Source organism: Paenibacillus sp. J2TS4 (assembly GCF_018403245.1).
Lineage (GTDB): Bacteria > Bacillota > Bacilli > Paenibacillales > NBRC-103111 > Paenibacillus_L.
Genome location: NZ_BOSH01000016.1, coordinates 57672 through 115342, shown reverse-complemented (window position 1 = coordinate 115342; position 57671 = coordinate 57672). Strand labels below are relative to the sequence as shown.

Genomic DNA, 57671 nt, shown 5'->3' with positions numbered 1-57671 from the left:
AATTGAAGGTGAGTCAGGGAGCGCCGGATCAGGACTATTCAGCCTTTATCGTGTTTGATCGCAAAGACTTGATCGACGCCGGCGATCGCCAATATGCGGCTCTAAAGGAACGAATAGAGAGCCCGAAAACTCCCGTAGCGCCCGCTCCTCCCTCTGAGCAGGTACAATCCTTGCTAGAGCTGATTCCGGACAAAGTTGGGTTTATTTTTACCGGACTGCCAGATCGTTCCGAATTGAGACCGTATACTTTATATGACTGGGACCCGGCACAGCCCGGACAGATGACCTCTGTTCATAGTGATTTGACATACCCCAACGATATTTACAAAGAAAATAAAGTCATGTCCGTTCGCAACCGGAAAGGGGAAATCGTCGACTATCCTTATTATGAGGATGAGAGCGGTAAAAAGTATTTTATTACAGCTCATTTATGGTACAAGCAAAGGGATTATGTTCTGCAGCAAACTCCTATTCTGGCCAAACAGGATCCGCTTGGTGCCGCGCGTCTTTTGTACCGGTTTGCCCAAGTGTACGAAGGTTACGTGCCCACTAATGATTACATGTGGCAAAATTACCCGCTCAATGCGGATTCCGGCCCTCCTTACGCCTATTGGGGCGGAGTCTGGTATCGCTGGTATACGGCTGATCTGAACAGTTTAAAGCATCTTATGCAGGCCTATTCGGAAGTCAGCAAGACGGACGCTTTTGAAGTATTAAGCGGTGAGGTCGGAGAGGATGTGGAGAAGAAGATCATCGAAGATATGTTTAAACCATCCATCGATTATACAAGGTCTTATCCTGTTCTGAATCATAATATGGAATACAATAACTGGGTAGGAACGATAGAGCTCGGGAAAGCATTGGACGATCCGAGCTACATTCATGAAGCTGTAGAGCTTGTAGAGAATTATTCGATGGAGACCTATTTGTTCGATGGATTTTTCAAGGAAGTGACCTTTTCTTATCATAATCAATCAATCGGTGGAGTGGGGCAAGCCATCAATGCGCTTGAAGGCTGGAGTGATCCGGCAGATTATGTCTCTCCGAGATCTGGAAACCGGTTCGAACAGCTGGACATGGGAAACCGATTCCCGGTGCTTGGCAAAGCCCAAGAGCTCCCGAATTTGATGGTTTATCCGGATGGCAAATACTTCCCGATAATGGATACCTGGGCTAATGAAAAGGCGCCGGCCCCGAAATATGATGCGGGTTCCTTGTTGCAGCCGGCTTCGGGAATAGCGAGAATGACCCGGGGACGAGGCAAAGGAGTTGAACCGGAATATGGGTTAATCTGTCCTTTTGCGGACATGAGGGTAGAGGAACAATCGGTGGATTACCGTTATTTCGCGAATAGCGAAACGATTCAATTGGAAGCAAACTCACCCGGTCAAAGAATTGTCTTTGCCTTCGAGGCTCCGGCAGCCGATACGTACGAGATTAATCTGAAGCCATTTAAAGCCGGCAGCTACGGACGCTACGATATATCCATAGACGGGCAAACGTTGGTCGACAATTATAACTTCTACAGCCCTACTTCCGGCGTCCATGAATATGAAGCGCTCGGGATGATGGAACTTACGCAGGGGACCCACTGGATCAGCTTTGACAATGTCGGCAAGGACGAGGCTTCCACCAATTATAAGATGGGAGTTGTCAAGCTGGCTCTGTTGGATGAGGCTGCCCGACAAGCCAGAGACGAAGGAGAAGGAAGGGAGCCGGCGGAGGATCAGAGCCAGCTGTATTTGTCTTTCGTGCCTAAATACGGTCATAATCATTATGATCCGTTGAATCTTGTCTTCTATGGAGAAAATCAGGAGCTCCTGCCGGATATCGGTTATACCCATACTTTATACCGGCAATGGACAACGTCTACTCTTGGTCATAATACGGTTGTCGTTGACAGCAAAGATATGGAGAAGACGGGCAAGGCTATTAACGGAGGCAGTATCGAAGTGTTTGCGCCGGTCACTTCCGGGATTCAGGTGATGAGAGCCCGCCAGGAAACCGCTTATCCGCAAACGGACGAATATAGCCGGGAGCCCTGGATGATCCGTTTTCCGGGTCAGGATGGAGGAGGATATATCCTTGATTTGTTCCGGGTCGCAGGAGGGAACAGACATGAATACACTTTGCAAGGAGATGCGAATCGGGACAGCCAGTTTGTAACCGATCTGGCGTTGGATGAATACGGTCCGTACTTGCTTCCTCCTGGTACGGAGGTGGTGGAACCGGAAGGGGAAGGCGATACGGGGAGCGCGGAAGGACATTATTATGGGTATATCTACGTCCGCGATGTCAGCAAAGCGGAGCTTCCCGACGGAAGGTACGAGCTGACCCTGGAGACTAGCGAGAATGGGCAAGATCAAGCCCGTATGAAAATTATCGGGCGGGCGGATCCGGGACAGAATGAGCTGTACATCGGAAAATCTCCTTCGCTTCGTTCGACCCGCTTGAACGGAGTAGGCAAAGATATTAATAGTGAAGCGATCCAATATTGGATGCCCAAAATGGTGTTAAGAAGAGAGGGCAGCCACCTCCGAAGTCAATTCGTTACAGTGATGGAGCCGTATACTAACGAAAGGGCACCGATCATTGAAGGGGTCGAAAGACTAACCCCGGATGTTTCAGCGGATGGAGCGGTGGCTGTTGAGGTGTCCTATGGAGACTATACGGACCTTATATTAAGTTCTCCTCGGTCTGAGGATTCGCTCGTAATCGGAGATATAACTCTGCAAGGCAAGATGGGATGGATCCGATTGAAAAATGGCCAGGTAGAGGAAATGGCTTTAATCGGTGGAACTTTACTGCAAAAAGGAGACGTTCAATTGACGGGTGCCGGCCCGATTGCCGGTTCCGTAACGGAAGTATGGCGACAGGCAGATGGAGCGGCTTCCGACGGATTTTTGCTCGATACGGAAGTTCCGGACAGGATGAAGGACAGCTATATCGTTATCACCCACCCGGATGGTTCTTCTCATGGCTATAAAATAAAAGAACTTCAGCGGCAAAATGGGCAAACCTTTATCCAAACCGACGGAATCGACCCCGGATTTACGATAGGTGAAGACGGACGATCCAGTCTAAAATTTCACCCATTCACGTCATGGGAAGGAATTCATACCTTCCGCATTGAGAACATCGCTACCCATTAAGTATATTTAAATGAAAGGCGTTCCTGCTCTCAGGAACGCCTTAGCCTTAGGTATGGGATTGCGCTATTCAACTACCCGGTTCGATTTCGGCCTTCATTTTCCAAGCGAGTCCACCATCTCTGGTTGTCCAGAGGGCTTTCTCCGTCAGCAGCCAGCCGTTCCGCTCATCGCTAAAATGTAACTGCTTTGCTTCTGTAAAATCGGGGTTTCGGTAACGTTCCTTCCACGAATCTCCCCCGTCTGTGCTGGCGAATAATAATCCTTGTTTCCGATCTATATAGAAACCGGTTTGCGAGCTAATGAATTGAACCGTCTCCGGTTCCGAATCGATTCCTGTGGTCGGAGTCCAAGTGCTGCCTCCGTCTTGGGTGATATAGGGAATTGTGATTAATCGTTCCGCTGCATAAAATTGTAGAGGCATCCAGCCTTCCTGCCCTTTCGAATCGAAGAAGACGGGCGGAAGAGCGCTGCTGTAATATTCTATTCCAAGATCATCCGGAATTGATAACTTAATTGGCTGCCAGCTTCGGCCTCCATTCCCGCTGTGGAAGATGAGGGGATAATCCTGGGCATGGTTAATTGAAGTGATCCACCCGTTTCGTTCATCCAGGAAGGTCATGCCAGTCGGGTAGCTTTCAATCTGCTGGCTGATCTCTCCTAGACGTGTCCAGGTGATTCCGCCGTCCTCGGTCCGGTAAAGGGCTTTCCCCATCTGTCCAGCTCCGGGATCGGAGGTGACCAGCAGCCAACCATTGTGCTCATCAATGAAGCTGAGCTTCTGCATCCCCGCTCCTTCCCACGGTTCTTGGACGTCAACAGGCACACTTTCCCAGTGGCTGCCTCCATCCTCGGTACGCAGAACACTCACCTGGCCTCTTGCGGTATCGTTTTCTTCTGCTGGTGAGAGAGCAAGCCAAGCTTGCTGAGGGTCACTGAAGTAGCTTCCGGCCTGTAAAAAGACCAGCTTCGATAGCATTTTTAAGGAATCGGGAGTGACATCATCCCAGCTTTGTCCTCCATTTGTAGTCCTCAGTAGCTGCTGCCCGCTTATGGCCCACCCCTGCTGTTGATCTGCCCAATGAAGGCTTTCTAACGACGGAAGCTTTGCCAGCTTATCTGTCGAATCTTGAGGGGGGGAGTTCCCCGTAATGGATGTGTTCTTATCGGGCGTATTTTGGTTTCGATAAGGCGCTGTTTCATCCGGAAATCGGCCTGAATCCTTCCAGGGAATCCAATTTCCTCCGGCGAAGAGAGCTAGGGCTCCAAGGAGTACAATTCCGCTTCCAAGCCACCAAGCCGGCTGATACCGCTTCGCTAGATCATGATTATGCCCCAGCTTTACCCTGGTTTGAACGGATTGCTTCAAAGAATGCGTAAACATCTTTTGCGTGAATGGCTCCGGAGCTATTTTATCATACCAATCCGGTCTAGATCGTTTCATAATTATCCCCCTCCTTCAGCATGGCGGATACTTTGGCACGGGCCCGGTGAAGCCTTGATTTGACGGTGCCCATAGAGATTCCTAATAAGTCAGCCATCTCTTGAAGAGACATCGCGTGTTGAATATCCAGAATCAGCACTTCCCTGAATTTGGCAGGTAGGCGCAGGATCGTTTTCCATATTTCATCACTCATCATCTGATCTATATAATCGTCTTCAGCGGAACGATGGGTTTCGCTTGGACGAATCCAATCTCGTAATGTCACTTTGCGGAAAAAGGCGGACCGCTTATAGTTGATGCATAAGTTAAAGGTGATTTTCAGCAGCCAGGATTTGACCGGGCATTCTCCGCGGAAGCTGCTGATATGACGATAGGCCTTCAGAAAAACCTCTTGCGAGATGTCATCCGCCTGAGCCCGGTTTTTCGTAATAAAATAAGCATAATTCCATATGTCTTGTCCGTAATCATTCATTAATTCATCTAAAGTATACGCATCCATCCGGGAGGCGTAACGCAAATAATCGATATCCAAATCAATCACCTCCATAAGACAAGACAACCCAAAACGCGAAAAGTTCCCAGGTTAGAACAACTAATTTATGGGAATATACTAAAGGAGATTGCATGAGTTCGCCAGCATTGAAAGGGGGAGACCATTGTTTTACTTTGGCCTGTTTTTTATTTTGTTTGGCTTGATCTCCGCCTGTTTTCCAAGATCAGTCGCTGAGTTGGCCGGGGCGAGATCGCAAAGAGTTCTGAAAAGTGAGTCGAATCACGAGCTAAACCATGAGTCGAAGAACGAATGGAGGAGCACCACTTATTGGAGGTGGGCGCGGATATGGGGATTCTTCTTTGCCTGCGCAGGGGCTATTTTATTAATAGCTCGATAGTCCCTTCAGCAATGGGTCACACCGCCATAGCGCAATTGTCCTATTGCAAACATCGGGCGGGTAGTTCGATTGAAGATGGATCGGGTTAAGCGGCGATCATCGATAATTAAAGGCCCACAGCACTTTAGAAAGAAGCGGAAGCTGTGAGCCTTTAAGCTTATACTGCATATGTCTTAGCCCGATGGCTGTTTATTGGATAGCCGCTGGATCGGGACGCCCCAGAAACTTCCAGAATGTTCCTCCAAGCAAATCCTCGACATCCCGCCGGATTTCTTCTTCCTCCAAACGCCATCCGGAAGCCAGTAGATCCCCGTACTTATCGCAAAGTACTTTGGCAATAATGTTACGGGAGTGATCCCACTTATAAAGCAATTGATCGAGAATACGGCAGTCGGAGTGCTGGGGAATAACACTGCCGCCCAGCAATTCCAGACGCATGCGTGTAATTTCCTCAATCAAGCTCGGGTTGTTAAGGAACCACCAGCAGCCGAACACCAGCAGATTGCGGTTCTTTCTCGCCGTTACAGCAAGCTCGTGCTGATTTTCCCGGGATAGCATCGTGACCAGAAACTTGTTGTCTTGATATTTGCTGACAATCCGCTCTACGGCTCCGATGTCGCTCTTGCCTACGCTGTCCCCCGCATCTTTAAGAGCCGGATTGACTTTGCGCTTCACTCCGATCATCATCGCAAACGGAATACCGGACTCACGGGTTACCGGAATAATGCACTCATCGATAATCGTTCCGCGGACCGAAGCTTCCGGATAAGCGAAATCCGAAGGGAGGGAAACGGCTAAATATAATGGATCCATCCGACCGATCCAGTCTTTCAGGAATCTGCGGATTTCTGCGAGCGTGTTGTCGTTCAGTTCTTCCGTTACTTCATATCCCTGGTCTTTAAGCTTTTGCCAGCTAGTATCCCACAAATTGAGCAGGGGATCAATTCTCAAGGCGGCCTTGAATCGGGAATCCTGTTTAATTCCCTGATCCCATTTAGCACGTTCGTAATCATCGAAGGGGTCGTTCGTCATAACAACGGTTTTCACTCTGGATAATTCCAGAATTCGGTCAATATACTCTTCAGCCGTGACCGAGCGGAAATAGGAACGGTATTCTTCCAGGTCCCTCTTTGCTAAGTCAAAGCCCAATCTATTCAAAACCGTAACGACTCCCCGGCAAGCTTCGCTATATGGAGAATGCTCGATAAAGAGCGTTTGCCAGATCAAATCGGCCTGCTCCTGTTTGCTTAGCGCCCAAAACTGCTCATAGGGCAGCTCGGGACGGAATCTCATCGTCTCGGCAATTAAATAATGATATGTAAGCAACTCGTCGATACCCCAGAGCAGCAGATCTCCGAACGACTCCGCGAACAGATGGGTATGAATATCGGTAACCGGACATTGGTTGACCGTTTCTTGCACAAATGCGTCTAGTTGTTCTTTGGTCCGAATGGTCATATTCCTTATTCCTCCTTCACGATGAACATATTATAACATTTATTCGGGAATAGGCGTATGACTCATTTACGAACTAATAGCGTTAGCATACGATAATATTATTTGTAAACAGCCAACAGTCCCCAGCAATGGGAGAAAACCATGAGGTAACTGTTTATGAGCCGCCAAAAGGAAATGATTGTCATTCTGATTTTGTTCGTCTTGCTTGTCCTTCTGTTATTGTTTTTGCTATAGCCCTATTGAGGGCTTGAACACCCCAAAAAAACCAGCCGTGCTTATGGTGACCAAAAGCCTGAAGTGAGTTTGCAGAAGGAAAACCGTTATGTTTTCCCCCAGGGAACTCTCCTCGTTGGTGCTTATTCACCGCAGAAGCGAAGCTGGTTTTTTGTTGCAAATCGTTATTAATCATCTATGATCTGGTACTCGGTTAGAATCCTTTATACTGGGGCTCTTCATTTTCCAACTGCTGAACCCGGTTATCTATTTGCTCAATAACCTGCTGAGTTGTTTTGGAAGCATTCTCGAACATCGTTTTGGCTTCCTGATTTTGCGTATTGAGCGCAAATTGCTCCAAGCTGGCTTGTGCGCTTTTTAAAGAGGCCAAGCAGGTTTTAACTTGTGAAGCTACTGTCATCGGCTAACACCTCCTGTTTTATTCTGTGATTACTCACTAAAGTAATATTTGCAGTTCCACGGGAAAACATACCCTTCCCGTAAAATTCATAAGCGAAGACGGTTTGACAAATAATTTATATAGATCCGTAACTATTGCAGGAGGTCGAATAGCTGTGAATGTCAAAGCCAAAAAAAACTTTACGCCTACGATGCAGGAATATCAGGAATTAGCCAAGCATAAAGAGCCGCCTCGCCCTATATTAAAAAATTGTTTGCTTGCCTTTGTGGTGGGAGGGTTCATCTGCGTGATCGGACAGGCACTTATGTTCATGTTTAAAACATATTTCGGATTCACCCAAGAAACGGCGGGCAATCCAACCGTTGCTATTCTTATTCTCATTTCGGTCATTCTGACCTGCGCGGGAGTATACGACAAGATTGCCCAGTGGGCGGGAGCGGGGACGGCCGTACCGGTTACAGGCTTTGCCAACTCGATGTGCTCTGCGGCGCTGGAGCATCGGAGCGAAGGATTGGTCCTAGGGGTAGGCGGCAATATGTTCAAGCTCGCCGGTTCGGTTATCGTGTATGGAACGGTGGCGGCCTTCTTCATCGGTTTGCTTCGCTTAATCTTTATGGGAACAGGAGGAGGAGGACATTGAGGATCCTTCGGGGCCATCAAAGCTGGTCATTCGAACATAAGCCGGTCATTGTCTCGACGGCTACGGTTGTTGGACCGGAAGAGGGGAAGGGGCCTTTGGGCAGCGAGTTTGATATTGTTCACGGAGATATGACCCTGCAAGAAAAGACATGGGAAAAGGCGGAGCGCAAATTAATGGAGGAAGCGGCCAAGCTGGCCATTGAGAACGCCAAAACGACCAAAGAAAAAATCAATGTTTATGTCGGCGGCGACCTTATGAACCAGATCATCAGCAACAGCTTTGCTGCGCGTACCTTGTCCATTCCGTATCTTGGGGTTTTTGGTGCCTGTTCCACTTCTATGGAGAGTCTGGCTCTTGCCTCGATGATCGTCAATTCGGGAGGAGCCAACTACGCTTTGGCCGGAACATGCAGTCATAACTGTACGGTCGAGAAGCAGTTTCGATATCCGACCGAATACGGGTCGCAGAAACCTCCAACCGCCCAATATACCATTACCGGGGCAGGAGCGGCAGTTGTAGCCCAAGAAGGCGAGGGGCCTGTTGTGACCAGGGCCACGATTGGAAGAGTGGTCGATATGGGGATTAAGGATCCGTTTAATATGGGGGCCGCCATGGCTCCTGCCGCAGTGGATACGATACAAGCCCATTTACGTGATTTTCGGATCCAGCCCGGGGAGTATGATCTGATTGTGACAGGCGACCTGGCCAAAGTGGGACACAGCATTGCTTCTGAATTGCTGGAGAAACATAAGGTGCCGATGAATCAAACCATCTTTGATGACTGCGGTCTTATGATATTTGATCTGGAAAAGCAGCCGGTTCAGGCCGGGGGCAGCGGATGCGGCTGTTCCGCCGTTGTAACCTACGGACATTTATTAAAGAAAATGTATAAAGGGGAAATCGACAAAATGCTTGTCGTAGCGACGGGAGCTCTTTTGTCTCCGCTATCCTATCAGCAGGGAGAAAGCATTCCGTGTATCGCCCATGCCGTAGCTATTGAGAACGGAAGGAGGGGATGATCATGGCTATGCAGTTTCTTTGGGCTTTTTTGGTCGGGGGCGCTATCTGTGTCATAGGCCAGCTGCTGCTTGACGTGGCGAAACTGACTCCTGCCCATACGATGAGTGCGCTCGTCGTTTCCGGGGCTGTCCTCGACGGATTAGGCTTGTATGACCCATTGGTTAAGTTTGCGGGTGCAGGCGCTACGGTTCCGATTACCAGCTTTGGGAACTCCTTGGTGCACGGTGCCATCAAGGAGATCGAGACGAATGGCTGGGTCGGAATTCTAACCGGTATTTTTGAAGTCACAAGCGCTGGGATTTCCTCTGCGATCATTTTTTCTTTTTTGGCTGCATTAGTTTGCAGGCCAAGAGGGTGAGTCCGATTCCAATCACATAATATTCGACATTATTTTTTAGGTCCCTGGAACTGAGATATGGTTCCGGAGACCTTTTTTGTTTGGGCCCGGCTGCTCTTTTTGAAGTATACTTAAACTGTCAAATCTTGTACAATAAGGGGTAGTCGGCATGGCGCTGGCCGCACAGATTACTGGCAACGAAGCAAGAAGGAGGAGTGTCAATGGAGGGCAGCCTGAAGGAAGAGACGCAGCTAATTCAGCGGCTACGAACGAATCTGGAATCTTGCATACTAGGGAAAGAGAAAGAAATTGAACTACTAATGACCGCTCTGCTGGCCGAGGGCCACGTACTGCTCGAGGATGTCCCGGGGACCGGGAAAACCGTGCTCATTAAAGCGCTTGCCAAATCGATTCAAGGACAATATCGCCGAATCCAGTGCAACCCCGATTTACTCCCCACAGATATTACGGGCGTGTCGATTTTTCATCCTAAAGAAGAGAGCTTCTTATTCCGTCCGGGACCCGTAATGACGAATATTTTATTGGCGGATGAAATTAACCGCGCCACGACCAAAACCCAGTCGGCGCTTCTCGAAGCGATGGAGGAAAGACATGTGACGGTCGATGGGGAATGCTATGAATTGCCCAAGCCGTTCCTTTTGCTAGCTACACAAAACCCGATTGATTTTGAAGGAACCTATATATTGCCGGAAGCCCAGCTCGATCGTTTCATGATGAAGTTCAGCCTCGGCTACCCGAACGAATTGACGGAGCTCGAGATGGTTACGGCGCAGAGCCGCAAACATCCGCTAGACGAATTGCAGCCGGTGGCGACGACCGAGCAAATTATTCAATTACAGTCGTTGGCAAGACAGACTCATATAGACAACGCGGTGGCTCATTATGCGGTTCAGGTATCCCGATTGACCCGTGAGAATCCGGCTATCTTCCTGGGGGCCAGTCCAAGAGCGACGCTATCGCTTGTTCAGGCAGCCAAAGCATTTGCTTTCCTGCGGGGCAGAGAATATGTCATCCCGGATGACATCAAGGAATTAACTCCTCACGTGCTTGGACACCGGATTATTCTTCAGTCAGAAGCAAGAATGGAAGGAGCGACCATCTCTTCGGTGCTGGAAACGGTATTTCGGCAGGTGAGAGTACCGGTGCGATTGGAGAAGTGATAGGATGAATGACTATTACGGTAATGTCGGACCGAGGTTGACTGGATTTGCTTTCCGTTTGGGCATCGTGCTCGCCGTCTTTACCTGTTCGTTGTTTTTCATGTTGTTTCAGGGCGGCAAGCTGGCATTCATGCTGTTTATAATCGTATTCATACTGACTGCTTACCTTCTCATGGGGAGATGGAGCGGAGTTAAGAAAACGACCGGAACCCGAGCCTTGCTGATCGAGCAGGAGAAACATCTGGTCGCTGGAGCTTCCGTTACGATTCGTATACAAGTGCAAATTCCCGGCTTCTGGCCGGTCCCATATTTGTTTGTTAAAGATCGGATTTACAGAAAAAACGGTGGAGAGCAGCTATTCGAGGCTTCTCTGGTGCCCGATTGGAAACGCCGGGGAGAGGTGGAATACAAAACAGCTCCCCTCCGGCGGGGAGTGTATCATTTTGATGCGGTTCAATGTTCGACAGAGGATATTTTTGGAGTATTTGAGCATACAGGATTTATCCACCTGCCTTCCAGCTTCAGAGTCTATCCGCAAACCGTAAAGATTAAGGAATGGAACCAGTTGAATTTTATGTTCAGGGGGACTCATTACCATTCGATGACTACCCGAGCGGTGAGAGAGACGACCCAGATCAATGGGGTTCGCGAATATAATTATGGAGATCGGTTGTCACGCATTCATTGGAATGCGACGGCGAAGACCGGTACGCTGAAATCGAAAGAATTCGAACGGGAATCCCTTCCCAAAACGACGATCGTTCTGGATTGCTGCAAGGATCATTATTCTTCAACGGATTCGTTCGAACTGGCGGTATCCGTGGCCGCTTCCTTGTTGGAATTCGCGAAGCGGAGTCAGCTATCGGTCAGTCTGCTGACGAACCGTTATATCGACCCGGCGGCAAGCTCTTCGGGCTATAACCAGATGCATGACCATTTGATCGATGTAGGAGCAGAGGTCTCATTATCCCTCCAACAAATCGTTAATGACCATTCCAGAATGATTCCTGCCGGAACATTCGTCGTGGTCGTATCGCCATCGGTGGGTGACAGAATGGCCCAGACCTTGGCGTGGATCAAGCAGCGCCAATGGATTCCCTGCCATTTATGGATAAATGCTGAGCTTCACAGCTCTGATGAACGCTGGATGAAGCATTTGAAGTCTGCAGCGATTCTAAGCTATTCGATCCATTCTCTGCAAGAATTGCCATCCGTATTGGGGGGGAATGGACGATGAAAACCAAAAATCCTCTGATCCGGCTGCTGCTTAGTGATTGGCAGTGGAGGCTGACCGCCGCCATTACCGGGATTTTCTTGCTGCAATTCGTAAGTTGGATTGCTGAGGAAGACTACGTATGGCTACCGGAGACGGTCCTCTATGTAAAGGTCTCCTTACTGATCGTCTTTATATTGGAAGTTCTGCTCTACCGGACAGGGGCGCTGCGGTTTCCCCTGCAGGCTATTGCCGTGATCCTTTATACGGCGTCCGTCGTTGATTATCCCCCGATTACAGCAGATGCGTCCTTTATAGAGAAGCTATCCCATTTTTTCGTACAGCTTCATCCCTTCGTCTGGTTTACTTCGGGGGCATGGCTTGTCTATGTGGTTGCCATTTATTGGGTGCAAGCACGCTGGCGCATCTATGTGCTGATGTTTATCAGCATTATTGCGATGGCGGTTCGCGATTCCTTCAGCCACGTCTATTTATGGCAGCAGGTCGCCATTGTCGTTCTATGCGGATTAAGCTTAATTGTCATTCGCCATTTTACCGATATGAAACACAGGAATCCGATCGGCTGGTCCTACCTGGCGGATTATCCTGCTACGGTAGCCATTCCAGTTGTCCTGCTGCTTTCGATCGTGGTGATTCCCAGTCTGTTCGCGCCTAATATTACCAATCTTCTGACCGATCCATATACGTTATGGAAGAACTGGAAAGGCGAGCCGGTCTCATTCAGCGGCAAAGGGTTGAATCCTTTTCAGAACGAGCTGGATTCCTCCTCTGGCTACAGCCGGAACGATCATGATCTGGGCGGAGGCTTCAATTTTGATTACAATCCGGTTATGGCGGTGAATACAACCCATCGAAGCTATTGGAGAGGCGAGTCAAGGACGATCTATACCGGAAGCGGTTGGGAGCAGAGCGCTTCGGAAAAGCAGGGGCCAACCTCAGCGGTTCAGCCGGCGAAAGTGTTAAGAGGCTACTCTGGATTTAACGATTCGCTTTCTTCATCGATGGAGGTCAAGCAAACCGTAACCATGCTGACAGACGATTCCTATCCGGTTTTGTTCGGCGCCTATTCGATCGGGCAAGTCGAAGAGGCGGCCGATGATCGCAGCTTCGAACGTCTCCAATGGATGGGACGATCGTCTGAGCTTCGCTGGATGGAGAGGTCATCCCTGCCTTATCCGCGAAATTATACCCTTACCTCACAGGTGACTATCATTAACGAAGACGAGCTGCGCAAAGTCCGCCGGATTCCCTCCGGAACTATGGACGAGTATTTGCAGCTTCCCGATACTGTAACGGACCGTGTCCGGACGATGGCCGCCGAAATTACAAAAGACGCCGAAACGCCTTACGATCAAGTAAAAGCCATTGAGCAATATTTGCAAACAAATTTCAAATACACGAATAATCCTAATTCCAATGGCTCCGATCAAATGGATTTTGTAGATCGTTTTTTATTCGAGGTGCAGGAGGGCTATTGTGATTATTTCTCCACGGCCATGGCTGTAATGACCCGCTCGATAGGAATGCCGACCCGTTGGGTGAAAGGCTTTGCCCCGGGAAGCCTGGCCAATGACGGATTGACAGAGCTGTTCTCCTATGAGGAAGCTGATCCGGATGGCGCGGGTACCTATACGATACGTAATTCTGACGCTCATTCGTGGGTAGAGGTTTATTTTGAGGGCTTTGGATGGATTCCGTTTGAGCCCACCTCGGGATTCGCGCTGCCGTCTTTTCAACAGCCTGCAGAGAACATTCAGCCGCCGGAGCTTGATCTGACCCCGGAGCAGACTCCCGAAGAGCAGGAGGAGTTGAAGGTGGAAGAAGAAACCGGTCAGCGTTCGAATATAATAACCATTTCAGTGCTGGGTATTATTCTGTTACTGGCTATTGCGGGAATCGGAATGACTCGCTGGGGACGTGACAGGGTTAGACTAATAGTAAGCAAGGAAATTCCCGCTTCCGGAATGCGTCAACAAGTGGTAGCGGAGTATAACCGTTTGATTCGCTATGCTCGGCGGAAGGGCAAACAGGCTCACGAATATGAGACGGCCAGAGAAACGATGCTCCGTTGGGCGGATCAGCACATCTGGGCGAGATCCGATATGCTGCGGCTGTTAGACTTGTTCGAGAAGGCCAAGTACAGCCAAGCACCGATCAGCCGTGAGGAATGCGACCAGGTTGTCTCGATTGTGAAGAAATTAAAAGAAAATCTATAGCTGGCGCAATCAACATTATTGGAGCAATCTCCTTTGATTGCTCCTTTTTGTTGAGAAGGTTGCAGGGCTGATCGTCCAGCCGCAAAATCGTATTTAAAATAATTAGAGTGTATATAGTATACTAGTAAATATCATATTAATAGCAATATGAACTACTTAACTAATATGAATAAGGGGGAATTTGGATGAGTCATCTGGAAGAAGCTGCTGCACAGCAGTCTCACGCCCGACCGACGGCGATTAAATTTCTGAGGCGAGCCTTTTTTATTGTATTGGGGGCGGCCTTGGTGTCGGTCGGGCTTGAAATGTTCTTGGTGCCCAACAAAATTATTGACGGGGGCATTACCGGCATTTCGATTATTACTTCTCATTTAACTAGTTTGCCCGTCGGAATTTATCTGCTTCTTTTTAATCTTCCGTTTTTGTATATCGGCTATAAAAAAATAGGAAAAACATTTGCCTTATCCACTTTATTCGCGGTTATTCTTATGTCGGTCGGCACTTTCCTGCTGCACAATTCCGATCCTTTCACAGACGATCCGCTGCTCGCTTCCGTGTTCGGCGGGATTATTCTTGGGATAGGAGTAGGTATGGTCATTCGGGCAGGCGGTTCCTTGGACGGAACCGAAATTATCGCTATTCTATTCAATGAAAAAAGCCCGTTTTCCGTAGGCGAAATCGTCATGTTTTTTAATATTTTTATTCTGGGCAGCGCAGGCTTCATATTTGGCTGGAATCAGGCGATGTATTCTTTGATTGCATATTTCATCGCTTTTAAAATGATCGATATCGTCATCGAAGGGTTCGACGAGTCGAAGGCGGTATGGATCATCAGCGACAAATATGAACAAATCGGCGGGGCGCTGCTGAACCGGCTCGGGCGCGGAGTGACCTATATGAAGGGTGAAGGGGGATTCTCCGGCGAAGATAAGAAAGTCATTTTCTGCATCATTACCAGGCTGGAGGAAGCCAAGCTGAAATCGATTGTGGAAGAATGGGATTCCAGCGCATTTTTGGCCATTGGCAACATTCACGACGTTCAGGGAGGACAATTTAAGAAGAAAGACATCCACTAGAAGTTATTGCGGAGGCAGTTCCTCATGTTCAGAAGCGGGCGTTTGTGCTGCCATCCAGGAGAGGTCAGGGGAAATCGGCTGAGCGGGCTCGGTCGATTCCTGCTCCCGGCTTCTCAAATAGTCTATCCAATAACGAATTAATCCGTTCATAGCTGCATGAGCCTTGGTCGGAATTTGATGCCCGACTCCTTTGCAGAAGAACAGGCGCGAATCAGGAATCTTATGGTGAAGCATGGAAGCGTAGCGATAGAAGCCCGTATCTTTTTGACCGTATATCAGAAGGACGGGGGTCCGGATCGTATGCACCCACTCGGTGCAGTTATAAAGAATGCTGTAGCGATAATACTGCATCCAATTACGCACTGAACCATGCTTGGCCGTACGGGTCAGGTTAGCGAAGGTCGGCAAGCTGTCCGCATTGCCGGCGCTGATGGCTGCGTTCATAATTCGCTTCGCCTTCCAGTGGGTCAATAGCTGCCCCAACCAAATTCGGCTGCGCAGCTTCCAATCGCTTACTTCGGACATTGCACTGATCATAATTCCCCCGATTACCCGTTCGGGATAAGTCAGCATGGCCTCCAATACGATAGAGCCTCCGCTTGAATATCCGCATAAATAAGCTTTTTCGATCCCCAATTCGTTCATTAATTGTTTAATATCCTCCACGATCAATGTATAATCGAGAGGCGTCTCGGAAGGAGCGCTTCTTCCGTGTCCGCGAATATCAAAAGTAATGACCTTAAAGTCGTTCGATAAATCTGCTATTTGGTAATTGAAGTTAGCGCTGGTTAGCAGCGGGGGGTGAATAAATATAATCGCTTCTCCTTGTCCGGAGACATGATAATGCATAGCATTTCCGTTGATTGTTCGGATTGGCATTGTCTATTTCAACTCCCTGTTCAGGACATAATAATATTTATTATTACAATGCCCAGATAGGCTGGGCTTGTTTCCGAATCTTTTTTGCAAAAAAGCCGAATTATGGTATAGTTTTTCTGTATCGATTAGGGAAAAAACTGGGGTGAACCGGTTGCTTAACAAATTAATTCCGAAGCTGCAGGTGGAGTCCATCTACGAGATCGTTCTGAACGATTTGTGGAAGGATGGAATCCGCGGGATTATTACCGATCTGGATAATACGCTCGTCGGAGCCAAGGTTCCGCTTGCCACACCAGAGCTGGTGGAATGGCTGAAATATGTGCAGTCGCTCGGATTTAAAGTCGTTATCGTATCTAATAATAATGAAACAAGAGTGGCCAAATTCGCGAAGCCCTTGAATATCCCATATATTCATAGCGCTCGCAAGCCAAAGAACCTTCCGTTTCGTAAAGCGTTAGAACTGATGGAATTGAAGCCGGAACAAACCGCAATGCTTGGCGATCAGATGCTGACCGATGTTCTGGGCGGGAATCGGATGGGGCTGTATACGATTATGGTTCAGCCGATCTCCTTGGGAGATGAAGGCTTTTTTACCCGAGTGAATCGTAGGCTGGAGAAGGCCGCTAAGCTGATTATGAAAAATAAGTGAAGCATTGTTTTACTTTTTGGGGAAAAGAGGTTTGAAGCTCGGAGGCACTTTCCTTTCTGTAACGGAAGGGTTGCTTAACGTTGCCGAATAAACGTAATTAAGTAGCAGGAGGAACTTATGGAAGAAGAAGTACTGCAATGCGAAGGCTGTGGCGTAGCACTTCAGATGGAGGAGCCATCCCGATTGGGATATGTTCCCGAGCAGGCGTTATTAAAGGTGCCTGTCGTTTGCCAACGATGCTACCGCATTAAGCATTATAATGAAATCTCGACCGCGACTCCGGATCGGGATGACTTTTTGAGAATGCTGTCCCATATCGCGAACACGGATAGTCTCGTCGTTCATATAGTCGATCTATTCGATTTTGAGGGCAGCTTGATTAGCGGGCTCCGAAGATTTGTCGGCAACAATCCGATTCTGCTCGTCGTTAACAAAATCGATCTGCTTCCCAAAGTGACGAATTGGAACCGTATAGTGAATTGGGTTCGCAAGCAAGCCAAAGAAAGCGGCTTAAAGGTGGCTGACGTCGTTCTATGCAGTGCCAAGAAAAACATCGGGTTCGATCGTCTGTTGGAGAAGCTGGATGAATATAGGAAACGGCGGGATGTCTACGTTGTAGGGGCTACAAACGCAGGCAAATCGACATTGATTAACCGCTTGATCAAAGATTACAGTGATCTGGAGGCCGAGCTGACTACCTCGCAATATCCCGGAACGACACTCGATCTGATCCAAATTCCGTTGGATGATGGAAACTGGATCATTGATACTCCCGGGATTGTTTACAGTCATCGTCTGACAGAAGTGGTGCCTAAGGAAATTTTATCCGCTCTTCTGCCGGACAAGCCGATCAAGCCGGCCGTCTATCAGCTGAATGAGGGACAGACGCTCTTTATTGGAGCCTTTGCCCGCTTTGATTTCATCCGAGGGGAACGACAGTCGTTTACCGGCTATTTCTCCAATGCGCTATCCATCCACCGGACCAAGCTGGAGCGGGCGGACGAGCTGTACAGCGAGCATAAGGGAGAGCTGCTGAAGCCCCCTTCCAAGGAGCAGTTGGAGCAAATGCCTCCTCTCGTCAAGCATCCCGTTCATATCCGCAAGGGACAGGTAGCGGACGTACTTATCTCCGGTCTCGGCTGGATTAAAGTTAACGGAACGGTCGGAGCAGATCTGAGCATCCATGCTCCTAAAGGAGTTAAGATTGTCGTTCGGGAAAGCTTGATTTAAATAGGCTCTGCTGTGGGAAAATGTTCTGGTGAAAAGATTTTTATTTATTTCATAAGGTTCGCGGATTTTATTTATATGACAAACTTGCTATATAAATTGAACTAAAGAATTTATAGATCATGGAGTGGAGAAAGAAAGATGCTTCCAGGGCGAGTTTTGGCTTTGTATTCCTACCATCCGAAGGCCCATCCCATAAATAAGGAATACAAAACAAGATGTTTGAAGCTTCGGAGGCACTTTCCTTCGGAACGGAATGATCGCTTTCTTTAGTGCCACATATATAGAAGTGGAATGGGAATATCTCTAAAGACTTATTGGAACAATTGGGGGAGGCTTGAACATGGCAGCAAATCGCGGCAATGGAATAGACACGTCTACGGTCATGTTTGGTGTGTTCGGGGATCCGGTAGCTCATTCCAAATCACCGCTCATGCTGAATCGCGCTTTTGAAGTGACGGGAGCGAACGCGGCTTATGCCGCCTTCCATATCCGTCCGGGAACATTGCGGGATGCGGTTAATGGGATTCGGGCACTTGGATTCCGGGGAGTGAATGTGACCATTCCCCACAAATTGGAGGTTGTCGACTATTTGGATGAAATCGATGAGCATGCCCGCGCCATCGGAGCAGTCAATACTATTGTGAACGATCAGGGACGCCTTAAAGGCTATAATACCGATGGAATCGGATATGTTCGATCGTTGAAGGAAGAAGCCGGCTTTTCCATTGCCGGACAAACGGTTATGCTGCTAGGCGCAGGTGGCGCTGCGCGTGGAATCGGTTATGCTCTGGCGAAGGAAGGCGCAGCTCGAATCATCATAGCCAATCGAACCGCTTCCAAAGCGGAGGAACTGGCAGCTTATTTGTCCGAGGGGACCGATACGGAAGGGATTGGTCTCGAAGCAGTGGCGACCCGTATTGACGGAGTGAATCTGGTCGTCAACACGACCAAGATCGGGATGCATCCGAAGATAGAGGAATGCCCTATCGCCCCCGAGCTGATTCATCCGGGCATGCTCGTCAGCGATATCGTCTACAATCCTTTGGAAACGCGGTTCCTGCGTGAAGCGAAAGCTCGGGGGGCCGCCGTACACGGTGGGTTGGGCATGTTTATTTATCAAGGGGCTTACGCGTTCGAATATTGGACGGGACAGCCTGCTCCCGCAGAAGCCATGAGGGAAATAGTGGAGCGATCTCTGACTGAAGCTGCGCTTTAGATGCAGCTTAATTATTTACTGTTAAAATTGTAATCTACAGGAATAGAGGAAACCGAATATGCTGACAGGCAAACAAAAAAGATATCTTCGCTCGCAGGCCCATCATCTGTCTCCGATTTTTCAGGTGGGCAAAGGCGGCGTCAACGATCATTTAATCACCCACATCCAGGAGGCATTGGAAGTACGTGAATTAATCAAGGTCACCATTCTGAACAATTGCTTGGAGGACCGAGGAGATGTTGCCCGGGAATTGGCGGAGCAATCCGGTGCGGAACTGGTCCAGGTTATTGGTAAAATCGTTGTATTGTATAAAGAATCGAAGGAACATAAAACGATCGAGCTTCCCTGAATAGGAAAACAACGGTCAGTTTTGTTTGGGATGGGGTGAAGACCATGTTGATTGGAATTATGGGAGGAACGTTCGATCCGATTCATATCGGTCATTTGCTCGCCGCGGAGACCGCTGCGGAGGAAGCTAATCTGGATGAAGTTTGGTTTATGCCAGCGAACATCCCTCCGCATAAGGCCAGCGCCCCTTTAGCCACTTCGCAGCAGCGTCTGGAAATGGTTCAATGCGCCATTGAATCCCGCCCGTCCTTTAAAGCGATTGATGACGAATTGAAGAGAGGCGGAACATCCTATACCTTTGATACCGTCGCTCGGCTGCAGCAGCAATATCCCGATTATCGATTCCATTACATCATCGGTGCGGATATGGTCATGTATTTGCCCAAATGGTATCGAATCGAAGAATTAGCCCAACTCGTTACCTTTATTGGAGTGGGCCGACCGGGCTATGAGCTGAATTTGACGGAATTGCCTCCAGCATTGCGTGATCGGGTACAGCTGGTTTCGATGCCAGCGATGGAAGTATCCTCTACGGATATTCGCAAACGCAGACAAGAAGGGCGCTCTATTCGGTATAGGGTACCGGAGTCGGTCAGACAATATATCGAGAGGAAGGGCTTGTATGAATCGTGATCAACTGATTTCGCTCGTGAAGGAGCAAATGCCCCTTAAGAGATGGGAGCACACGGCAGGCGTCATGAAGACGGCGGTTCAACTGGCAGAACGATATGGAGCGGATCCGGTCCAAGCCGATCTTGCCGCCCTTTTGCACGATTATTGTAAATATTGGCCTATCGAGAGACAGAGGAAAATCATTGAGGACAATGAAAAGGAGCTGTCCCCGGATCTTCTTTTGTACGACAAGCCTCTATGGCATGCTCCGGCAGGGGCTTGGGTTGCTGAACGGCAACTGGGGATCACCGATTCGGCAGTTTTGGATGCTATTCGTTATCACACCTCTGGACGGCCAGGAATGACACTGCTCGATAAAGTGGTATGTCTGGCCGATTACATCGAGCCCGGGAGGGATTTTCCAGAGGTGAATAAAATACGGGAATTGGCTGAACATAGCTTGGAGATAGCTTTGATTGCAGGTTTCGATTCAACGATTTCTTTTTTATTGCAAAAGGGACAGAAGGTATATCCTTTGACCATTATGGCTCGCAACTCGCTTATTGACGAAATCAGCCGCAAGGTTGACGGATAAACAATGTAAAATTGATGGGAGGTCATAGAACGAATGATGGATCAAATGTTATCGGCGGTTATTCGGGCCGCAGAGGATAAAAAGGCGATGGACGTCGTCGTTTTGGATTTGCAGGGAATTTCGCTGATTGCCGACTATTTTGTTATTTGTCACGGGAACTCGGAAACTCAAGTGCAAGCGATTGTAACCTCTATCCGTAAAAAAGCGGATGAGAATAAATGGACCATCCGCGGAGTCGAAGGTTCGGATAATGCTCGGTGGGTGCTGATCGATTTGGGGGATGTTGTTGTTCACGTGTTTCATAGAGAGGACAGGGAATATTACAACATTGAGCGGATTTGGTCCGACGCGAAAGTGGTTGAATCGGTATGAGTCTGCAGGCGGGAACCATCGTATCGCTTGAGGTGGCGCGTGAGGTGTCTCCGTACGGTTTTTTTCTGACAGATGGGGATCGGGATGTTCTGCTGCATTACACGGAAAAAGAAGGGGACATCGAGCCGGGACAGAGGATCGAGGTGTTTCTGTACTACGACACTGAGGATCGTCTGGCTGCCACTATGAAAAAGCCTTTGCTCCGGCTTGGGGAAGTTGCCCTGCTTGAAGTGGCCGATATTCACCCGAGATTCGGAGTCTTTCTAGATATGGGGCTTGGCAGGCAGCTTCTGCTACCTTATCGGGAGCTGCCGGAGATGAAGGAGCTGCGGCCGCGCATTGGGGATCGGGTTTATGTTGTGATGGCCCACGATCGACAGGGGCGCCTGATGGCTAAGCTGGCTGGGGAGAACGAGCTCACTCCGCTTGTCGTTCGGGCTCCGGAGTCCTGGAAGAACCAATGGAAGACAGCGATCGTTTACAAACCGCTGCAGATGGGCTCCTTCGTGATCGTTGAAGGCGGTGTGCTTGGCTTCGGAGTGATTGGTCTTATTCATTCCAAGGAGCGAACCCGTTTATTGAGAGTGGGGGAATCTGTGGAAGTTCGCGTCATCCATATTCGTGAGGACGGCAGAGTTAATCTGTCGATGCGGCTTCCTAAAGAAAAAAGCCGGGTGGAGGATTCGGACGTCATTTTAGCCTATTTACAAGAAAGACCTAACGGAGCCATGCCGTATTCGGATCAAACTCCTGCCGATATTATCAGCCAAAGGTTCAACATGAGTAAATCAGCGTTCAAGCGGGCGCTGGGCAAGCTAATGAAGGATGGGCTTATTGAGCAAAAAGAAAACTGGACACATCTAAAGGACAAGAAGAGCTGAGTCAATTTTATAATGTCGTTCCATAAAGTGAAGGAAAAAGATGTCGGAAAGGCGAGTTTGGCTTGTATTTCGTCTATAATTAAGGGAGAGAAGCGCGTTGGCCTACCAACAGTTCGCTAATTATTACGACCGGTTAATGGAAGATATGCCTTATGCTGATTGGCTGCGCTTTGTCGGGCAGTGCTGGGAACGCTATGGTCGCCCCGCCTCCATAGTGGATCTGGGCTGCGGGACCGGCAATTTGACGATTCCGTTAGCGCGGGACGGATTTCAAGTGACAGGCATCGATCTGTCCGAGGACATGCTGGCGGTAGCAAGAAGCAAGAGTGAAGGAAGTTCCTGCACCGGCGGCTCCAATAGGGGCTCCGTTCAGTGGATTCAGCAGGACATGGTGGAATGGGAGCTGCCCCATGCGGTCGATGCGGTCGTATCGTTCTGTGATTGCTTTAATTATTTGCTGGAGGAAGACAGCCTGAGGTCAGCCTTCCGGAGCACGTATCAGGGACTCACTTCCGGGGGGCTGTTTGTGTTTGACGTACATACCCCGTTTCAATTGCAGAGCTATGCCAAGCATCAGCCTTTTGTTCTTAATGAAGAAGATATCGCTTATTTGTGGACTTGCCAGTGGGATGAAGAATGGTGTGAGATCGAGCACGAATTGGCCATCTTTGTAAAGGAAGATCCGCAAGACCGTTCATCACTGAATCGCTACATTCGAGTAGATGAGACTCACATCCAGAGAGCTTATCCACTGGATAAGATTGCGGGAATGCTGCGTCAGGAAGGGTTTGCCCAGGTGGAGTGCTTTGCTGATTTTACCTGGAAGCCGGTAGAAGAGGAAACGGAACGGGCGTTTTTTGTGGCAAAAAAGTAACTGTACAGCCTTTTTTTGGCTTCTTGCCGATTTCTCGTCTGTTTCCTTGACAGCGGGGAGACTTTTCATTATAATTTCTTCATAATAATGGCTATGAAAAGGAGTAGTAGCTTGGGAAGCGTCTTGCAGAGAACCGGTGCAACAGGTGGAAGCCGGAGGCGCGAACAGCGAACTCGCCTTGGAGCTTGTTTGGGTGAATCACAGCCGGCGGAATAGTGGAGGATCAGATACTCCCTATGTCCGTTATAAGTGTGTGACAGCCTGACCGTTACCCGCGTTACAGGGTCATGAGTGAGCGGAATGTCTGGGACATTCTGTTAATTAGGGTGGTACCACGGGAATCAACCTCTCGTCCCTAGCGATAAGCTGGCGGCGGGGGTTTTTTTGTTACCTAAAATCCCGCTCATTATTTTTGTAATAAAGCCTTGTGAGTCTCTCTAAACTCCCAATTTCGGTTTCCTTGTACGCTAAGGAAGTTTGGATAGTTAAAACGGGGGTTGGAGAAAGTCCAATAAACACAATAGATAATGGAACTAGGCTGCATGTTCTGGCTGCACCTTAGCAATAACTGCGCAAGAAAGCCGGAGAAATGTTGAAGGAGGATGAACAATGGTTCAGGAAACTAGAGGGCACGGGTATAATCCGTTGGCCATCGAACCGAAGTGGCAAGCTTATTGGGATAATAAAAAGGTGTTTAAAGTATTGGATGATTCGGACAAACCGAAATTTTATGCGTTGGATATGTTTCCCTATCCATCGGCTGCGGGACTCCACGTAGGTCACCCGGAAGGTTATACGGCTACCGATATCGTGTCCCGTTATAAAAGAATGGTAGGCTACAACGTGCTCCATCCTATGGGTTGGGATGCCTTCGGTCTTCCAGCCGAGCAGCATGCTCTCGATACGGGACAACATCCGCGTGAGATTACGTTCAAAAATATAGACAACTTCCGCAGACAAATTAAATCCCTCGGATTTTCCTATGATTGGGACCGGGAGTTTAGCACAACCGATCCGAATTATTACAAATGGACTCAGTGGATCTTTATTCAACTGTATAAGCGCGGGCTGGCGTATATGGCTGAAGTGCCGGTCAACTGGTGCCCGGCTCTGGGGACGGTTCTGGCCAATGAGGAAGTCATTGATGGCAAAAGCGAGCGCGGCGGTCATCCGGTCATCCGTAAGCCGATGCGTCAATGGATTCTGAAAATTACCGAATACGCCGACAGGCTCTTGGACGACTTGGAGGAGCTTGATTGGGCGGAAAGTATTAAAGACATGCAGCGTAACTGGATCGGCAAATCCAAAGGAGCGGAAGTCCGATTCGCGGTAGACGGCCATCCTGAGGAGGAAATAGTCGTCTTCACGACCCGGCCGGACACGTTATTCGGCGCTACTTACTGTGTGCTGGCTCCCGAGCATTCGCTGGTCGAACGGATTGCGACAGAGGACTGTCTCCAGGCTGTTCGGGATTATCAGGCGAAGTCGGAACGCAAAAGCGATTTGGAACGGACCGACCTGGCTAAGGAAAAAACAGGAGTGTTCACCGGGGCCTTTGCCATCAATCCGGTCAATGGAGCCAAGGTGCCGGTATGGATTGCCGACTATGTGCTGGCTGGTTATGGGACCGGAGCGATTATGGCGGTTCCTGGACACGATCAGAGGGACTATGAATTCGCCAAGCAGTATGAACTGCCGATTATTGAAGTGGTCAAAGGTGGAAATCTGGAGCAGGAGGCTTATTCCGGAGATGGAGAGCACGTCCATTCCGGCTTGCTGGATGGACTCCATAATGAAGAAGCGATAGCGGTTATGACCGATTGGCTGGAGAAGAACGGAAAGGGCGTCGGCAAGGTGACCTACCGTCTTCGTGACTGGCTGTTCAGCCGCCAAAGATATTGGGGTGAGCCAATCCCGATTCTGCATCTGGAGGACGGCTCGATGAAAACCGTCCCGGAGAACCAACTGCCGCTCGTACTGCCGGACGTCGATCATATTACACCGTCCGGGACCGGAGAGTCTCCGCTGGCTGCCGTAGGGGAATGGGTAAACACGACAGACCCGGAAACCGGCATGAAAGCCTATCGGGAGACGAATACAATGCCGCAATGGGCGGGAAGCTGCTGGTACTATTTGCGCTTTATCGATCCGCATAACGATAAGGAGCTTTGTTCGCTGGAGAAGCAGAAGGAATGGTTGCCCGTCGATTTATATATCGGGGGGGCCGAACATGCGGTTCTTCATCTTCTCTATGCCCGCTTCTGGCACAAGGTACTTTATGACCTTGGGGTTGTTTCGACTAAGGAGCCATTCCAAAAGCTGGTCAATCAAGGGATGATCCTCGGAGATAATAACGAAAAAATGAGCAAATCCCGCGGCAATGTCATCAATCCGGACGATATTGTCGGCAAATACGGTGCAGACACGCTTCGCATGTACGAAATGTTCATGGGGCCGCTGGAAGCGACCAAGCCTTGGAGCGAGAACGGAGTAGAGGGAGTCTACCGTTTCTTGAACCGGGTGTGGAGATTGTTTGTTAACGAGGATGGCATGCTGAACGCCAAAATCGTTAAGGACGAATCGAAGGCAGACGAGGCATTCAAGAGAACCTGGCATAAGACGATCAAAAAAGTGACGGAGGATTTCGAAGCGCTCCGCTTTAACACAGCGATCAGCCAGCTGATGATTTTTGTCAATGAGGCATATAAGGCTGAGTACTTGCCTTGGGAAGCGATGGAAAACTTCGTACAGATGCTCTCTCCAATCGCTCCCCATATCGGCGAAGAATTATGGGAAAAACTGGGTCATCCGGATACTTCGATTACCTACGTTTCATGGCCGATTTTCGATGAAAAGTGGACGACGGAGAATGAAGTGGAAATTGTTGTCCAGGTCAACGGCAAGATTGCCGATCGTGTCTCCATTCCAAGCAGCTTGGGACAGCAGGAAATGCAGGAAATGGCCCTTGAGCGGGATAAAGTTAAAGAAGCGATCGCCGGTAAAACCGTGCGCAAGGTGATTGCTGTTCCCGGCAAGCTGGTCAATATAGTGGTCGGCTAGTCGGCAGCCGGAGGCAAGATGGAAGCGACTTTAGCCACATCTTCATCATATTTGGCATGAGTAATTCGAAAGAGCTGATTGAAAACATCATTCAGCTCTTTCTCCATTAGTTGAAGTCCCTCCGCAGTAATTCCTCCCGGAACGCTGACCCGCTGTCTTAATGATTCCGGTGTAAAATCGCCATCCACCAACAATTTACCGGTTCCGACGAGCATTTGAACAGCTAAAGCGGAGGCCTGCTGCTGGGGGATACCCGTTTCTTCCACAGCCGCACGAATGAAATGCTCCAGGAAATAGGCAAGAAATGCGGGGCCGCAGCTGGAAATATCGGAACAGACCCGGACAAGCTTTTCCTCAATCTCGATCGGTTCTCCTATCTCGGCCAGCAAAGAAGTCAAGGCTTCTCGATTATCCGCTTGGAGCCGGCTGCCATACATGCACAATAAGGCACCCCCTAATTTGTAATTGGTAATACTTGGGATTACCTTGGCGATTTGACCGTGCAATTGCTGTTCCAACTGTTGGATCATAACAGGACTCGTAATCGAAACGATAATTTGGGATGGATCGACGAAGTCCTTGATTTCATCTATTACCTTGCTATACTCGAGCGGCTTGACACATAGAAAGATTAGCTCGCTTTCCAGTACAACTTCTTTATTGGAACGGACGGCGCGAAGGCCCCGATAACGTTCAGCGAGTTGCTCCGCTTTGCTAGGAGTACGGTTGCAGGCGACTATTTCCTGCGGCAAGAGAGCCCCGGAATGCAAGAAGGCCTCTATGAGCAGGCTCCCCATGCTGCCGGTACCGATGAATCCTGTATTCATCATGAACCCCTCCTTGATCATAATTAATTAGGTACAGTAACGCTTTAATAAGTTTATGCCAAAGGTTCTGGCAACATTCCTTGAAGCTCATCGTCCTTGTGGTATCGGTTAATTCAGATTGAATACATCGAACCGAAAAAGTATTGCCGTTGTTTACCAAATATGATAATATGTTGTCAATGTGAATGTGCGGAAGAACCGCCCTGATTCATCGTGTTTAATCACGAATTCAGGGCGGTTTTTTTGTGCAATTATAAGAATTTATAAGTTTTGCTTTCTATTCGTAATATTCTAGAAACCGGAGGGTTAATGATGGAGAGACTGTTCGGAATGAGAAGAATGTGGTTATTTTCTTTGCTGCCCGTTACGCTGATTGGGTTTATACTATTCTCGAGAATATATGATGCTGGAGAATGGGAACCTTTTCGGGTCGTGAATGATGAAGTCCAAGCCTTGTTGAATAGCGATAATTCGGTTCTAAAGGAAGAAGGTGCTGCAGCGAACTCTTCTGTGGACCCGGTGGTGAATGAAGAAGGTGACTCTGGCAGCACTGATTCCGGCCAAATCTCCTCAGATGGAGAGACTAACGATAGCCATCTACAGTCACCAGATAATGATGGGGCAAAAGCGCCGGTACAGGGACAGACGGGGCCCCCTAAAGATACTCCGGAAGGAGTAACCTCCTCAAATGAAGAAGGAGCAGCATCGACGATCGGCCGTTTGGAGGATGCCGTTAGCTCCCAAGACGAGCAACAAGCGGCTCTTTCCTCTGGCAAGACGCTGATCGATATCAATACGGCTACGGTCTCCGAATTGACGACTTTGCCCGGAATCGGACCAAGCAAGGCGAACGCAATTGCGAATTATCGGCTGGAACACAAAGGCTTTAAATCGATAGAGGAGATTATGGAGGTCAAAGGTATAGGACAGAAGACATTCGATAAATTTAAAGATCAAATCATGGTCACTCTATATTCAGCGGATTAAATTATTTATTTTGTTGGAGCCTGCGGGAAATGACCTTTTAATTTTGCATAAATTGTGAGATTATAGGGTTAGGCTACTAAAAAGGGAGGAATTCATTGATATGTCAGAAGAACGTCAATTAGCACTGGAAACTCTGGCGGTTCACGCTGGACAAGAGATTGATCCGACAACGATGTCCAGAGCGGTACCCCTATATCAAACAACGTCCTACGGCTTCCGGGATACGGATCACGCGGCTGATTTATTTGCACTTAAGGAATTCGGCAATATTTACACTCGTTTAATGAATCCGACTACCGACGTATTCGAGAAGCGCGTCGCCGCTTTGGAAGGCGGGGTAGGCGCTTTGGCAACCGCATCCGGTCAGGCAGCTATTACATATTCCATTCTTAATATTGCTGGCTCCGGAGACGAAATTGTATCTGCATCCAGCTTGTATGGCGGAACATATAACCTGTTCTCTACTACGTTGTCTAAAATCGGTATCGACGTTAAATTCGTTGATCCGTCCGATCCGGAAAATTTCCGCAAGGCGATTACGTCCAAGACTAAGGCGCTCTTCGCAGAAACAATCGGCAATCCAAAAGGTGATGTGCTGGACATCGAGGCCGTTGCCAAGATCGCCCACGAGAATGGAATTCCGCTTATCGTAGATAATACTTTCCCGAGCCCCTATTTGCTCCGGCCTATTGAGCATGGTGCCGACATTGTCGTTCATTCAGCGACCAAATTTATTGGCGGACATGGGACCTCCATCGGAGGAGTCATTGTGGATGGCGGCAAGTTTGATTGGAAGGCAAGCGGCAAGTTCCCCGGCTTGATCGAGCCGGACCCAAGCTACCACGGAGTGGTTTATACTGAAGCGGTGGGCCCCATGGCGTATATTATTAAAGCCCGGGTTCAATTGCTCCGCGATATGGGTGCTGCTATATCTCCTTTTAACTCCTTCCTGCTGCTGCAAGGACTGGAGACTCTCCATTTGCGTATGGAGCGCCACAGCACGAACGCTCTTAAGGTTGCCGAGTTTTTGGAAGGAAACGATTCTGTATCGTGGGTTAATTACCCGGGACTGCAAAGTCATCCGTCCTACTCTCTCGCACAGAAGTATTTACCGAAAGGGCAAGGAGCTATTCTTACCTTTGAGATCAAGGGCGGTCTGGAAGCAGGGCGCAAGGTGATCAATAATGTTAAGCTATTCTCCCATCTGGCGAACGTTGGAGATTCCAAATCGCTGATCATCCATCCGGCCAGTACTACTCATCAGCAGCTTTCGGAGGAAGAGCAGCTTTCAGCGGGCGTTACACCCGGAATGATTCGTCTTTCTATCGGAACTGAAGCGATTGACGATATTCTTTATGATTTGGAAGAGGCTATTATAGCCAGTCAGAAGTAGGGATTAATAATGACTACTCGTAAAGATTGGGATACGTACTTCATGGATATCGCCTATATGGCGTCTACCCGTTCCCGCTGCTCCCGCCGTCATGTCGGAGCGGTGCTGGTTCAGGGAAAGAAGCTGCTCGGCACCGCTTATAACGGGGCCCCGATGGGAGTGCCGGATTGCTCGGAAGCCGGCTGTATGCTGGTGGAAGAGTATGAGGTAGCGACCGTTGACGGGGAAGAGCAGATGGTGAAGAAGCAGCGATGCATTCGCACCATTCATGCCGAGCAGAATCTGCTGCTGTTCACCGACCGGATAGATCGTGAAGGCTCTACGGTCTATGTGACAGACCAGCCATGCTGGACGTGCGCCAATATGTTGGCCAACAGCGGAATTAAGGAAATCGTCTTCCACCGGCCCTATCCAAAAGACAACGATAAAGTTTCCGAGCTGATGCAAGCCAGAGGAATTGTATTTCGCACGCTGGATAAATACGTTCCTCCTGCGGATACCGTAATGAACGTAACAAACTAACGGCAGGTTGGTCAAGACATCCCGCGATCCTATTGGGCATCGAGATCTGAAACTGTTGAATATCAGCAAAATCAAGGCTGATGATTTTTATAATGTGATGAGGAAGAACCTCTTTTCGCCATGAGGCGGGAGGAGGTTCTTTTTTTGTTTTTAATCGCAGTTGGGGGGGAGGACCATGCTTAAAAGACCGTTGCTTATAGCCGCCTGCTTATGGACGCTCGGCGGGGCGGCTGCGCTTCAACTGGCGTACGTGGGCATTCCGCTTATGTTTACAGTCTTGGCGCTGGCAGTAGGGGCCGGCTTATGGCTGTTGGAAATGCCGGGACGCCAACCGCTTTCTTTGGTGCTGCTTCTTTTCATCTCATTTAGCTATATTCAATGGTACGATGAGCGCAATGCCTCCTTTCTCAGTGAAGAATGGAAGGATGCCGAAGTGCAATTATCCGGGCAAATAGTTACTCCGGTTATTGTGGACGGGGACCGAGCCTCGTTCTCTGTCCGGGTTCGGGACATATCGGCAACTTCCTCCCCCACGGGCGGCATGAGTTCCGATTTGTTAAATCGGACATGGGATATCAATGAAGAAATGCAGATCTCGCTTCGATTAATGCAGCCGTCCGAGCAGGAGGAGGCATCAGAATGGGGCAGGGGAGATTCGATTGAACTGGCCGGAACGCTGTTTCAACCATCCGAAGCTAGAAATTTTGGCGGCTTTGATTACCGAAAATATTTAAGATACCAGCATATTCATTGGCAAGTGTCCGCCAAGGGGACGGATAGCGCGGTAGTAGAAGGCAGCACCCGTTGGGATGTGGCTCGCCTGTTAAGCTGGAATGACCAGTTTCGTGCGCGACTCGCCGGAGTGCTGGACGAGCTGTTTTCGGATAAGCAAGCTGGATATATGAAAGGAATGCTAATAGGAGTACGTGAAGATTTGGATCCGGAGCAGTTCCAGCAATTTTCCCAGCTTGGACTGACTCACATTTTGGCCATTTCCGGGCTCCATGTCGCTGTATTCGTCGGGGCTATTTTAACGGTTCTTGGATGGATGGGATTGACCAGAGAGACGAAGCTGATGACCGCAATGATTTTGCTTCCGTTCTATATCATTGTGACAGGCTCTGCTCCTTCGGTGATTCGCGCGGGAATAATGGCGATAATGGCGCTGTATGCAGCCAGAAAGAATACGCTCAAGGACGGACTTAATCTGGTTAGTCTGGTCGGACTGCTGATGCTGATTTGGAATCCTTATTATTTGGTAAATGTCAGTTTTCAGCTTTCGTTTCTGGTTACGATCGGTCTTATTGTCGGGGTCTCGCGAATGAATGCGCTTCTGCCTAATCGATTTCCTGCCTTGACTGGAGCTTTGTCGGTTACTCTCGTAGCGCAGGCTGCTTCTTTTCCACTCTCCATTTATTACTTCAATCAATTCTCTTTATTGTCCTGGATCGCTAATTTTATTATCGTTCCAATGGTCAGTCTGGCGATTATTCCTGCCGGCTTCGCCGCTCTTGTCATCGGATCGATCTGGATACCGGCCGGTCGTTGGCCGGCTTGGGCAGTCACACAGCTGAACGAGCTGTCCTTCCGGCTGGTCGATTGGATGGATGGCTGGAACTGGTTTCACCTCATATGGCCTTCTCCTTCTGTTTGGTGGATTGTAGCTTACTATGCCTTGTTGGCGGCGATCGTATGGGAAGCCAATCGGCGGATGCAATCGAAGCAGACAGCGAAGGGCCCTATGCTGACTGTGGAACGGAAGCTTCCCGTTCCAAAGCGCGAACGGCGGATTTACGTCCTTGTCCCGGCTCTTTTCCTGCTGCTTGTTTATGGCTATAATCCGGATTTTTGGAAGAAGGAAGGTGTGATCCAATTTTTGGATGTTGGGCAGGGAGATTCTATTCTGATCAGGACCCCGGAACAGTTGAATATTCTGATTGACGGGGGAGGAACGATTCGCTTCCAGAAACCGGGAGAAGAGTGGAAGCAAAGATCCCGTCCATATGAGGTAGGGAGTAAGCTGGTTGTTCCTCTGCTTAAGCAAAGAGGTGTCCATCGTCTGGACTGGATGGTGATTACTCATGCCGATACCGATCATATTGGAGGCCTGCAGGCGGTCATTGAGCAAATTCCTGTGGATCGGCTAATGTTCAACGGAAGACTGAAGGATAACGAAGGAACCCGCAAGCTATTTCGCACCGCTCTCGACAAAAACATTTCGTTATATGCGGTTGAGGCGGGTCAAACGATCCCACTGGATCGGCATACATCGCTGCGCTTGTTATATCCTCATCCGACCAAGGAGGGAGAGGTTATTTATTCGGCAGAGCAGAATGAGAATTCCGTCGTTTTTCTTCTGGATATGTTCCAAGCTAAAGTTCTGTTTACCGGAGACTTGGAGAAGCTGGGCGAGTTCGATATTCTCCATTCGTTGAAGGAGCGGGAACTTGGCGTAGGCTCTTATATGGAGACAGAGGGAACTGGATATGCCAATGATAATGATTTCCGCCCCATCGACGTGCTTAAAGTCGGGCATCACGGCAGCAAAACTTCGACCACCGAAGAATGGCTCCATTATTGGCAGCCTCGTCATGCGGTAATCTCCGCCGGAGTTAATAACCGTTATGGACATCCTTCTCCCGTTGTAGTGGAAAGATTGGAGAATAACGAAGTGAATGTCTTACGTACGGATTTGAACGGAGAAATTCAAATGATCGTTAGCAAGCATGGCTATCGTTTCCGTCAGATGCTGCCATAATCAAGGATATAGCCCTATTAAACTAGTGCCTGTAGTCAGGTAGGAAAACAACATTAGGTGCAAATATACACCCCAATTCTACCGATCTAGACATTTTTATGATTAAGGTGCAAAAATGCGCTCTATTTTCTATATTTTGAGAAATTGGGCGATTTCGTCAACCAGTGAGACCGCAACTGTCAAGCAACGGCTCAATCCAGCGGGGACACATCCGAGCCTTCCGAGAGCAGGGTTTGATTTTTACGGTACTCGGTTGGGGAGGTCCCGGTCCACTTTTTAAACATTCTGTTGAATGAGGTGACGTTACGGTAGCCGACTTGCTGACTGATCTCGGTTACCGTTAACGTCGTATGGCTAAGCAGTTCCTTAGCTTTTTGCATCCGGATGCCATTCATATGATCTATGAAGTTGACTCCCGTGTGCTCTTTAATATAAACCGATAAATAAGCGCTCGATAAATTTAATTTGTCAGCCAACAGATCGAGAGAAATTTCTTCGCTATATTTCGTGGATAGCCATTCCATGACAAAATGGATGATCGGGTCGCGTTCGTCTTTTTTTGATTTGACCATAGAGGCGACTGCCGAAATAAATTGCTCGAAATAGTCCTTATATTCCTCCAATGTATAGCATTCCCTTGGCTCCGACACGAATTGATCCAACGACTCGGTCAGCTCCGGATCGAGCTGATAGGCATCAAGAATGAGCAAGGTTTTGGCTGCGATGCTTTCCGCCAATTGATCGTATTGATGGAAGGCCGCATGCTTCTTGAACATCGAATCCAGCATCCGGTTAATGATCGCCAGACAAGCCGCTTCGTTGCCTTCCTGCAGATGATTATACAGCTCTTGCTCTTGGGAGGGGGCGAGAACGAGCGGCCTGCTTTGCGGCCTTGCCTCATAAATGAGTTGGGTTTCGTCCTGCAGCTCCGCCTGTTGGAGCAAACCGAGAACCTCCTGGTAAGCTTCATTGAATTGCGATGTTTGGCTATAGACGGAGCTGACCGCAATTAGAGCGAAGCAGAACTGTTTATCGCCATCGAGAATGGTTTTTAACAGCTCCAGCATTTCCCGCAGCTCTTTTAGTTCTATTTTTCCGCTCAGAACGGTTAGAATCTGGTCTTTTTCAATCTGAAACGTGTGCGAATCCTGGAACCGCTCCGATATCATCAGACGGATATGCTCTCGAATGTAATTGGTCGCCTTATCCGGCATCATGTCGAGCTTCTCAAAGGCTTCCGTACGGAATTTCAACTGATACAGAATGATCATGAAGGTCTCGTCCGCTGTAATAAACTCTTTCCATTCGTTTAAGTCCGAATTGATCATCTTAAGCTTGTTAATGTAATTATAGCTCGTCAGGAAGGACCGGTTGTGAATAAGCTCGTTGCGGATTTCTTCCTTCTCCTGAATAAGGTCATGAACCTGCTGATTGATGAAGGCAAATTCCTGAATAGTACTATCCAGCTTGCCCGGATTGCGGTCCATAATCGAAGAAATGATCTGCTTCACCGGAGAATTGATTTTTTGGCTCAGGAAGATAGAAGCGGCAATTCCAATCCCGATGGATACGGTAAGAATGAGCGCCAAAACGAGATTAAGACTCCGCACTTGTGAAGCTATATTCGAATAAGGGACTACGGACATAAAGGTAAGACGAGTCTCTTCGTCCTTTTCCGCAAAATAATAGTGTTGATCAATCAGTTTATAGCCTTTGTCGTCAGTCAAGGAAGGGATTTGCTCAGGAACCGTTCCGGAGGAGCTGAACAGGACGGTTCCCTCTTCATTGAGAATGATAAAATGAGCATTCTTATTTTCCCCGTTGAATGCTTGAAGCAGCTTCTGCACATCGACCAAAGCTACGATTTGATAGTTGTTCCCGGACATTTTAAGAGAAATAGGAAGCATCTCCCGAGTATCGATGCTATTGGTAGTATGGATATTAAATTTCGAAGCCGGCAAAATTTGATAGTTTTCCTTGCGGTCGAATTGCTGCTCCCAAAAAGAATACGGATAGTCTTCACTTACATAAAACTTGGAAAAAAGCTCCTGGGCCTGGCTGCTCCCTTCTTTTTCGATAGCATATCCGTTGGAATGAAAGAAAACGATAATATTATCGAGGTGATGAAGCGGGTTATAAACATCCGGCTGCAGGCTTTTCATAATTTCGCCCGTCAATAAATAATCGATTTCCCGCTCGTTCTTCGTCAGCAATTGCCTGTTGAAGGAGCTGAGCTGATCGTTTAAGTACAGATCGAATAAAATCGTTTTCAAACGAGTAAAATGAATGCCGTACCGCTCTGCAGCATTCTGTAAGATCAAGCGATTATACTGAATAATTTCCTTCTGGATGTTTGTCTTAAAAAAAGTAAAGGAAAGCAAGTTAAACGAAGACAGCAATACGATAATGATGAGAAAGCTGAAAAAGATTTTTACAAATAAAGAGTTTTTTCTTTGTAACCACAACAACGGAACAACGGCCTCCTTCATTCTATGACAGTGAATTCAAAACGGTAGTTTCATTATACTGTGAGTCTTCTATTCAGGAAGGCTGAGTTCAGCCGCGGCATACGCTGCGGCTTTTTCGTTTTTTTCGCATAACAGCGCGACTTTCCCGTTTTTTATTACTCTGCCTATCCATTAGAAATCTAAAAAAAATCAAGGGATCTAAAAAAGTGTTAATACCATTTTTTCCAGGTCTGGTCTAAGATCAGGCTTGCAAACAATCTAGCCACACCCTCAGAAAAACAAGAAAGTAGGTGAAACCATTTGGAACAAGCTTCTATTCAAATGAACACGACCAACCGTACCAAAAAATCCAAAGCTTCACAAGTCCTAAAACGATTTACAAAGAATTGGAGTTTATATGTATTATTTCTGCCCGTTATTATTTACTTCGCCATTTTCCAGTATTTTCCGATGTATGGAGTGCAGATTGCATTTAAAAACTTCATTGCCACCAAAGGAATATGGGGAAGTCCTTGGGTAGGCTTTAAACATTTTGAACGTTTTTTTGACAGCTACTATTTTTGGCGGCTGATGAAGAATACGTTGGGAATCGGATTATACGAATTGGCTGTTGGTTTTCCCGTTCCCATCATTCTTGCGTTGATGATCAACGAGGTCAAGTCTAAAGGATACCGGCGTTTCGTTCAAACGGTCACGTACGCTCCTCACTTCCTGTCGACCGTAGTTATTGTAGGGATGATTCTCATCTTTCTTTCTCCCCAAAGCGGGATGGTCAACCAATTGATCAAAGTATTTGGGGGAGAGCCTATCGCCTTTTTGACGGAACCGGCCTGGTTCAAGACGATCTATGTTTTTTCCGGCGTATGGCAGCAGATGGGCTGGAGTTCGATTATTTATTTGGCCGCCTTGTCCGGGATTGATCCGCAGCTTCACGAAGCCGCCAGAGTGGATGGTGCCAGCCGGCTGCAAAGAATATGGCATATTAACATTCCGGGAATTATGCCCACCATTGTTATATTACTGATTCTGAATATGGGCTCCGTGCTCGGCGTCGGGTTCGAGAAAGTATTTCTGATGCAAAATGATTTGAATATGTCGGCTTCTGACGTTATTTCGACTCATGTATACCGAAGCGGTATTATCGGAGCACAATACAGCTTTTCCGCCGCAGTCGGACTGTTTAATTCGGTTATTAACTTTATTTTGCTGGTGAGTGTCAATTTCATTGCCCGCAAAGTCAATGAAACGAGTCTTTGGTAGGGAGGCAGCAGTAGATGGTCGAGACGAGATCGGACCGGATTTTCAATATTATTAATTACACGCTTCTCATTATCATTTCCATCATAGTTCTTTATCCTCTTGTTTTTGTAGTGGTCGCTTCCTTCAGCAATCCGGCAGCGGTTATGCGTGGGGAAGTATGGCTGTGGCCCAAGGATTTAACCTGGGTGGGGTATAAGCGGGTGTTTTCCAATACCGAGATTTTGACGGGATATTGGAATACCATTGTTTACACCGTAGTTGGAACCGCCATCAATTTGGTGATGACGATCGCGGCGGCTTACCCGCTGTCCCGTAAAGATTTTATGCTCCGCAATACATTTACGGCAATGATCGTGTTTACGATGTTTTTTAGCGGAGGAATGATTCCAACCTACTTGTTGATCAAAAATTTGGGGATGCTGAACTCTTTTTGGGTCATGGTGATTCCCGGGGCAGTCTCCGTTTGGAACATTTTAATTATGAGAACCTTCTTTCAGAACGGAATTCCGTATGAAATGCAGGAAGCGGCCTCTATCGATGGCTGCTCGAATATGCAAATTCTGCTAAGGATCGTGCTTCCTCTATCGATGCCGATTATCGCCGTAATGATTCTATTTTACAGCGTTGGACACTGGAACTCTTATTTTAGCGCTCTCATCTATTTGACCGATCGCGATAAATATCCTTTGCAGCTCTTTCTGCGGGAAATTCTCGTTCAAGGACAGATGCAGGAAATGCTCGACATCAGTGCGGATACCCTGTCAGACAGTGTAATGGACGCAGAAGCTATCAAATACGCCATAGTGATTGTCGCTAATCTTCCGATCCTGATGTTGTATCCGTTTTTACAGAAGTATTTTGTCAAAGGCGTCATGATTGGAGCTATTAAGGGTTAGAAAATCTTTGAGTATATTGACGGTCGTAGAGATATGCTTTTCTTTATCGCCGTAAATATAGCATAAAAAATGATTAAAAAGTAGCAAAGAAAAGGGAGGACAAAACATGAAGAAGTGGAGAAAATGGACTTCTGTCGCTTTAACGGCGGCCCTTGGCACCAGCATGCTGGCAGGCTGCGGCGGCGGCAGCGATGGCAAGGGCAGCGGCGCGAATAAAGAGGGCGATAAAGGATCGGAGGTGGCATCCAATTTAAATAAGACAGGTTTTCCGATCGTAAACGAACCTATCGAGCTGACGTTCTTCACCGGAAAATCGGCCACCAATGGCAATAAATTCGAAGAGACGCTCGTTTGGAGCGAGTATGAGAAAATGTCCAACATGAAAATCAATTTTCAATTAATTCCGTTTGAGAATTTGACCGAAAAAAGAAACTTGGTTTTGGCCGGAGGGGATTACCCGGACGCTTTCTACTCCGCGAGATTGAGCTCCGCTGATTTGATCCGGTACGGACAACAGGGAGTATTCATTAAATTGAACGATCTGATCGATGAGTATGCTCCGAATTTCAAGAAGCTGCTGGAAACGTATCCTGAGCTGAGAAAAGGGTTGACGATGCCGGACGGCAACATTTATTCCTTCCCTTCCTTCTACGATTCTGAGTTTCTGCCCATGCTGATAGGAACTCCTCTATGGATTAAGCAGGAATGGCTGGAAAAATTAAATATGTCCGAGCCGCAAACGATAGAGGAATTCTATCAGTATTTGAAGGCGGTTAAAGAGACGGACCTGAACGGCAACGGGCAGGCAGATGAAATCCCATACAGTGGAGCTGGGGTCGGTCCTTTGATCGATCAGATTAAAGGAGCATGGGGATTAGGGAATCGTGGATTGGGCCATAAATATGTCGATGTAGACCCCGAGACGAATGAGCTAAGATTTATCAAGACGGATCCAAGGTACAAAGAAGTACTGGAATTTATGCACAAGCTATACTCGGAAGGGCTTATTGACAGCGAAATCTTTACGCTCAAGGGAAGCAGTTTGTATGCCAAAGGGGGCGAAGGAGTATTTGGCGCGACCATCATGCCCAATCCGAAAACGTTGATGAACCAGGATGGTTACATCGGGCTGGGAGCACTGAAAGGGCCGCATGGGGACCAAATATACTCCCATATTAAAGTGCCTATGGTTCATGTTGGTGCATTTGCGATTACCGATAAAAACGAGCATCCGGAAGAAACGGTTCGCTGGATGGATCATTTCTACGGAGATGAAGGCGCCAAATTTTACTTTATGGGACAGAAGGATGTCACTTATACCGAAACAGCCGACGGCAAATTGGAGTACATCGATGAAATTACGAACAATCCAAACGGCTTAACTTATGATCAGGCTCTGGCCAAATACTTTACTTGGCTTGGCGGCAGCTACCCGGGATTCGTTAAGGAGCAGTACTTTAAAGGTTCTGAAACTCTCCCCGAATCGATCGAAACAGGTAAGAAGGCCGAGCCTCACCGAGTACCGGAAATATGGAGCAGCTTCAACTATACAGAGGAAGAAACAGAGTTCATGTCATCGATCGGCTCCGACATTACCTCTTACGTCAATGAAACGGAAGCCAAGTTCATTAATGGCTCGCTTCCATTCAGCGAGTGGGATAAATATGTCAGCACGGTAGAGAAGATGGGACTTGACGAGTATATGAAAGTATACAAAGAAGCTTACGAGAGATACAATAAATAAGGTTAACATCTGTTGAAATAACATCAGTCGGGGGGGCCGAGTTGGGTATGGACATGCAAAGGTGGGTATCGGGAATTACCATTGCTGTATTGTTTACCGGCCTTCTTGTCTCATGCGACAACCAGTCAAAGTCAAGAGACAAGGAGGATCATAGGCCGGAAATCGGGAAGGATTATGTTAATCCAACTGGAATGCCGATTGTTAAAGAGCCGATAACGTTACGTATTTTTGCAGGAAAATCGCCTACCTCCAACCCCGATTGGAATGAAGTTATGCTGTGGCAAGAATATGCCCAAATGACTCAAATTGAAACTAAATTTCAAATGGTCCCTTTTGACCAATTATCTTCCAGAAGAAATTTAGTGTTAGCCGATGGGAATTATCCGGATGCCTTCATGACATCTCGATTTAGCTCGGCTGACTTATTGAGGTACGGCCAGCAAGGAATATTGATTCGTTTGAATGATTTAATCGATGAATATGCGCCAAATTTTAAAAAATTGCTGGACAAGTACCCGGAAATCCGTAAAGGCTTAACGATGCCGGATGGAAACATATACTCTTTTCCTTCCTTTTATGATCCGGATTTTATGTCCATGTTGATCGGTTATCCTATTTGGGCTAAAGAAGAATGGCTGGACAAGCTGGGAATGGAGCCGCCGGAAACGACGGATCAGTTCTATGAGTATTTAAAAGCGGTTAAAGAGACGGATTTGAACGGGAATGGGAAGGCGGATGAAGTTCCTTTTGGCGCGGCTGGCATAGGTCCTTTAATTAATCATCTGAAGGGAGCCTGGGGGCTCGGGAACCGTGGACTAGGGCATTCCCGAGTCGATATGGATCCAGAGACGAACGAGCTTAGATTCATTCCGGCGGACGCGCGTTACAAGGAAGTGCTCGAATATATTCATAGGCTGTATTCCGAAGGACTCATTGAAAAAGATGTTTTTACGATCAAGAGCAGTGCCCTGTACGCTAATGGTGCCACTGGAATATATGGAACGATGCTCGTTCCGTCTCCCTTTACTTTAATGAATCAAAAAGGATATGTCGGGCTTCCTGCGCTGGAGGGGCCCCATGGCGACCGTCTGTATTCTCATGTAAAAACTCCATTGATTCATGTAGGTGCGTTCGTCATTACGGATCGAAATCCGTATCCAGAAGCGACCGTCCGTTGGATCGATTATTTTTTTGGCGATGAGGGCAATAAAATGTTCTTCATGGGCATCGAAGGGGAATCCTATGAGGAGACGGCTGACGGAGAGTTCGTGTATACCGATCATATTCTGAACAGCAAGGATGGCCGGACGCTTGAGCAGGAGCTTAGCAAATATGTCGTCTGGCTGGGCGGCAGTTACCCGGGCTTTGTATCCCGCAAGTATTTCAAGGGATCGGAGAGCTTGCCGGAGTCGCTGGAAGCGGCAGAAAGAGTGAGGCCTTACGTAGTGAAGGAAATCTGGCCTCCCTTCACCTACACTCAGGAAGAAACTGAGAGAATGTCCATCCTGAGCGCGGACATTCATCCCTACGTGGACGAAATGAGGGCCAGGTTTATTAATGGATCGATTTCGTTTAATGAATGGGACAATTATGTCAGCACTCTGAAGCAAATGGGATTGGAAGAATATATGAGTATCTATCAATCCGGCTATGAGCGTTACATGCAAGGGGCGGAATGATTCTTTGCTGGATACCGGACTCCGTTATAGACGGAGATCCGGCTTTTCTATTGTCGTCAGAACCCTGGGAGGTATATTGTATCTTGTTGAAAAGCATGAGATAATATTGGGCAATAACCTTCACCGTAAAGGAGTAACAATGAAGCTGATCAGAAGATTAAAATACTATACGGTGAAATTGTTTAGGGTAAATAAAGGGGCGCACCAAGTATCCATCGGGCTGGTCACTGGATTTTTTCCCTGCTGGTTTCCCACCTTCGGAATCGGGCCTGCTCTTTCTATCGCTTTTGCCCGGTTGGCCAAAGGCAATCTCCCCGCTTCTATTATTGCCGCTTCCATAGGATCTATTATATGGCCGGTTTTGTTCTATATGAATTATGTGACCGGCAGGCTATTGTTCCATCCGAGAAAAAAGCTTCCTGATTTTTCATTGGAAAATATGGAATATGTAGAGGCAGCCGTTAACGTTAACAAGCTGGGAAAGCTGGGGATTAAGTTCGTCCTTGGGGGAGTCGTTAACAGCCTTGTATTCAGTTTGTTGGGTTATGCCGCCTTTTATTATATATTTCGTAAATACCGGCTGGCCATATTAAAGCTTATCTCCAGAAGAAATAAGGTCAGATTACATTAGGCTGGCTATTCAGCTAAAAGCACGTTCCTTTAATAAAGAAGCCGCCAAGGGGAGTATCGCTCCTCTCAGCGGCTTTTAAATTTTCATATTAGAGCAAATGAGGGTGTTCCATTAATGCCGTTCCTGGACCATCCGATTCGTCAATTTACCCAGCTTCTCGATTTCGATAGTCACAATATCTCCATCCTGCAGATAAACTTGCTTGTCCTCCGGATAACCGAGCACTACCCCTTCCGGAGTACCCGTCAGAATAAGATCTCCCGGCTCCAGTGTCATATATTGGGAAATATAGCTTACAATCTCGTCACAATGGAAAATCATATCCGATGTGTTGGAGCTTTGACGCTCTTCGCCGTTAACGAAGCATTGGATTTTCAAATCGTTCGGATTGCCCACTTCATCGGAAGTGACAAGATAGGGTCCCAGCGGGCTGAAGCCGTCGCAGGTTTTGCCAAGCAGCCATTGCGGGGTGCGAAGCTGCAAATCACGAGCAGACAAATCATTCACATTACAGTATCCGAACACATGAGAAAGAGCCTGATCTTTGGACACATCCTTCGTCTTCTTGCCAATAACGATGACAAGCTCCGCTTCATAATCTACTTTAGTACTTACTTTAGGAAGAGTGACGGTATGTCCGTGACCGGTCAGCGTATTGTTGAATTTATTGAAGAGGATCGGATATTGCGGAATCGGTGAGTTGGTTTCCTCTGCATGCTTGCGATAATTTAGTCCTACACAAATAATTTTATTAGGATGGGTCACACATGGCCCCAAATTCAGCTTAAGCTCGTCCAGCAGGTAGGAGCGGTTTCCGGACTCCGCTTTCACCTTATCCACCAAATTCTGCAAGGAGCCTGCAGCTTGTTCTCCATTTGCGATCGCTTCCATTATCGTTGTGGGAAGCGCGGAATCGTTAACCCCCAAGTGGGCTGCCGCGGCCTGAACGTCGATAACTCCTTCTTCCGTCTTGACACCTAAACGATACGAACCGTCTTGCATAAAAGTTAGCAGTTTCATTCGGTTATACCCCCGCCATTAAATTGTAGTAAATAAATGTTAGAAGAAACTTATTTCCAATAAGAAACAACTTTTATAATCGTACCATGGCTTCCAGAGGCGGTCAATCTTCCTCTCTTTTCTCGTTAAAAAATGATAGAAGTCTATAGGCTGTGCTCTTTAAATCTGGTATTCTAGATAGGTCTGAATGAATAATTATAATAATGTTTGATAGAATGCAACATTTTGCGGCAGCATGCCGTCTATATGTATGCAAGGGAGGGGGATCCCAGCCTTGGTAGCGCCAGAATTGATCCAAGCTGCTCAAGCGGGCGATCGCGACGCTCTGATAACTCTTTTGCGCGAAATTGAAACTCATGTTTACCGAACCGCCTTTTATATATTAGGAAATCAGGAAGACGCCATGGATGCTTCCCAGGAAGCTCTCTTAAGAATTTACACCAAAATTCATACCTATGAAGAGAAGGCGCTTTTTAAAACATGGGTTCAACGAATAGTCACTAATCTATGTATGGATAAATTCAGAAAAGCCAAGCCCTCGGTGTCCATAGATGAACACGAGCTGGATTTCCATGCGGAGGATAACGTTGAAGAGAAAGTTATATCTTCTTATGTAGCGAAGGATATCCATGATGCGATCGACAAGCTGCCGGACCATCATCGTTCGGTTGTGGTGCTGCGATATTTGCAGCAATTTTCTTACAATGAAATAGCCGAATCCCTTGATTTGCCGATCAATACGGTTAAATCGTATTTGTTTCGAGCCAGGAAACAGCTTCAAATTTACCTCCAAGAATATCAGAAGGGAGGTGTTCGGGGATGAATTGCCATGAAGCGGAAGAGCTGTTGCAGCGATACCTGGATTCAGATTTGGCCAAAGAAGAGGAGAAGCGTTTCTTCCTTCATATTGAGCAGTGTGCCGACTGTGCCGACCAACTGCAAAGAATGAAGCGATTATCCGAGGAACTGGATTCTCTTTCCGATGTTGTCCCTCCGATAAGCATCGTGGATTCCATCCTGCCCAAGCTGATGGAGCTGGATTCAGCAGCGGGTATGAATTCTAAGGAAGAGCATCCTGCGGTGACAAGTCCCATAAGCTCCGCAAGCATTGAGAGGTCTGAAAGCCCTCGCCATAGTAGGCCAAGGCGCGGAAGGTGGATGTGGACCGCGATAAGTGGAGTGGCTGCTGCCGGTGTGGCGCTGGGGATTTTTATATTCGATTCCCCGAATTCGAACGTGGAGTATGCCGAACTTTCGTTAAGCCGGGAAATCCAGGATATGAGTTCCAAAGAGGCTCCAAGCAGTGGAGCAGAAACTAATAATGAAGCGCAGCACAATGGGGAATCGGGTGCTCTGGAAGATACGCCAGAGGGTAATGAATCTGCGGATTCTCTTGGCGATTCTGCTTTGGATAAGAGGAAGAAGACAGATTCGGATAAAGTCCCCGCCGAAGGGCTCGATGCCCGGATTTCTTCCGGAAGCACTTCGAGGTCGGGGGATAGCAAGGCTGATTCAACATCGCCAGATACTTCTGAAACGCATAATGTGTCTAAATCGATCGCCGATGGGATGCCTTCTGCCCATCAGGGAGATACTCCTCCAAGTGCTAACAGTCCATCGGCCCCTGCCGAACCGGGTATTGCAGATGAGCCGGAGCCGGAGTCTGCCGTTGTGGATGCGGAGCAGGGGCTGGCCAATGAAGCCGGACCGTCATTTATGGGAATCCCTCCTGCTGAGGAGGGGGCTGACCGGTTAAATTTCAAGTCCGGGCCCGATGACACTGCCGGAAGCGCCTCATTCACATCCGAGGACGAAGGGATGGAGTCTCCTGATGGAAGCGCACGAGCGTTTATTATCGATCAGAAGCTGTATGTGAATGACGAGGAAGGGAGACTTCTATACGCTTCCCTTCGTCAGTGGAAGCCGGAGGATACTGTTCTATTAGTCGAATGGCTGAATGACCGGCAGTTGGTATATGAGGTGCAATCGGACTCCGGCACCTCGAGGTATACAGTCGATGTCGTTGAACAAACGGAATTAAAAAATTAGCCTTTAGGGGCTCACACTGAACTGCCCTTGGACATATAGTATATTAAAAGCTGCCAAACCGGACCTCTGTTGGGTTAGACCACTCAGGGGAAAGTTTCTAGAGCTTTTCACCGGGTGTTAATATACAAGAAGTCCATTGGGACAAAGGGAAGGCGTAAAATCGAAACGATTTTGACGTCTTCCCTTTGTTGCTGTTATGATGAACGATGAGGTGGGAAGTATGAGTTACAGACATGTGGTTAAGGAAATCGACAGCGGCAAGGTCATGCCTATATATGTATGCTATGGTCCTGAAATTTACCGGCGAGGAGAATTTATTACCTTCTTAATCGATAAGCTGGTTGAACCGGAGCACAAGGAGTTTGCGATCAGTCGGTACGATTTGAACGAAACCCCATTGGACGCTGTTCTCGACGATTCAGAAACGGTCCCATTCCTTGTTCCGAAGAAGATTGTAATCGCGTCCAATGCCCAATTCCTGACCGGTTCACGAGATACGTCCAAGCAGGAGCATCGGGTAGAGAGATTAACGGACTATATGAAAAATCCGGTAGATTATACGGTTCTCATTCTCATTGTGGACGCCGATAAGCTGGATGAACGCAAAAAAGTGGTTAAAGGTTTAAAGGAACGGAAAGCCCTGCTCGCTTTCCCGACGTTATCTGCGGAGGAGTTAGCGGACTGGGTTGCCCGGAGAGCGGGGCGGCTAGGCATGACCTTTGCGGCTGGGGCTATGGAGAGGTTTCTGCTGTATGGGGGGACCGATTTGCAGAATCTGGCTATGGAGCTGGACAAGCTGTCTTTATATGTTGGCACTGGAGGGGAAGTGGAGGAAAAGCTGGTTGAGCAAATGGTCGTTCGTACGACAGAGCAAAGCATCTTTATTCTGATCGACGAAATGGTGCGCATGAACACCGCCAAAGCTCTGGATATCCTTCATGAATTGTTCAAGCAAAGGGAGGAGCCGATTAAAATCATTGCTCTAATGGCCCGTCAATTCCGAATGATTATGCAGGTGAAGGAATTGGTTCAGGTGGGCTATTCCCATCAGCAGATTGCCGGCACGATCGGAGCGCATCCCTATGCTGTCAAGCTGGCGGCAGAGCAGGCCCGGAAATATGATTCCGGGCGGCTGAACGGAATTATGTCCAAGCTGGCAGATTTGGATTATCGGATGAAAAGCGGTCAAATAGATAAAGGATTTGGCCTGGAGCTTCTGCTCCTGGACATGGCCGGCTAGATAGGCGGGGGATGGATGATGGGGGCGGGTAATCTTCGGTAACTAATAAAGTCCAAAGCACTTCGTAAAGAAGTTCTTTGGACTTTGTTCGAGTTCTCATATAAGTATGGCTACCGCAATGGAAGCTTCATATCTTAAGCTTGAGCGCTTAATTGGTTGAATCTTTTCGCCAGGCGGGATTTTTTGCGGTTGGCCGCATTTTTATGAATCAGGCCTTTGGTAACTGCCTTGTCTAATTTTTTAACGGCAACTTGCAGCGTTTGTTGAGCGGCTTCTACGTTGTTGCTATCAGCTGCTTGCTCAAAAGCTTTCACTGCCGTACGGAGTGCGGACTTTTGGGAAGCGTTCTGCAAACGACGCTTTTCGTTCGTAGCAACCCGTTTAATAGCGGATTTAATGTTTGGCATTTCGTTCACCTCCTAGTTCCAGAAAACCAGTTCAATCAAGTGGTTCACCCAAGTTCTTGACAACTTTAAACATTCTACCACGCTGAACTTCAAAAATCAATAGTCGCCTTAGGGTCGCTATGAACTCCCTTTGCCGCGCTTGGAAGACCGGCCGAGAGGTCCCTTTGAGCTCATTTTGCTGGTTGACCGGCTGCATAATGAAGAGGTTTTCATGACACAATAGGAGAAATTGGATTGCAAGTGAAGGGAGATTCGAAGGAATGGATTTGAGTGCCTATTCGGTTAGAACCGATTTAGCGTTGGAAGCGAGAGAAATGGCTGCCCGGCAGTTTGGAGAGGATTTGCCTGGATTGGAAACCGAGACGGAAGAGGAGGGGGGAATCCGTTTTACGAGAATAAGGGTGACCTCCCCTGAAGCTGGCCAATCCATCGGCAAGCTTCCGGGAAACTATATTACGGTCGAAGTACCGAAGCTAAGGGAAAAGGACAGCGAGCTGCAAAATCGCGTGACAACGAAATTAGCTCAGCAGTTTGCTGCCTTTCTTAAAGAAACCGGAATCGGACCGGAAGATAAAGTGCTCATTATCGGACTGGGCAATTGGAATGTCACGCCGGATTCGCTTGGCCCTTTGGTGGTGGAGAACTGCATGGTTACCCGGCATTACTTTGAGCTGATGCCAGACCAGGTCAGTCCCGGATACCGCCAGGTCAGTGCGGTTGCCCCAGGGGTGCTGGGAATAACCGGAATTGAAAGCAGTGAAGTCGTTCAAGGCATTGTAGAGATGACCAAGCCGGATCTTGTCATTGCGGTCGACGCCTTGGCCTCCAGATCGCTGGAACGGGTAAATACGACCATCCAAATTGCCGACACGGGCATTCATCCTGGCTCCGGCATCGGAAATAAACGCAAAGGGCTGACCGAAGAGGTTCTTGGTGTGAAGGTCATTGCCATCGGTGTGCCTACGGTCGTATATGCTTCGACTATCGTCAATAGCAGCATCGATCTGATGGCCAATCATTTTCAAAAGCTGACCGATCAGACCGGGCAAATCCTCGGTATGCTCGATCAGCTGCAGGAACAGGAGCGGCTTCAATTGGTTAAGGAGGTTCTTGCCCCGCTCGGTCATGATTTGCTGGTGACTCCAAAGGAAATCGATCAATTCATTGAAGATATTGCCCACATTATTGCCAGCGGCCTGAATGCGGCGCTGCACGAAGCGGTTGATATGGATAACGTCTCGGCCTATACTCACTGATTATATACGGAAGCGGAAGGCTTCAGCTAGCCTCGCTTCCGTATTGTAACGATCGCCATTAACTTGCTTTCGTTCTATTACGATTGCAAGCCCCGGGGAAACAAGAACCGGCAAAAGTGCATGTCATTTTAGCCATTTGGCCGATTTTCCACTTTGGGTGGTAAAAGACCTGTAGTATTGCACGTCTTTTACCCTATTTTGCGGATTCTCGTAAATTGACATGTATTTCTGCATGTCTTTTTACCTTTTCGGGCGAGAGGCTCCCTCAAGACGTACTTGCATGCACCTTCTATCCGCATGCAGCAAATCTTTAGCGATCCGGTAAGATTGTTCGCCGAGCTTTACGATACTACAGCTTGGAATTGAACAACAGGCGATAAAAATTTACTGGTTCTGTTCAAAAATGATGTATATTCTCTTAGTAGATTTTACCGCTTGTCATAGTCGCTTTAACGGGAGACCCATGTCTAACGTACTTGAAACCTCTCTGATTTTCTTTGGAATAGATTCCATTTTAAAAAACGGTATGCATAGAACTTTTCGCTAACCTTTGATATATTAGAGGGATAGTCAGATTAAGGGGTAATAGTTATGACAAAGCAAACGTTGTTGTTCGATCTGGACGATACATTAATTCATTGCAACAAATATTTTCAGAGCATTATCGATCAATTTGCCGACCAGTTGGAACTATGGTTTAAAGATTACGGGCTGGCTGCTGAAGAAATTAAACAAAAGCAGCTGGAAATCGATATTTCCGGGGTCACCCGGAACGGGTTTACCGATGAGCATTTTCCCCAATCGTTGGTGGATACTTATTCGCACTTTGCCGCCGTTTACGGACGGCTGAGCTCTCCTAAAGAAATGGATTGGCTGCGTGAACTGGGCTGGTCCGTATACGACCAAGAGGCTGAGCCGTATCCGTATATGCAGGAAACATTGGCGGAGCTTCAAACAGATGGACATCTGTTGTGCCTGTATACCGGGGGGGTTCCCGCCATTCAGCAGAAGAAAGTAAAGCAGGTCGGGATCGGACCCTTCTTCGAGAATCGGATGTTCGTCCGCCAGCACAAAAATACGGAAGCGTTGAACGGTATTCTGAAGAGCAGCCAGTTTGACCGCAAACAGACCTGGATGATCGGCAACTCGATGCGGACGGATGTGCTGCCTGCTTTGGAAGCCGGCATTCACTCTATCTATTTGCCGGCACCGAACGATTGGTCATTTAATGTAGTAGAGGTAGAGACCAAGCCGCAAGGAGCGTTTCTGACTCTGTCATCTCTTAGAGAAATTCGTTATGCCATCCAAGAATATACGAAGTAGCAGCGGACGAGTGTATCGTCCGTTTTTTAATGCCAGAATGTACAAGATTAACACCCATCATCATGGGGATCACCGCGAAACGTTATTCCGCCAGTAGAGGACAGCTGCAGCCGTTTCCGCTTGATATATACAGAATGGATAGATCTCAAGGTGAAAGCAGCATCTCTTCTCAAGTGTTATAAAAGGAATGCAAATGTGCAGTCGATGGGCAACTTTTGATCTCATTTCGCCAGATCTACTGCAAATGTACAGTAGATTCGGTCATTTAGGCCCGAAATTGGACGGATCTAAAGATTTGACTGCAGAATTGCAGGCGTTGTATTAAAAAGAGCGGATTCTGGGCAAAACGACTGTACAATTGCAGTCGATTGTTAGTGGGGAGGCTAATTTGTCTCACCGGCGCAACACTGCACCTAACCGGCCTCAACAGCAAGTAAACATTGTTGCCTTGCAGGACGCAACACTGCAACTAATCTGCCTCTGGCACCCAACTGAGGCATAGATGGCTAAATAGTCGCAAATAGGACATAAAACATTTTCGCCGCCGTCCTAAGTTCTATCTTCCTTTTCTGTTTCATAGATTTGTTAGTAGATAGCAGTTGCCGCACTCTATGAAACTAACAACGGGATCGGAGGAAGCGATATGAAATGGACAGCGTTCACGATGGATTTAAGCAAAATTCGTAAAACCGCGCAAAATGTCCGAACCATGACCAAAAACTTACTCATTTTATCTTTGAGCACGCTGTTGTTTTTTGTTTTTTTAGGCTTGGGGGGCTATGCGCAAAGCTACTTGCGGAATTCTCCCATCTCATCGATGAAAGGCTTGGCCGCACAAGTGTCCAACGATTTTTTTATCGATATGATCGGTTTGGAGATTCCCCAGCTCAATCGGGAAAGAGAGTCAACTTTTTCGGGAGAGAACGTGTTCGGCTTTGTGTTCCGCCTTATTACCGATATTAACCCCAAGGATCCTAAAACCTTGTTGGCCAGAGAAGTTCCCGGTCTTGGCAAAATGAGCGCAACCCCTATTCGGGGAACCTCTTCGTCCGAACCGCCGCAGGATTACGGGCCATCTCCAGGCGGGACGGATCCCCAACAGGGAGAAGGGCCGCAAGCTCCGCCTCCCGAGCCCAGTCCCATTCCCAGTCCTTCCCCATCTCCTTCGTCTCCTCCGTCCCAGGAGGCACAGACGACACAAGGGAAGAAGGTCGTGCTGATCTACCATACTCATTATGAAGAATCGTGGGTTCCGGAGCTCGATATTACGGAAGCGGACAAAGCCTACGATGAGAGCATGAACATTACGCTGGTCGGCAAGCGATTGGCGGATAAGCTGGAGGAATACGGTGTCGGAGCCGTTGATTACAGTCCGGAATATAAGAAAACCCAAGCGGATTACAGCTGGTACAAATCCTATAAGTATTCCCGAAGTACGGTGAAGGAAGCTTTTGCCGCTCATCCGGAGATCAATTTCGTATTCGATATCCATAGAGATTCGCTTCCTCGTGATAAGACGACCGTTACCATTAACGGGGTCGATTACGCCCAGGTTTACTTCATTATCGGGCAAAGAAATCCGGACTGGCAGCAAAACGAGCAGTTCGCCGCGGGGATTCACGATAAGCTGGAGGAAAAAATGCCAGGATTGTCGAGGGGAATCTGGGGGAAATCGGCTCATCAAGGGGACGCCGAATATAATCAATCTCTGTCTCCCAATAGTGTACTGATTGAGGTTGGGGGGCCGTTCAACACATTGGAGGAAAGCTACAGAACCGCAGATATTCTGGCGGAAGTTATATCTGAAATTTATTGGAATGCGGAGAAAGTAAACGCTCCAGCCGGCACAACGAGCGATTGAGGTGATGGTCATGAAACGATTCTCTTTCCGATTATTGTTCTTGGGGATGATCTTCGTTGCCGGCATATTCTATGGCATTGACGTGATGTCGACGGATAACGATTCGATTTCCTCGCTCCCCGAAATCGTGCCGCTCCCCTCTAAAGAACCGGAGGCCAAGGAAGCAGCGGATACCGGACTACGTCAGACAGAAGGGGGCGACCGGATGACAGTCGCTGCCTCGGCCGGTGCCGCTTCGAAGAATGAATTCGGCCGCGAGGGGAATTCTCCGGCCGGACCGTTCCGGCCGGAGCCCGAGCTAAGGATTCAGGAATCATTTTTGAACAAGCTGCTGAACAAAATCGGAGAGGTCGTTCGCTGGCTGTGCGAGCTCGTCATGAAAATACTCGTTAGTTTGGTCGACTCGTTATTCGGCTGATATTTCTTTCTCATTGATGTCTGTTCCCTCCACATGCTATAATGATAGCCATTGTATATTGCTCTTTTGGGGGTAAGCATGACGGATATTCGTGTAAGACAACAAAACATTAGGAATTTCTCAATTATTGCGCATATTGACCACGGCAAATCTACGCTTGCGGACAGGATACTGGAGTATACCGGAGCGTTGACGACTAGGGAAATGCAGGATCAGGTTCTTGACCAGATGGATCTGGAACGGGAAAGAGGAATAACGATCAAGCTGCATGCCGTCCGCTTGAACTATAAGGCGGATGACGGTGAGACCTATATCCTCAATCTGATCGATACTCCAGGGCACGTCGACTTTACTTATGAAGTGTCCCGCAGCCTTGCGGCCTGCGAGGGTGCTCTGCTGGTCGTCGATGCGGCGCAAGGAATAGAAGCCCAGACGCTGGCCAACGTATACTTGGCGTTGGACAACGACTTGGAGATTTTGCCCGTGATTAACAAAATCGACTTGCCCAGCGCAGAACCGGATCGGATCAAGCAAGAGATCGAGGATGTTATCGGTCTGGACGCAAGTGAGGCGGTTCTTGCTTCCGCCAAGGCCGGGATCGGGATCAAGGACATATTGGAGCAGATCGTCACCAAGGTCCCCGCTCCGCAAGGAGAGCCGGATGAGCCGCTTAAGGCGCTTATTTTTGACTCTCACTACGACCCTTACAGAGGGGTTGTTGTTTACGTGAGGGTAGTTAATGGGTCGATCAAGGCGGGGTCCAGAATTAAATTTATGGCGACGGACAAATCGTTCGATGTGATCGAGGTCGGGGCGTTTATGCCGAGGATGACGATCGTGGACGAGCTGCATGTCGGAGATGTCGGGTTTATCGTGGCCGGCATTAAGAATGTTAAAGATACACGTGTAGGGGATACGATAACGGATGCCAAAAATCCGACACTGGAGCCGTTGCCCGGTTATCGCCGGATCAATCCGATGGTTTTCTGCGGAATGTATCCGATCGAGACATCAGATTATGACGATCTGCGGGAAGCGTTGGAGCGGCTTGAGCTTAACGACGCCTCTCTTCGCTATGATCCCGAGACGTCCTCTGCGCTCGGCTTCGGGTTCCGCTGCGGTTTTCTTGGCTTGCTTCATATGGAGATCATTCAGGAACGGATCGAGCGGGAATTCAACATTCCGCTCATAACGACCGCGCCAAGTGTTATCTTCAAGGTAACGCTGTCCAACGGTGAAACGATTGAAATCGACAACCCTTCCGATTATCCTGAGCAAGGGAAGATTGAATACGTGGAAGAGCCGTTTGTCAAAGCGGCGATTATCGTGCCTAACGATTTTGTGGGGACGGTTATGGAGTTGTGTCAGAGCAAGCGCGGAGAGTATATCAATCTGGAGTATTTGGACACGAATCGGGTTACGCTCACCTATGACATTCCCTTGTCGGAAATCGTGTACGATTTCTTCGATCGGCTTAAATCGTCGACTAAAGGCTACGCATCGTTCGATTACGACTTGTCGGGTTACAAGCGTTCCAACCTGGTGAAGATGGATATTCTATTGAACGGGGAGCAGGTGGACGCGCTGTCGTTCATCGTTCATCGGGATCGCGCCTACCATCGCGGACGCCAAATATGCGAGAAGCTGAAAGAGCTGATTCCTCGCCAAATGTTCGAGGTGCCCGTCCAGGCCGCTATCGGACAGAAGGTTCTGGCGAGAGAAACGGTTAAGGCGATGCGCAAGAACGTACTGGCCAAATGCTATGGCGGAGACATATCACGAAAGCGGAAGTTGTTGGAGAAGCAAAAAGAAGGAAAGAAACGGATGAAGCAGATCGGGAATGTGGAAGTTCCCCAGGAAGCGTTTATGGCTGTTCTCAGCTTGGACGATAACTGACGATGCCCGCAAGCATCGGTCGCATATATTCCGGCAGGAGGCATTCACGCCTTCCTGCCTTTTTTCAAAATATAAGAAGATATAAGTTATCACCTTATCCCTGTTCTTATATTTCATCGGTAAACGCGCCTGTCCAACGGACGGTGATAGACGTTTATCCTTGCAACTACAGTAAATGGACAGGAGGATGCCCGGATGAAGCCGTTTTATACACCCGCCAGGGCGGTATATATTCATATCCCCTTTTGTACCAATAGGTGTCATTACTGCGATTTCAATACCTATGTGCTTAAAGGGCAGCCCGTAAACGATTATTTGGATGCGCTGGAGAGGGAAATGCAGGCGACGGTGGAGCACTATCCGGCAGAGCTAGTGGAAACGGTGTTCGTCGGAGGGGGAACCCCGACGGTATTGCTGCCGGAGCAGATGGAACGGTTTTTAAGCCTCGTTCAGACTTATTTTCCCCATCGGACGGATAACTTTGAATTTACAATGGAAGCCAACCCTGGAACGACAGATGCGGATAAACTGGCTGTTATGAAAGCGGGCGGGGTTAACCGGATCAGCTTCGGAGTCCAGTCGTTCAATCCGGACTTGCTGAAGCGGATCGGCCGGATTCATACGGTGGACGATGTATATGAGAGTATCGCCAATGCGAAGCGGCTGGGGTTTGCCAATCTGTCCATTGACCTGATGCTGGGTCTGCCCGAGCAAACGGTATCGATGATGAATGACTCGCTGGACAAGGCGCTTAAGCTTGATTTACAGCACTATTCGATTTACGCTCTGAAGGTGGAGGAGAACACATTGTTCCATACCCTCTATCAAAAAAACGAGCTGCCGCTTCCCGAAGAAGAGGACGAGCTCGGTATGTACCTCCTGACGATGAACAAGCTTAAGGAGGCCGGGTACAGCCAATATGAAATCAGCAACTTTGCCCTCCCCGGTTATGAGAGCCGGCATAATTTAATGTACTGGCATAACCGAAGCTACTACGGACTCGGTGCCGGAGCCCACGGTTATATGGAAGGAAGACGCCATATCAATGTCAAAGGGGTGCAAGCATACATTGATGCTGCGGCTCAGGGACTTCCGCGGATGGAAGCTCTCGAGGTCTCCCGTAATGAAGCGATGGAAGACTTTATGATGGTCGGCTTGAGAGTGCTGAACGGAGTGTCGAAGGCTGATTTTGCCCGTCAATTCGGGATTGCCTTGGTGGAGGAATTCGGGCCTACGGTAAATCGCTTAATAGAACGAGGGCTGCTGGAGGTGGATAATGACAGAATCCGCTTGTCCGAGCAGGGCGTTTTATTCGGGAATGAAGTTTTTGCTGAATTTATCGGAATTTTATCTTGAGTTAATTATTCAGTGTGTTGTATATTTATACCTATATCTTTTAACTCGATATTGTAAAACACTAGAAATAGAGAGTACGAATGGGTTAGGGGACTTTTTGAAAAACCTCTATAAGATTGAAATTGGCGGTGATGGTGATGGCGGTAGTTTGCAGAAAAGCGAAAGAGCAAGATTTGGACAGCTTGTACCTTCTTATCCAAAGCTATGCGGAGAAGGGAATCATGCTCCCCCGGTCCAAAGAAATGCTTAAATATTCCCTGGATTCCTTTGTTATCGCTGAAGAAGACGGTCGGCTGCTGGGCTGCGGTTCCTTGTGTCAGCTGGGGAAGGATCTGGTTGAGATCCGTTCGCTCGGTGTGGCAGAGGATTGCAAAGGAAGAGGAATTGGCAGAAGGCTGGTCGATTATTTACTGCAGGAAGCGGGAGAAAAGAAAATTCCGAAGGTTATGGCGCTGACTTATGAGGTTGCTTTTTTTGAAAAAATGGGGTTTACAGTCGTTCCTAAAGATATTTTTCCGGAAAAGGTTTGGACCGACTGCATCCATTGTAAAAAACAGCATTGCTGCGATGAAATTGCCGTGCTCAGACGATTGGATTAACTTGACAACTGGCGTTTGGGTCTGGTATTTTTGTAGTAACGCTTAGCACTCGATTAAGTGGAGTGCTAACGACCCTCGTGGCCGTAAGAAGCCATGGCCGCAAAATGTACTGCACTCGCAACTGCATGGGAGGGATTGACATGTTGTCCGAGCGCCAAAGAAAAATATTGAACGCTATCGTCGATGATTATATTCGATCCGCCGAGCCTGTAGGTTCGCGAAGCATTTCCAAACGGGGAGATGTCGCCTTCAGCCCGGCAACCATTCGTAACGAGATGTCCGATCTGGAGGAACTGGGATACCTGGAGCAGCCGCATACTTCTGCAGGCCGCATTCCTTCGCATAAAGGATATCGTTATTATGTAGATCACTTGGTAAAGTATGGAACCTTATCCAGTCACGAGTTGAATGTGATGAAGGTTTTTTTTGCTGAAAAAATACATGAAATGGAGCAGGTCTTTCAGCAGGCGGCGACTATTCTTTCGGGGCTGACGAATTATACTTCTATCGTTCTGGGCCCCGAGGTGTTCAGCACGACGCTGAAAAATCTGCAAATTATTCCATTGGACGACCGCACCGCGGTGGCTATATTTGTAACCAATACGGGACATGTAGAAAACCGGATTGTCCAAATACCCGAGGGAATGGCCGTCTCTGAGGTGGAAAAAGCGGTTAACATACTGAACAACAGGTTGGCCCAGGTCCCTCTTTTTCAGTTGAAATCGAAGCTCTATAACGAAATCGGCGCTGAATTAAGTAAATATGTAAACGGGTATGAAGAACTGATCCTTACTATTGAGAATGCCCTGGAAGACCATGAAGAGGATCGGATCTACATGAGCGGCGCTACTAATATGCTAATGCAGCCGGAATTCCGGGATGTTGACAAGGTAAAGCTTATTCTCGATACACTAGGGGAAGCGCCGGCGATCCTGAAGATGCTGGACACTATGTCGGAAGGCATCCAGGTCAGAATAGGCAGCGAGAACTCATTGGCGGCAATCAATAACTGCAGTCTGATTACCGCTACGTACTCGGTGGATGGACATTGTCTCGGGACCATCGGCATTCTGGGTCCAACAAGAATGGAATATGGCAAGGTAATCAGCTTGCTTGACTACCTGTCTAAAGATATGGCGCTCCTTCTGGCGCGCTGGTATAAATAATTGGGGAAGGAAACGACGGCGAATGAGTCAAACGAAGCAAAGCCATTCCGATGGAGAAGAACGGCACTCGGCGTTGTTGAATAATGCCGGAGCGGTTCGCGCAATTTGCTCTGCGGTCGAAGGGACGCTTGGCCCCAAAGGGCTCGATACGATGCTGGTCGGCGGACAGGGAGAAGTGCTGATTACGAACGATGGGGCAACTATTCTGGAGCAGATGGATGTCTCCCATCCTGCCGCCCGTCTCATGGTTCAAGTGGCCCGTTCGCAGCAACAGCTTGTTGGCGATGGCACAACGACGGCTACCGTACTGGCCGGGGCCATGGTCGCCGAGGGCGTCGCAGAAGTGCTTCGGGGCGTGCCGGTAGCCAAGGTTGTCGCGGGGATGCAGGAGGGAGTCCGCCTGGCGGTCCATTACTTGCGCGACCGCTCGCGTGAAGTGTCCGGAACGGACGACCCGATTCTGCGTCAGATCGCTTATGTGGCCGGACGCGAGCACACAGATATCGCGCAATTGGTCATCGATGCGGCGCAGCTTGTCGGAGCCGATAAATTGCGCAGCGACGCCTATCGGCTGGCGGAGGCGGTCGTTCCTTCTCCTACGGAGCGAAGCGAGGTTTGGCCGGGGATCTTAATTAACCGGCAGCCTGCGATCCTTCCGTGGCTGACGGATTCGCCGGCCGAACGAATATTGGTGCTTCAGGATGCTTTCGAGCCGGAAACAACCGACGAGGAAGCTTTGAATACCGAATCCGGATTTAAGGAATATATGCAAAGAAGGGAACGGTTCCGCAGCCAGCTGGAACAAATTGCGGAGCTGGGGATCGGGATCATTGCTATCGATCGCGGAGCTGACCCGGAGGCCGAGCAGTATTGCGCCGATCGTGGAATCTTCTTGCTCACCCGAGTCTCCCGCCGCGACCTTCGTCAATTGTGCCTATTTACGGGCGCTCGTCCAATTCGACGCTCTGCGTTGAATAAAACGGGGCAGGAATTATCCGTTTTTTTGGGTCGAGCCGGTCATATTGGGTATGATGAGCGGCTGGAAAAGGTTAAGATAGCAGAAGGCGGAGGCAGTCCATTCGTCTCCATTCTGGTAGGAGCCAGCACCGAGGAGGTCGGGGGAGAGCATTCGCGCATCGCTATGGATGCCGCCGCTGCCGTACAAGCCGCGATTCGCGGAGGGTATGTTCCCGGAGGCGGGGCTATGGAAGTAGCTGCCGCCAGAGAGATTGAGCGCTATCGCGAAACCGTCCACGGGATGGAGGCGTTCGGCCTATCGGCTGCCGCCCGCGCCTTGCGCAAGCCTCTTGCACAAATGGTTGTCAACGCAGGCTTCAATCCGCTCGAGAAGGTGGAACTGGTCAAGGCGAGCCAATTGGAGACGAGCAGCGATTCGATCGGGATCGATTGCGACACCGGAGAGCTGATCGACAGCCTGCAGGCGCAAATTGTTGATCCGGCTCTGGTGAAGATTCACGCGATTCAGGCGGCGGGCGAAGTCGCCTCGGCGGTACTAAAAATTCATACCGTTGTCAAAATGAAAAAAGGATAAACTAAGGCCTAACTACAGGCCGGCTGGATATAACGCGATGCGATTAAGGAGGTGAAACATTAGTGAGTGATAAAAAGAAAGAAGCCGCAGTTAAGGAAAAGGAATCTACCCTAAAGCAGGATGAAATAGAAGCCGAGGCTGAGCAAGGCAAGTCCGAGGACAGTGTACAATCGCAAGCCGCATCTTCCGAAACGAAGACAAGCTCTGATGATGAGCTGCAGACTGAGGGAGAAGCGATCCTGGACAATCGTCTGGAGGAGCTTCGGAAGGAAGCAGATGAGAATTACCAGCGTTATTTAAGGGCGCAGGCTGACTTTGACAATTTCCGGAGACGCACCCGGCAAGAGAAAGAGGAATCAGCCAAATAT

The 57671-nt window shown here is 48.4% G+C and carries 50 protein-coding genes (2 of these 50 cut by a window edge); 40 read left to right on the top strand and 10 right to left on the bottom strand.

All coding sequences use genetic code 11. The annotated features are described in order from the left end of the window. On the top strand, positions 1 to 3152 hold the 3' portion of the coding sequence (locus KJS69_RS25285; protein WP_213586583.1) for a heparinase II/III domain-containing protein. Its footprint begins 1018 nt before the window's first position; 3152 of the gene's 4170 nt are visible here — the last part of the coding sequence; its start codon lies off the left edge, out of view; it ends in the stop codon at positions 3150 to 3152. A 67-nt stretch (positions 3153 to 3219) separates the two neighbouring features. Here the strand turns inward: KJS69_RS25285 and KJS69_RS25280 are convergent, their stop codons facing one another. From KJS69_RS25280 to KJS69_RS25260, 5 genes are all read right to left on the bottom strand, one after another. Then, complete coding sequence (locus KJS69_RS25280) at positions 3220 to 4593, bottom strand: beta propeller repeat protein (RefSeq protein ID WP_213586582.1); 1374 nt, start codon at positions 4591 to 4593, stop codon at positions 3220 to 3222. Beyond that, positions 4580 to 5134 (bottom strand): RNA polymerase sigma factor, encoded by a 555-nt coding sequence (locus KJS69_RS25275; protein WP_306434432.1) that lies wholly within the window; start codon positions 5132 to 5134, stop codon positions 4580 to 4582. The genes KJS69_RS25280 and KJS69_RS25275 overlap by 14 nt, the downstream gene beginning before the upstream one ends. Before the next feature lie 538 nt (positions 5135 to 5672). Next, the gene (locus tag KJS69_RS25270) at positions 5673 to 6941 is read right to left on the bottom strand and encodes a glucuronate isomerase (protein WP_213586580.1); all 1269 of its coding nucleotides are present in this window, start codon (positions 6939 to 6941) and stop codon (positions 5673 to 5675) included. Positions 6942 to 7122: 181 nt separating this feature from the next. Next, positions 7123 to 7350, bottom strand: coding sequence for a hypothetical protein (locus KJS69_RS25265; RefSeq protein ID WP_213586579.1), 228 nt, complete (start codon positions 7348 to 7350; stop codon positions 7123 to 7125). Positions 7351 to 7368: 18 nt separating this feature from the next. Next, on the bottom strand, positions 7369 to 7575 hold the full coding sequence (locus KJS69_RS25260; protein WP_213586578.1) for a DUF1657 domain-containing protein: 207 nt from the start codon (positions 7573 to 7575) through the stop codon (positions 7369 to 7371). A gap of 190 nt (positions 7576 to 7765) precedes the next feature. Here KJS69_RS25260 and spoVAC point away from each other — a divergent pair, with 190 nt between their 5' ends. The 7 genes from spoVAC (at position 7766) to KJS69_RS25225 (ending at position 15279) form a co-directional block, all read left to right on the top strand. Beyond that, positions 7766 to 8215, top strand: coding sequence for a stage V sporulation protein AC (gene spoVAC, locus KJS69_RS25255; protein ID WP_213586598.1), 450 nt, complete (start codon positions 7766 to 7768; stop codon positions 8213 to 8215). 2 nt (positions 8216 to 8217) lie between these two features. Further along, positions 8218 to 9234, top strand: a complete 1017-nt coding sequence (gene spoVAD, locus KJS69_RS25250) for a stage V sporulation protein AD (RefSeq protein ID WP_213586597.1) — start codon at positions 8218 to 8220, stop codon at positions 9232 to 9234. 8 nt (positions 9235 to 9242) lie between these two features. Beyond that, a complete protein-coding gene (gene spoVAE, locus KJS69_RS25245) occupies positions 9243 to 9593 on the top strand; it encodes a stage V sporulation protein AE (protein WP_213586596.1) in 351 nt (116 codons plus the stop codon). A gap of 200 nt (positions 9594 to 9793) precedes the next feature. Then, positions 9794 to 10753: an AAA family ATPase gene (locus KJS69_RS25240; RefSeq protein WP_213586577.1), complete on the top strand. Its 960-nt coding sequence runs from the start codon at positions 9794 to 9796 to the stop codon at positions 10751 to 10753. Between the two features lie 4 nt (positions 10754 to 10757). Next, positions 10758 to 11990 (top strand): DUF58 domain-containing protein, encoded by a 1233-nt coding sequence (locus KJS69_RS25235; RefSeq protein WP_213586576.1) that lies wholly within the window; start codon positions 10758 to 10760, stop codon positions 11988 to 11990. Continuing rightward, positions 11987 to 14203 carry a DUF4129 domain-containing transglutaminase family protein gene (locus tag KJS69_RS25230; RefSeq protein WP_213586575.1) on the top strand — a complete coding sequence of 739 codons (2217 nt, stop codon included), beginning with the start codon at positions 11987 to 11989 and terminating at the stop codon, positions 14201 to 14203. The genes KJS69_RS25235 and KJS69_RS25230 overlap by 4 nt, the downstream gene beginning before the upstream one ends. Positions 14204 to 14388: 185 nt before the next feature. Further along, the gene (locus tag KJS69_RS25225; RefSeq protein ID WP_213586574.1) at positions 14389 to 15279 is read left to right on the top strand and encodes a YitT family protein; all 891 of its coding nucleotides are present in this window, start codon (positions 14389 to 14391) and stop codon (positions 15277 to 15279) included. Between the two features lie 3 nt (positions 15280 to 15282). Here KJS69_RS25225 and KJS69_RS25220 read toward each other — a convergent pair whose 3' ends face one another. Beyond that, the gene (locus KJS69_RS25220; RefSeq protein WP_213586573.1) at positions 15283 to 16158 is read right to left on the bottom strand and encodes an alpha/beta fold hydrolase; all 876 of its coding nucleotides are present in this window, start codon (positions 16156 to 16158) and stop codon (positions 15283 to 15285) included. 151 nt (positions 16159 to 16309) lie between these two features. On the opposite strand from KJS69_RS25220, the gene KJS69_RS25215 reads away from it, so the two are divergent. The 10 genes from KJS69_RS25215 (at position 16310) to leuS (ending at position 25995) form a co-directional block, all read left to right on the top strand. Then, positions 16310 to 16807, top strand: a complete 498-nt coding sequence (locus KJS69_RS25215; RefSeq protein WP_213586572.1) for a YqeG family HAD IIIA-type phosphatase — start codon at positions 16310 to 16312, stop codon at positions 16805 to 16807. 117 nt (positions 16808 to 16924) lie between these two features. Beyond that, positions 16925 to 18037 carry a ribosome biogenesis GTPase YqeH gene (gene yqeH / locus KJS69_RS25210; protein ID WP_213586571.1) on the top strand — a complete coding sequence of 371 codons (1113 nt, stop codon included), beginning with the start codon at positions 16925 to 16927 and terminating at the stop codon, positions 18035 to 18037. A 340-nt stretch (positions 18038 to 18377) separates the two neighbouring features. Continuing rightward, positions 18378 to 19253 carry a shikimate dehydrogenase gene (gene aroE / locus KJS69_RS25205; RefSeq protein WP_213586570.1) on the top strand — a complete coding sequence of 292 codons (876 nt, stop codon included), beginning with the start codon at positions 18378 to 18380 and terminating at the stop codon, positions 19251 to 19253. Positions 19254 to 19311: 58 nt separating this feature from the next. Continuing rightward, positions 19312 to 19602, top strand: coding sequence for a ribosome assembly RNA-binding protein YhbY (yhbY, locus tag KJS69_RS25200; RefSeq protein ID WP_213586569.1), 291 nt, complete (start codon positions 19312 to 19314; stop codon positions 19600 to 19602). A 44-nt stretch (positions 19603 to 19646) separates the two neighbouring features. Then, entirely contained in the window at positions 19647 to 20234 is a 588-nt protein-coding gene (locus KJS69_RS25195; protein ID WP_213586568.1) for a nicotinate-nucleotide adenylyltransferase, read from the top strand. Next, positions 20224 to 20808: a bis(5'-nucleosyl)-tetraphosphatase (symmetrical) YqeK gene (gene yqeK / locus KJS69_RS25190; RefSeq protein ID WP_213586567.1), complete on the top strand. Its 585-nt coding sequence runs from the start codon at positions 20224 to 20226 to the stop codon at positions 20806 to 20808. The genes KJS69_RS25195 and yqeK overlap by 11 nt, the downstream gene beginning before the upstream one ends. A gap of 33 nt (positions 20809 to 20841) precedes the next feature. Further along, positions 20842 to 21180, top strand: a complete 339-nt coding sequence (rsfS, locus tag KJS69_RS25185; protein ID WP_213586566.1) for a ribosome silencing factor — start codon at positions 20842 to 20844, stop codon at positions 21178 to 21180. Beyond that, a complete protein-coding gene (locus tag KJS69_RS25180; protein ID WP_213586565.1) occupies positions 21177 to 22061 on the top strand; it encodes a CvfB family protein in 885 nt (294 codons plus the stop codon). The genes rsfS and KJS69_RS25180 overlap by 4 nt, the downstream gene beginning before the upstream one ends. 97 nt (positions 22062 to 22158) lie before the next feature. Next, positions 22159 to 22935 (top strand): class I SAM-dependent DNA methyltransferase, encoded by a 777-nt coding sequence (locus tag KJS69_RS25175; protein ID WP_213586564.1) that lies wholly within the window; start codon positions 22159 to 22161, stop codon positions 22933 to 22935. A gap of 609 nt (positions 22936 to 23544) precedes the next feature. Next, positions 23545 to 25995, top strand: coding sequence for a leucine--tRNA ligase (gene leuS, locus KJS69_RS25170; protein ID WP_213586563.1), 2451 nt, complete (start codon positions 23545 to 23547; stop codon positions 25993 to 25995). Here leuS and comER read toward each other — a convergent pair. After that, on the bottom strand, positions 25992 to 26822 hold the full coding sequence (comER, locus tag KJS69_RS25165) for a late competence protein ComER (protein WP_213586595.1): 831 nt from the start codon (positions 26820 to 26822) through the stop codon (positions 25992 to 25994). The genes leuS and comER overlap by 4 nt on opposite strands. 309 nt (positions 26823 to 27131) lie before the next feature. Here comER and KJS69_RS25160 point away from each other — a divergent pair, with 309 nt between their 5' ends. From KJS69_RS25160 to KJS69_RS25145, 4 genes are all read left to right on the top strand, one after another. Then, entirely contained in the window at positions 27132 to 27809 is a 678-nt protein-coding gene (locus tag KJS69_RS25160; RefSeq protein ID WP_249730699.1) for a ComEA family DNA-binding protein, read from the top strand. Positions 27810 to 27909: 100 nt separating this feature from the next. Beyond that, on the top strand, positions 27910 to 29202 hold the full coding sequence (locus KJS69_RS25155) for a homocysteine synthase (protein ID WP_213586562.1): 1293 nt from the start codon (positions 27910 to 27912) through the stop codon (positions 29200 to 29202). 9 nt (positions 29203 to 29211) lie between these two features. Then, positions 29212 to 29724, top strand: a complete 513-nt coding sequence (locus KJS69_RS25150) for a deoxycytidylate deaminase (RefSeq protein ID WP_213586561.1) — start codon at positions 29212 to 29214, stop codon at positions 29722 to 29724. 175 nt (positions 29725 to 29899) lie between these two features. Continuing rightward, positions 29900 to 32482 carry a DNA internalization-related competence protein ComEC/Rec2 gene (locus KJS69_RS25145; protein WP_213586560.1) on the top strand — a complete coding sequence of 861 codons (2583 nt, stop codon included), beginning with the start codon at positions 29900 to 29902 and terminating at the stop codon, positions 32480 to 32482. A 191-nt stretch (positions 32483 to 32673) separates the two neighbouring features. Here KJS69_RS25145 and KJS69_RS25140 read toward each other — a convergent pair whose 3' ends face one another. After that, positions 32674 to 34950 carry an AraC family transcriptional regulator gene (locus tag KJS69_RS25140; RefSeq protein ID WP_213586559.1) on the bottom strand — a complete coding sequence of 759 codons (2277 nt, stop codon included), beginning with the start codon at positions 34948 to 34950 and terminating at the stop codon, positions 32674 to 32676. A gap of 321 nt (positions 34951 to 35271) precedes the next feature. On the opposite strand from KJS69_RS25140, the gene KJS69_RS25135 reads away from it, so the two are divergent. From KJS69_RS25135 to KJS69_RS25115, 5 genes are all read left to right on the top strand, one after another. Then, positions 35272 to 36210, top strand: coding sequence for an ABC transporter permease (locus tag KJS69_RS25135; protein ID WP_213586593.1), 939 nt, complete (start codon positions 35272 to 35274; stop codon positions 36208 to 36210). A 14-nt stretch (positions 36211 to 36224) separates the two neighbouring features. Continuing rightward, positions 36225 to 37106: a carbohydrate ABC transporter permease gene (locus KJS69_RS25130; RefSeq protein ID WP_213586558.1), complete on the top strand. Its 882-nt coding sequence runs from the start codon at positions 36225 to 36227 to the stop codon at positions 37104 to 37106. Between the two features lie 106 nt (positions 37107 to 37212). Then, complete coding sequence (locus KJS69_RS25125; RefSeq protein WP_213586557.1) at positions 37213 to 38850, top strand: type 2 periplasmic-binding domain-containing protein; 1638 nt, start codon at positions 37213 to 37215, stop codon at positions 38848 to 38850. A 47-nt stretch (positions 38851 to 38897) separates the two neighbouring features. Beyond that, positions 38898 to 40529 carry an extracellular solute-binding protein gene (locus KJS69_RS25120; protein WP_213586556.1) on the top strand — a complete coding sequence of 544 codons (1632 nt, stop codon included), beginning with the start codon at positions 38898 to 38900 and terminating at the stop codon, positions 40527 to 40529. A gap of 139 nt (positions 40530 to 40668) precedes the next feature. Next, on the top strand, positions 40669 to 41160 hold the full coding sequence (locus KJS69_RS25115; RefSeq protein WP_213586555.1) for a DUF2062 domain-containing protein: 492 nt from the start codon (positions 40669 to 40671) through the stop codon (positions 41158 to 41160). 111 nt (positions 41161 to 41271) lie between these two features. On the opposite strand, the gene KJS69_RS25110 is transcribed toward KJS69_RS25115, so the two are convergent. Further along, positions 41272 to 42180 carry a fumarylacetoacetate hydrolase family protein gene (locus KJS69_RS25110; protein ID WP_213586554.1) on the bottom strand — a complete coding sequence of 303 codons (909 nt, stop codon included), beginning with the start codon at positions 42178 to 42180 and terminating at the stop codon, positions 41272 to 41274. Positions 42181 to 42454: 274 nt separating this feature from the next. Here KJS69_RS25110 and KJS69_RS25105 point away from each other — a divergent pair, with 274 nt between their 5' ends. The 3 genes from KJS69_RS25105 (at position 42455) to holA (ending at position 45469) form a co-directional block, all read left to right on the top strand. Further along, complete coding sequence (locus KJS69_RS25105) at positions 42455 to 43003, top strand: RNA polymerase sigma factor (RefSeq protein ID WP_213586553.1); 549 nt, start codon at positions 42455 to 42457, stop codon at positions 43001 to 43003. Then, on the top strand, positions 43000 to 44229 hold the full coding sequence (locus KJS69_RS25100; protein ID WP_213586552.1) for a zf-HC2 domain-containing protein: 1230 nt from the start codon (positions 43000 to 43002) through the stop codon (positions 44227 to 44229). The genes KJS69_RS25105 and KJS69_RS25100 overlap by 4 nt, the downstream gene beginning before the upstream one ends. A gap of 220 nt (positions 44230 to 44449) precedes the next feature. Continuing rightward, on the top strand, positions 44450 to 45469 hold the full coding sequence (gene holA / locus KJS69_RS25095) for a DNA polymerase III subunit delta (RefSeq protein ID WP_213586551.1): 1020 nt from the start codon (positions 44450 to 44452) through the stop codon (positions 45467 to 45469). A 134-nt stretch (positions 45470 to 45603) separates the two neighbouring features. Here the strand turns inward: holA and rpsT are convergent, their stop codons facing one another. Further along, entirely contained in the window at positions 45604 to 45876 is a 273-nt protein-coding gene (gene rpsT, locus KJS69_RS25090) for a 30S ribosomal protein S20 (protein WP_213586550.1), read from the bottom strand. Between the two features lie 260 nt (positions 45877 to 46136). On the opposite strand from rpsT, the gene gpr reads away from it, so the two are divergent. From gpr to grpE, 10 genes are all read left to right on the top strand, one after another. Next, a complete protein-coding gene (gene gpr / locus KJS69_RS25085) occupies positions 46137 to 47132 on the top strand; it encodes a GPR endopeptidase (RefSeq protein ID WP_213586549.1) in 996 nt (331 codons plus the stop codon). A gap of 591 nt (positions 47133 to 47723) precedes the next feature. Beyond that, the gene (locus KJS69_RS25080) at positions 47724 to 48455 is read left to right on the top strand and encodes an HAD family hydrolase (protein WP_213586548.1); all 732 of its coding nucleotides are present in this window, start codon (positions 47724 to 47726) and stop codon (positions 48453 to 48455) included. 643 nt (positions 48456 to 49098) lie between these two features. Next, positions 49099 to 50316, top strand: coding sequence for a stage II sporulation protein P (gene spoIIP / locus KJS69_RS25075; protein WP_213586547.1), 1218 nt, complete (start codon positions 49099 to 49101; stop codon positions 50314 to 50316). 10 nt (positions 50317 to 50326) lie between these two features. Beyond that, the gene (locus KJS69_RS25070) at positions 50327 to 50734 is read left to right on the top strand and encodes a hypothetical protein (RefSeq protein WP_213586546.1); all 408 of its coding nucleotides are present in this window, start codon (positions 50327 to 50329) and stop codon (positions 50732 to 50734) included. 78 nt (positions 50735 to 50812) lie between these two features. Then, positions 50813 to 52630, top strand: a complete 1818-nt coding sequence (gene lepA / locus KJS69_RS25065; protein WP_213586545.1) for a translation elongation factor 4 — start codon at positions 50813 to 50815, stop codon at positions 52628 to 52630. Positions 52631 to 52825: 195 nt separating this feature from the next. Further along, on the top strand, positions 52826 to 53986 hold the full coding sequence (gene hemW / locus KJS69_RS25060) for a radical SAM family heme chaperone HemW (protein ID WP_213586544.1): 1161 nt from the start codon (positions 52826 to 52828) through the stop codon (positions 53984 to 53986). Positions 53987 to 54123: 137 nt separating this feature from the next. Continuing rightward, positions 54124 to 54585, top strand: coding sequence for an N-acetyltransferase (locus KJS69_RS25055; RefSeq protein ID WP_213586543.1), 462 nt, complete (start codon positions 54124 to 54126; stop codon positions 54583 to 54585). A 140-nt stretch (positions 54586 to 54725) separates the two neighbouring features. After that, positions 54726 to 55751, top strand: coding sequence for a heat-inducible transcriptional repressor HrcA (hrcA, locus tag KJS69_RS25050; protein ID WP_213586542.1), 1026 nt, complete (start codon positions 54726 to 54728; stop codon positions 55749 to 55751). A 22-nt stretch (positions 55752 to 55773) separates the two neighbouring features. Next, positions 55774 to 57303, top strand: coding sequence for a TCP-1/cpn60 chaperonin family protein (locus KJS69_RS25045; protein WP_213586541.1), 1530 nt, complete (start codon positions 55774 to 55776; stop codon positions 57301 to 57303). 62 nt (positions 57304 to 57365) lie between these two features. Next, positions 57366 to 57671: the 5' end (the start) of a nucleotide exchange factor GrpE gene (gene grpE / locus KJS69_RS25040; protein WP_213586540.1), read on the top strand. 324 nt of this gene lie beyond the right edge of the window; only the first 306 of its 630 coding nucleotides appear in the window; its start codon is at positions 57366 to 57368; its stop codon lies beyond the right edge, outside the window.

Bases quoted from the DNA above. Each gene is read 5' to 3' on its own strand.
- KJS69_RS25280 (WP_213586582.1), bottom strand. From the start codon at position 4,593: ATGAAACGATCTAGACCGGATTGGTATGATAAAATAGCTCCGGAGCCA.
- KJS69_RS25270 (WP_213586580.1), bottom strand. From the start codon at position 6,941: ATGACCATTCGGACCAAAGAACAACTAGACGCATTTGTGCAAGAAACG.
- KJS69_RS25265 (WP_213586579.1), bottom strand. From the start codon at position 7,350: ATGATTAATAACGATTTGCAACAAAAAACCAGCTTCGCTTCTGCGGTG.
- KJS69_RS25260 (WP_213586578.1), bottom strand. From the start codon at position 7,575: ATGACAGTAGCTTCACAAGTTAAAACCTGCTTGGCCTCTTTAAAAAGC.
- spoVAC (WP_213586598.1), top strand. From the start codon at position 7,766: ATGCAGGAATATCAGGAATTAGCCAAGCATAAAGAGCCGCCTCGCCCT.
- spoVAE (WP_213586596.1), top strand. From the start codon at position 9,243: ATGCAGTTTCTTTGGGCTTTTTTGGTCGGGGGCGCTATCTGTGTCATA.
- KJS69_RS25240 (WP_213586577.1), top strand. From the start codon at position 9,794: ATGGAGGGCAGCCTGAAGGAAGAGACGCAGCTAATTCAGCGGCTACGA.
- KJS69_RS25235 (WP_213586576.1), top strand. From the start codon at position 10,758: ATGAATGACTATTACGGTAATGTCGGACCGAGGTTGACTGGATTTGCT.
- KJS69_RS25230 (WP_213586575.1), top strand. From the start codon at position 11,987: ATGAAAACCAAAAATCCTCTGATCCGGCTGCTGCTTAGTGATTGGCAG.
- KJS69_RS25225 (WP_213586574.1), top strand. From the start codon at position 14,389: ATGAGTCATCTGGAAGAAGCTGCTGCACAGCAGTCTCACGCCCGACCG.
- KJS69_RS25220 (WP_213586573.1), bottom strand. From the start codon at position 16,158: ATGCCAATCCGAACAATCAACGGAAATGCTATGCATTATCATGTCTCC.
- yqeH (WP_213586571.1), top strand. From the start codon at position 16,925: ATGGAAGAAGAAGTACTGCAATGCGAAGGCTGTGGCGTAGCACTTCAG.
- aroE (WP_213586570.1), top strand. From the start codon at position 18,378: ATGGCAGCAAATCGCGGCAATGGAATAGACACGTCTACGGTCATGTTT.
- yhbY (WP_213586569.1), top strand. From the start codon at position 19,312: ATGCTGACAGGCAAACAAAAAAGATATCTTCGCTCGCAGGCCCATCAT.
- KJS69_RS25195 (WP_213586568.1), top strand. From the start codon at position 19,647: ATGTTGATTGGAATTATGGGAGGAACGTTCGATCCGATTCATATCGGT.
- yqeK (WP_213586567.1), top strand. From the start codon at position 20,224: ATGAATCGTGATCAACTGATTTCGCTCGTGAAGGAGCAAATGCCCCTT.
- rsfS (WP_213586566.1), top strand. From the start codon at position 20,842: ATGATGGATCAAATGTTATCGGCGGTTATTCGGGCCGCAGAGGATAAA.
- KJS69_RS25180 (WP_213586565.1), top strand. From the start codon at position 21,177: ATGAGTCTGCAGGCGGGAACCATCGTATCGCTTGAGGTGGCGCGTGAG.
- leuS (WP_213586563.1), top strand. From the start codon at position 23,545: ATGGTTCAGGAAACTAGAGGGCACGGGTATAATCCGTTGGCCATCGAA.
- comER (WP_213586595.1), bottom strand. From the start codon at position 26,822: ATGAATACAGGATTCATCGGTACCGGCAGCATGGGGAGCCTGCTCATA.
- KJS69_RS25160 (WP_249730699.1), top strand. From the start codon at position 27,132: ATGATGGAGAGACTGTTCGGAATGAGAAGAATGTGGTTATTTTCTTTG.
- KJS69_RS25155 (WP_213586562.1), top strand. From the start codon at position 27,910: ATGTCAGAAGAACGTCAATTAGCACTGGAAACTCTGGCGGTTCACGCT.
- KJS69_RS25150 (WP_213586561.1), top strand. From the start codon at position 29,212: ATGACTACTCGTAAAGATTGGGATACGTACTTCATGGATATCGCCTAT.
- KJS69_RS25145 (WP_213586560.1), top strand. From the start codon at position 29,900: ATGCTTAAAAGACCGTTGCTTATAGCCGCCTGCTTATGGACGCTCGGC.
- KJS69_RS25135 (WP_213586593.1), top strand. From the start codon at position 35,272: ATGAACACGACCAACCGTACCAAAAAATCCAAAGCTTCACAAGTCCTA.
- KJS69_RS25130 (WP_213586558.1), top strand. From the start codon at position 36,225: ATGGTCGAGACGAGATCGGACCGGATTTTCAATATTATTAATTACACG.
- KJS69_RS25125 (WP_213586557.1), top strand. From the start codon at position 37,213: ATGAAGAAGTGGAGAAAATGGACTTCTGTCGCTTTAACGGCGGCCCTT.
- KJS69_RS25120 (WP_213586556.1), top strand. From the start codon at position 38,898: ATGGACATGCAAAGGTGGGTATCGGGAATTACCATTGCTGTATTGTTT.
- KJS69_RS25115 (WP_213586555.1), top strand. From the start codon at position 40,669: ATGAAGCTGATCAGAAGATTAAAATACTATACGGTGAAATTGTTTAGG.
- KJS69_RS25110 (WP_213586554.1), bottom strand. From the start codon at position 42,180: ATGAAACTGCTAACTTTTATGCAAGACGGTTCGTATCGTTTAGGTGTC.
- KJS69_RS25100 (WP_213586552.1), top strand. From the start codon at position 43,000: ATGAATTGCCATGAAGCGGAAGAGCTGTTGCAGCGATACCTGGATTCA.
- holA (WP_213586551.1), top strand. From the start codon at position 44,450: ATGAGTTACAGACATGTGGTTAAGGAAATCGACAGCGGCAAGGTCATG.
- rpsT (WP_213586550.1), bottom strand. From the start codon at position 45,876: ATGCCAAACATTAAATCCGCTATTAAACGGGTTGCTACGAACGAAAAG.
- gpr (WP_213586549.1), top strand. From the start codon at position 46,137: ATGGATTTGAGTGCCTATTCGGTTAGAACCGATTTAGCGTTGGAAGCG.
- KJS69_RS25080 (WP_213586548.1), top strand. From the start codon at position 47,724: ATGACAAAGCAAACGTTGTTGTTCGATCTGGACGATACATTAATTCAT.
- spoIIP (WP_213586547.1), top strand. From the start codon at position 49,099: ATGAAATGGACAGCGTTCACGATGGATTTAAGCAAAATTCGTAAAACC.
- KJS69_RS25070 (WP_213586546.1), top strand. From the start codon at position 50,327: ATGAAACGATTCTCTTTCCGATTATTGTTCTTGGGGATGATCTTCGTT.
- lepA (WP_213586545.1), top strand. From the start codon at position 50,813: ATGACGGATATTCGTGTAAGACAACAAAACATTAGGAATTTCTCAATT.
- hemW (WP_213586544.1), top strand. From the start codon at position 52,826: ATGAAGCCGTTTTATACACCCGCCAGGGCGGTATATATTCATATCCCC.
- KJS69_RS25055 (WP_213586543.1), top strand. From the start codon at position 54,124: ATGGCGGTAGTTTGCAGAAAAGCGAAAGAGCAAGATTTGGACAGCTTG.
- hrcA (WP_213586542.1), top strand. From the start codon at position 54,726: ATGTTGTCCGAGCGCCAAAGAAAAATATTGAACGCTATCGTCGATGAT.
- KJS69_RS25045 (WP_213586541.1), top strand. From the start codon at position 55,774: ATGAGTCAAACGAAGCAAAGCCATTCCGATGGAGAAGAACGGCACTCG.